Annotated in this window: 44 protein-coding genes, 1 other RNA gene and 1 pseudogene; 18 read left to right on the top strand and 28 right to left on the bottom strand. The window is 38.8% G+C overall.

Features of this window, described 5'->3' with window-relative positions:
* Together EPU_RS03380 and EPU_RS11385 are read left to right on the top strand one after the other, a co-directional pair.
* The coding region (locus EPU_RS03380; protein ID WP_010166772.1) for a DeoR/GlpR family DNA-binding transcription regulator at positions 1 to 764 on the top strand (764 nt) is incomplete at its 5' end.
* A 34-nt stretch (positions 765 to 798) separates the two neighbouring features.
* Positions 799 to 1,791: a leucine-rich repeat domain-containing protein gene (locus EPU_RS11385; RefSeq protein ID WP_010166771.1), complete on the top strand. Its 993-nt coding sequence runs from the start codon at positions 799 to 801 to the stop codon at positions 1,789 to 1,791.
* Between the two features lie 69 nt (positions 1,792 to 1,860).
* Here EPU_RS11385 and atpC read toward each other — a convergent pair whose 3' ends face one another.
* The 17 genes and pseudogenes from atpC to EPU_RS03295 all read right to left on the bottom strand — a co-directional run bounded on the left by atpC (position 1,861) and on the right by EPU_RS03295 (position 15,675).
* The gene (gene atpC, locus EPU_RS03370) at positions 1,861 to 2,250 is read right to left on the bottom strand and encodes an ATP synthase F1 subunit epsilon (protein WP_010166770.1); all 390 of its coding nucleotides are present in this window, start codon (positions 2,248 to 2,250) and stop codon (positions 1,861 to 1,863) included.
* Between the two features lie 12 nt (positions 2,251 to 2,262).
* Positions 2,263 to 3,669: a F0F1 ATP synthase subunit beta gene (gene atpD, locus EPU_RS03365; RefSeq protein WP_010166767.1), complete on the bottom strand. Its 1,407-nt coding sequence runs from the start codon at positions 3,667 to 3,669 to the stop codon at positions 2,263 to 2,265.
* A gap of 114 nt (positions 3,670 to 3,783) precedes the next feature.
* Positions 3,784 to 4,647 carry an ATP synthase F1 subunit gamma gene (gene atpG / locus EPU_RS03360; protein ID WP_010166765.1) on the bottom strand — a complete coding sequence of 288 codons (864 nt, stop codon included), beginning with the start codon at positions 4,645 to 4,647 and terminating at the stop codon, positions 3,784 to 3,786.
* A 15-nt stretch (positions 4,648 to 4,662) separates the two neighbouring features.
* Positions 4,663 to 6,180 (bottom strand): F0F1 ATP synthase subunit alpha, encoded by a 1,518-nt coding sequence (atpA, locus tag EPU_RS03355; RefSeq protein ID WP_029487925.1) that lies wholly within the window; start codon positions 6,178 to 6,180, stop codon positions 4,663 to 4,665.
* 29 nt (positions 6,181 to 6,209) lie between these two features.
* On the bottom strand, positions 6,210 to 6,752 hold the full coding sequence (locus EPU_RS03350; RefSeq protein WP_010166761.1) for a F0F1 ATP synthase subunit delta: 543 nt from the start codon (positions 6,750 to 6,752) through the stop codon (positions 6,210 to 6,212).
* Positions 6,743 to 7,255: a F0F1 ATP synthase subunit B gene (gene atpF, locus EPU_RS03345; RefSeq protein WP_010166759.1), complete on the bottom strand. Its 513-nt coding sequence runs from the start codon at positions 7,253 to 7,255 to the stop codon at positions 6,743 to 6,745. Before atpF ends, EPU_RS03350 begins: the two co-directional genes overlap by 10 nt.
* 36 nt (positions 7,256 to 7,291) lie before the next feature.
* Positions 7,292 to 7,555 carry an ATP synthase F0 subunit C gene (gene atpE, locus EPU_RS03340; RefSeq protein ID WP_010166757.1) on the bottom strand — a complete coding sequence of 88 codons (264 nt, stop codon included), beginning with the start codon at positions 7,553 to 7,555 and terminating at the stop codon, positions 7,292 to 7,294.
* 30 nt (positions 7,556 to 7,585) lie between these two features.
* Complete coding sequence (atpE, locus tag EPU_RS14545) at positions 7,586 to 7,795, bottom strand: ATP synthase F0 subunit C (protein ID WP_334290634.1); 210 nt, start codon at positions 7,793 to 7,795, stop codon at positions 7,586 to 7,588.
* Between the two features lie 33 nt (positions 7,796 to 7,828).
* Positions 7,829 to 8,092: pseudogene (locus tag EPU_RS14540) on the bottom strand (ATP synthase Fo subunit C); the annotation flags it as partial.
* Positions 8,093 to 8,140: 48 nt separating this feature from the next.
* Positions 8,141 to 8,839 carry a F0F1 ATP synthase subunit A gene (gene atpB / locus EPU_RS03330; RefSeq protein WP_010166753.1) on the bottom strand — a complete coding sequence of 233 codons (699 nt, stop codon included), beginning with the start codon at positions 8,837 to 8,839 and terminating at the stop codon, positions 8,141 to 8,143.
* A 69-nt stretch (positions 8,840 to 8,908) separates the two neighbouring features.
* Complete coding sequence (locus tag EPU_RS03325; RefSeq protein WP_010166752.1) at positions 8,909 to 9,253, bottom strand: ATP synthase subunit I; 345 nt, start codon at positions 9,251 to 9,253, stop codon at positions 8,909 to 8,911.
* Positions 9,250 to 9,477 (bottom strand): AtpZ/AtpI family protein, encoded by a 228-nt coding sequence (locus EPU_RS03320; RefSeq protein ID WP_010166751.1) that lies wholly within the window; start codon positions 9,475 to 9,477, stop codon positions 9,250 to 9,252. Before EPU_RS03320 ends, EPU_RS03325 begins: the two co-directional genes overlap by 4 nt.
* Positions 9,478 to 9,508: 31 nt before the next feature.
* Positions 9,509 to 10,660 (bottom strand): non-hydrolyzing UDP-N-acetylglucosamine 2-epimerase, encoded by a 1,152-nt coding sequence (wecB, locus tag EPU_RS03315; protein ID WP_044149393.1) that lies wholly within the window; start codon positions 10,658 to 10,660, stop codon positions 9,509 to 9,511.
* Positions 10,661 to 10,777: 117 nt separating this feature from the next.
* A complete protein-coding gene (locus EPU_RS03310; RefSeq protein WP_029487921.1) occupies positions 10,778 to 12,016 on the bottom strand; it encodes an ABC transporter substrate-binding protein in 1,239 nt (412 codons plus the stop codon).
* Positions 12,017 to 12,052: 36 nt separating this feature from the next.
* A complete protein-coding gene (locus EPU_RS03305; RefSeq protein WP_029487920.1) occupies positions 12,053 to 12,886 on the bottom strand; it encodes a metallophosphoesterase in 834 nt (277 codons plus the stop codon).
* Positions 12,887 to 12,889: 3 nt separating this feature from the next.
* Positions 12,890 to 13,345, bottom strand: a complete 456-nt coding sequence (locus EPU_RS03300) for a ribonuclease H family protein (protein ID WP_029487919.1) — start codon at positions 13,343 to 13,345, stop codon at positions 12,890 to 12,892.
* 122 nt (positions 13,346 to 13,467) lie between these two features.
* Positions 13,468 to 15,675: a HelD family protein gene (locus tag EPU_RS03295; RefSeq protein ID WP_029487918.1), complete on the bottom strand. Its 2,208-nt coding sequence runs from the start codon at positions 15,673 to 15,675 to the stop codon at positions 13,468 to 13,470.
* A 163-nt stretch (positions 15,676 to 15,838) separates the two neighbouring features.
* Between EPU_RS03295 and metK the strand changes: the two genes are divergently transcribed.
* From metK to EPU_RS03280, 3 genes are all read left to right on the top strand, one after another.
* Positions 15,839 to 16,999 (top strand): methionine adenosyltransferase, encoded by a 1,161-nt coding sequence (metK, locus tag EPU_RS03290; RefSeq protein ID WP_029487916.1) that lies wholly within the window; start codon positions 15,839 to 15,841, stop codon positions 16,997 to 16,999.
* 248 nt (positions 17,000 to 17,247) lie between these two features.
* Positions 17,248 to 18,894 carry a DEAD/DEAH box helicase gene (locus tag EPU_RS03285; RefSeq protein WP_044149390.1) on the top strand — a complete coding sequence of 549 codons (1,647 nt, stop codon included), beginning with the start codon at positions 17,248 to 17,250 and terminating at the stop codon, positions 18,892 to 18,894.
* Positions 18,895 to 18,966: 72 nt separating this feature from the next.
* Complete coding sequence (locus EPU_RS03280) at positions 18,967 to 19,824, top strand: NAD(P)/FAD-dependent oxidoreductase (RefSeq protein WP_010166743.1); 858 nt, start codon at positions 18,967 to 18,969, stop codon at positions 19,822 to 19,824.
* Positions 19,825 to 19,893: 69 nt separating this feature from the next.
* On the opposite strand, the gene EPU_RS03275 is transcribed toward EPU_RS03280, so the two are convergent.
* Positions 19,894 to 20,781 carry a DegV family protein gene (locus EPU_RS03275; RefSeq protein ID WP_010166742.1) on the bottom strand — a complete coding sequence of 296 codons (888 nt, stop codon included), beginning with the start codon at positions 20,779 to 20,781 and terminating at the stop codon, positions 19,894 to 19,896.
* Between the two features lie 126 nt (positions 20,782 to 20,907).
* Here EPU_RS03275 and EPU_RS03270 point away from each other — a divergent pair, with 126 nt between their 5' ends.
* The 3 genes from EPU_RS03270 (at position 20,908) to ssrA (ending at position 22,243) form a co-directional block, all read left to right on the top strand.
* Positions 20,908 to 21,360: a metal-dependent transcriptional regulator gene (locus tag EPU_RS03270; protein WP_010166741.1), complete on the top strand. Its 453-nt coding sequence runs from the start codon at positions 20,908 to 20,910 to the stop codon at positions 21,358 to 21,360.
* Between the two features lie 59 nt (positions 21,361 to 21,419).
* A complete protein-coding gene (gene smpB, locus EPU_RS03265) occupies positions 21,420 to 21,887 on the top strand; it encodes an SsrA-binding protein SmpB (RefSeq protein ID WP_010166740.1) in 468 nt (155 codons plus the stop codon).
* A gap of 8 nt (positions 21,888 to 21,895) precedes the next feature.
* Positions 21,896 to 22,243: a transfer-messenger RNA gene (ssrA, locus tag EPU_RS13145) on the top strand.
* A gap of 92 nt (positions 22,244 to 22,335) precedes the next feature.
* Here ssrA and EPU_RS03260 read toward each other — a convergent pair.
* The 10 genes from EPU_RS03260 to EPU_RS03215 all read right to left on the bottom strand — a co-directional run bounded on the left by EPU_RS03260 (position 22,336) and on the right by EPU_RS03215 (position 30,698).
* Positions 22,336 to 23,031 (bottom strand): L-ribulose-5-phosphate 4-epimerase, encoded by a 696-nt coding sequence (locus EPU_RS03260; RefSeq protein ID WP_010166739.1) that lies wholly within the window; start codon positions 23,029 to 23,031, stop codon positions 22,336 to 22,338.
* A 27-nt stretch (positions 23,032 to 23,058) separates the two neighbouring features.
* Entirely contained in the window at positions 23,059 to 23,898 is an 840-nt protein-coding gene (locus EPU_RS11380) for an L-ribulose-5-phosphate 3-epimerase (RefSeq protein ID WP_010166738.1), read from the bottom strand.
* Position 23,899: 1 nt separating this feature from the next.
* Positions 23,900 to 24,937 carry a hypothetical protein gene (locus EPU_RS03250; protein ID WP_010166731.1) on the bottom strand — a complete coding sequence of 346 codons (1,038 nt, stop codon included), beginning with the start codon at positions 24,935 to 24,937 and terminating at the stop codon, positions 23,900 to 23,902.
* A gap of 60 nt (positions 24,938 to 24,997) precedes the next feature.
* Positions 24,998 to 25,483, bottom strand: a complete 486-nt coding sequence (locus tag EPU_RS03245; protein WP_010166729.1) for a hypothetical protein — start codon at positions 25,481 to 25,483, stop codon at positions 24,998 to 25,000.
* Positions 25,484 to 25,508: 25 nt separating this feature from the next.
* Positions 25,509 to 25,808, bottom strand: a complete 300-nt coding sequence (locus tag EPU_RS11375) for a PTS sugar transporter subunit IIB (protein WP_010166728.1) — start codon at positions 25,806 to 25,808, stop codon at positions 25,509 to 25,511.
* Positions 25,809 to 25,864: 56 nt separating this feature from the next.
* Complete coding sequence (locus EPU_RS03235; RefSeq protein ID WP_029487913.1) at positions 25,865 to 27,211, bottom strand: PTS transporter subunit IIC; 1,347 nt, start codon at positions 27,209 to 27,211, stop codon at positions 25,865 to 25,867.
* A 21-nt stretch (positions 27,212 to 27,232) separates the two neighbouring features.
* On the bottom strand, positions 27,233 to 28,078 hold the full coding sequence (locus tag EPU_RS03230) for a Cof-type HAD-IIB family hydrolase (RefSeq protein WP_010166725.1): 846 nt from the start codon (positions 28,076 to 28,078) through the stop codon (positions 27,233 to 27,235).
* 3 nt (positions 28,079 to 28,081) lie between these two features.
* Positions 28,082 to 28,552: a PTS sugar transporter subunit IIA gene (locus tag EPU_RS03225; RefSeq protein WP_330360214.1), complete on the bottom strand. Its 471-nt coding sequence runs from the start codon at positions 28,550 to 28,552 to the stop codon at positions 28,082 to 28,084.
* Between the two features lie 12 nt (positions 28,553 to 28,564).
* A complete protein-coding gene (gene ulaG, locus EPU_RS03220) occupies positions 28,565 to 29,635 on the bottom strand; it encodes an L-ascorbate 6-phosphate lactonase (RefSeq protein WP_010166722.1) in 1,071 nt (356 codons plus the stop codon).
* Between the two features lie 301 nt (positions 29,636 to 29,936).
* A complete protein-coding gene (locus EPU_RS03215; protein ID WP_010166721.1) occupies positions 29,937 to 30,698 on the bottom strand; it encodes a DeoR/GlpR family DNA-binding transcription regulator in 762 nt (253 codons plus the stop codon).
* 290 nt (positions 30,699 to 30,988) lie between these two features.
* Here EPU_RS03215 and EPU_RS03210 point away from each other — a divergent pair, with 290 nt between their 5' ends.
* The 10 genes from EPU_RS03210 to EPU_RS11370 all read left to right on the top strand — a co-directional run.
* Entirely contained in the window at positions 30,989 to 31,669 is a 681-nt protein-coding gene (locus EPU_RS03210; protein WP_029487910.1) for a transaldolase family protein, read from the top strand.
* A gap of 24 nt (positions 31,670 to 31,693) precedes the next feature.
* The gene (locus EPU_RS03205; protein WP_010166717.1) at positions 31,694 to 32,551 is read left to right on the top strand and encodes an NAD(P)-dependent oxidoreductase; all 858 of its coding nucleotides are present in this window, start codon (positions 31,694 to 31,696) and stop codon (positions 32,549 to 32,551) included.
* Positions 32,552 to 33,214, top strand: coding sequence for a DUF4867 family protein (locus EPU_RS03200; protein ID WP_010166715.1), 663 nt, complete (start codon positions 32,552 to 32,554; stop codon positions 33,212 to 33,214).
* A gap of 18 nt (positions 33,215 to 33,232) precedes the next feature.
* Positions 33,233 to 35,221 (top strand): alpha-glucosidase, encoded by a 1,989-nt coding sequence (locus tag EPU_RS03195; protein WP_029487909.1) that lies wholly within the window; start codon positions 33,233 to 33,235, stop codon positions 35,219 to 35,221.
* Positions 35,222 to 35,953 carry a sulfite exporter TauE/SafE family protein gene (locus EPU_RS03190; protein WP_029487907.1) on the top strand — a complete coding sequence of 244 codons (732 nt, stop codon included), beginning with the start codon at positions 35,222 to 35,224 and terminating at the stop codon, positions 35,951 to 35,953. It begins immediately after the preceding gene.
* A gap of 15 nt (positions 35,954 to 35,968) precedes the next feature.
* On the top strand, positions 35,969 to 36,901 hold the full coding sequence (gene hpfH / locus EPU_RS03185; protein WP_010166704.1) for a (2S)-3-sulfopropanediol dehydratase activating enzyme: 933 nt from the start codon (positions 35,969 to 35,971) through the stop codon (positions 36,899 to 36,901).
* Positions 36,902 to 36,928: 27 nt separating this feature from the next.
* The gene (hpfG, locus tag EPU_RS03180) at positions 36,929 to 39,403 is read left to right on the top strand and encodes a (2S)-3-sulfopropanediol dehydratase (RefSeq protein WP_029487905.1); all 2,475 of its coding nucleotides are present in this window, start codon (positions 36,929 to 36,931) and stop codon (positions 39,401 to 39,403) included.
* A gap of 18 nt (positions 39,404 to 39,421) precedes the next feature.
* Positions 39,422 to 40,558, top strand: coding sequence for an iron-containing alcohol dehydrogenase (locus tag EPU_RS03175; RefSeq protein WP_010166702.1), 1,137 nt, complete (start codon positions 39,422 to 39,424; stop codon positions 40,556 to 40,558).
* 70 nt (positions 40,559 to 40,628) lie between these two features.
* Complete coding sequence (locus EPU_RS03170) at positions 40,629 to 41,960, top strand: hypothetical protein (RefSeq protein ID WP_330360213.1); 1,332 nt, start codon at positions 40,629 to 40,631, stop codon at positions 41,958 to 41,960.
* Between the two features lie 18 nt (positions 41,961 to 41,978).
* A partial coding sequence (locus tag EPU_RS11370) for a MarR family transcriptional regulator (RefSeq protein WP_010166699.1) occupies positions 41,979 to 42,393 on the top strand: 415 nt, incomplete at its 3' end.

Below are 42,393 nucleotides of genomic sequence, written 5' to 3'. Positions count from 1 at the left end.
TTTATATGAAAATCCAAAGAATCAATCAAATAGAAGCGTATATATTAGAGAAGAAGATAGTACAGTTAGACGCGTTGTGTGTGCTGTTTGGCATTTCCAAAAATACTTTAAGAAGAGATATAGATATACTCGTAARAAAAGGAAGCATCGCAAAGGTGTATGGCGGGGTAGTAGCAGTGGGGGAGACCTCGCAACTTACTGCATTTGAAAAACGGGCAGGAATGCTTGTAAAAGAAAAGGTGGGCATCGCGAAATGCGCGGCAACTTTTGTACAGGACTCAGACGTAATTTTTATTGATACAGGAACGACAACTGCGTATTTAATAAATTATTTGGGGCACCTAAATAATCTAACAATTGTAACGTATAATGTGGATACAATTTATAAGGCATTGCAATTTCCAAATCTAAAGCTGATATCGCTACCTGGAATGCTAAAGCATAATACAGTTTCGTTGGTAGATCCTGAGGCTGTAAATTATTTGGCTAATATCAATATTAACAAAGCATTTGTGTCGTGTACAGGATTATCGATAGCAAATGGGATATGCAATACATCTGCAGAAGAATATATAATCAAGCAAGCGGTGGTGAAGAAAAGTAAGGAAAGCTATTTATTGGCAGATCATTCCAAATTTGATCGTTCTGCGCTTATGACATATGCCGATATTGAAGATATAGAGTATTTGATTACAGATAGAGAGCCTGATGCAGTATATGAAGAGTATTTAATACAAAAATCAGTTAATTTGATAATTAGTTAAATTGGTGAAGTAGTAATTGGAGAGGGGAATAATAATGAGTAATGTAGATGACGAACAGGAGTTTGAAATTGAGGAAGAGATTTTGATAAAATATTTGGAGAGCAAGAATAATATTGTGGTAATTCCGGAGGGTGTGGTGGCCATTGGAGAAGAAGCATTTGGCGAGTGCGGTAACGTGGTCTCGGTAACCATGCCAAACAGCGTAACTAGTATAGGTAAAATGGCATTCTACTGGTGTAGAAGACTAAACACTGTTAATATTTCGAAAGCAGTAACAGAGATTGAGGGGTGGACTTTCTGCGGTTGTAAAAACTTAAGCGCCGTGGATTTGCCAGATGGCGTAACTAGTGTAGGCAAATGGGCCTTCTATGGGTGCAGCAGCTTATTCAATATAACTATTCCAAATAATGTAATAAGCATAGGCAACGCCGCCTTCTATGGCTGCAGAAGTCTCAGTAGCATACATATTCCTCAGGGTGTTCGCCGCATAGGCAAGTGGACTTTCTGCGAGTGTAACAGGTTAAGCAAAATAAATATACCAGATAGCGTAACTAGCGTAGAAGAGAAATCATTTTCGTTGAGTGGAGTGACATCTATTACGATTCCGGGAAGTGTAAAAAGTATAGGAGAAAAAGCATTTGCAGTATGTGGAAATTTAGTCACTGTAGAAATGGCAGACGGCGTAGTGAGCATCGAGGAGAGAGTCTTCGTAAGATGTAGTAAGCTCAACAATGTGACGCTATCAAAATCTATCATCTACATAGGCAAGCTGGCTTTTGGCGAATGTGGTAGCCTAAGAAGCATCGAGATTCCCGCGAGCGTAAAAAAGATAGGTAATAAGGCATTTTATAATTGCAGTAGACTGGAGAGCATCACGATTTCTGACGGGATAAAACATTTGGGGAAAGATGTTTTTGGAGGATGCCGCAACTTGCGAACGGTTAATGTGCGAGGCCAGATAACAGACATTATAAAGGAAGGATTTGCCAAAATGGAGCAGCAAATTGAATTTGTGCAGTTAAAATAGGAAACAAAAAAGAGGACACGGTGGCCAGCGCGATGTCCTCTTTTAAATTTATTCGAATAAATATATTTATTATTTTAATCTAAGTCTAATAAGAGCTTTTTGTAATGCAATTTCGGCGCGTCGATGATCAGAGTTGGCATCACCCATGTGACCCTCGGCACGTTCCTTTGCAGATTCAGCACGCTCTTTGTTGATCTCGCCTTCGAGCTCTGATGCGTCAGTAAGGATAGTAACTTTATCCTTGGTAACTTCAGCAAAGCCGCTCATAGTGGTTGCCTCTTTCTTTTCGCCACCAACTTTATAGCGAATTATTCCATAGCTAAGAAGCGTAACGACAGGCTCGTGGTCATACATAACACCCATCTCGCCTTCTGTGGTCTTTAAAACCACCATATCGACCATCTCGTTAAACACTTGTCGTGTAGGAGTTATAATTTCTAATTTAATTTGATTTGCCATAGTCTCACCGCCTTAAAGCGTCTTAGCTTTTTCAGCAGCGTCTTCGATAGTACCAACCATTAGAAACGCATTCTCTGGTAGGTGATCATACTTGCCATCCAATATCTCTTTAAATCCGCGAACAGTTTCTTTAACAGGAACGAATTTTCCGTGCATACCTGTAAAAGTCTCTGCAACGTGGAATGGCTGAGATAGGAATTTTTGAACCTTTCTAGCGCGGTTTACAGTGATTTTGTCAGACTCAGAAAGCTCATCCATACCAAGAATGGCAATGATATCCTGAAGTTCTTTGTATCTTTGTAGAGTTGCTTGAACCTGTCTAGAAACATCGTAGTGATCTTGCCCAACGATTTGTGGGTCGAGAATTCTAGAAGTGGAATCTAGAGGATCTACTGCAGGGTAAATGCCTTGCTCAACGATAGAACGAGAAAGAACAGTCTTCGCATCGAGATGGGCAAATGTTGTTGCAGGAGCAGGGTCAGTGAGGTCATCGGCTGGTACATAAACTGCTTGAACAGAAGTAATTGAGCCTTTGTTTGTGGAAGTGATGCGCTCCTGAAGAGTTCCCACCTCGGTTGCTAGAGTTGGTTGGTATCCAACTGCAGAAGGAATACGTCCAAGTAGTGCGGAAACCTCAGATCCAGCTTGGATGAAACGGAAGATGTTATCTACGAACAAAAGAACGTCTTGCCCAGACTCATCTCTAAAATATTCTGCCATAGTAAGGCCGGTAAGAGCAACTCGCATACGTGCTCCTGGTGGCTCGTTCATTTGGCCAAATACCATTGTAGTTTTGTTGATAACGCCAGAATCGGTCATCTCGTGGAATAAGTCGTTTCCTTCACGAGTTCTTTCTCCAACGCCAGCAAAAACAGAAAATCCGCCGTGCTCTGTTGCGATATTACGAATGAGCTCCTGAATTAGTACGGTTTTACCAACTCCAGCGCCGCCAAATAGCCCGATTTTTCCACCCTTAAGATATGGGCACAAAAGGTCTACTACTTTGATTCCGGTTTCGAGAATTTCTGCAGTAGTGGATTGCTCCTCAAAGCTTGGTGCCGCTCTATGAATTGGCCAGTGCTCTGCGTCTGGTGCAGGTTTGTTATCAACAGGGTCGCCTGTAACGTTAAAGATACGTCCAAGAGTTTTATCGCCAACTGGAACTGTTATAGGAGCTCCGGTGTTTATACATTCCATTCCGCGAACAAGACCTTCGGTTGCTGCCATAGAGATACAACGTACTACGTCGTCTCCTAGATGTTGCGCAACTTCAACAGTGATAGTCTCGTTGTTGCCTTCATCATCTTTGCCAGTGATGATATGGATTGCATTATACAGTGCAGGCAAATTCTCTGGAGTAAATTTAATATCGATAACTGGACCGATGATAGTTATGATGTGTCCTATATTGTTTGCCATTAAATTTTTCTCCTTTTTAACAATATTATAATTAATTTAGAAAAAGACCTCCCGTGAGTAACATTTGCCTACATGGACGTGGGAGATACCGGAGAGGTCATTAGAGAGGGCAGATTAGCCCAGAGCTTCTGCTCCACTTACAATTTCTGTAAGCTCTTGTGTGATAGCAGCCTGACGTGCGCGGTTGTAAATGATTCCCAATTTCTGGATCATTTCTTCTGCATTGTCTGTCGCAGAGTCCATTGCGGTCATTCTTGCTCCTTGCTCACTTGCGCTTGCTTCGATTAATGCGCCAAAAGTTACGTCTGCTAGGTATCGAGGGATAACATATGCCAAAACGTCTTCTGGAGATGGCTCATAAACAAGCAAGTCAGGAAGTGTATCCTCAGGTGATACTTCTTTTATTTCTTCTAATTCGAGTGGTAGAAGGCGAATCATAGTTGGCTCTTGTTGGATTGTAGATTTAAATGCCGTGTAGGCAAGATAAACTTCTCCAACTTCACCTTTTACGAAGATGTCTGTTACATAATCCGCAATTTCTTTTGCATGGCTATATCCAGGTTTTTCGGACATACCCACTATAGCTTTTGCAACGTTATATCCCTTGGTTTTAAAATTGTCGCGAGATTTTTTGCCCACTGCAATAATCTGAGACTCTTCTTTTGAAGCTATATCCTTCATAACCAGCTTACAGATATTGGCATTATATCCACCTGCAAGGCCTCTATCAGATGCCAAAACGATATAGGCTTTGTTGGGAGAGTCGTTCCCTTTTATTAGTGGCATATTAATTGGCCCTGCATTGTTAGCTATAGAACGAATAGTCTCTTGCATTTTATGAAAGAAAGGACGAGATTTAATCGCCGCTTCCTTACTTTTTGTGAGCTTTGCTGTTGCTACAAGGTTCATTGCGTTTGTAATCTGCTTGGTGCTATTAATACTTTTAATTCGTCCTTTAATATCTTGCAAAGACGCCATATTTTGTCACACCTTTCATTGCTCTTCTGGTTTAAAGTTCGCTTTAAATTCTTCGACGATAGACTTAAGTTTGTTATCAAGATCCGCAGTAAGTCCATCTTTTTTGATGATTTCAGCATATACTTCTGCGTGCTTGGTATCTACAAAAGTAAATAAATCTTGTTCAAATTGTTTAACAGCAGACAAAGGAACATCCATCAGATATTTTCTGGTTGCCGCATATAAAATTAATACTTGCTTTGCAACAGGCATTGGCTCATATTGGCCTTGCTTTAAGACCTCCATAATTCTTTCGCCTTGAGTGAGTGCGTTTTGCGTTGCAGTATCAAGATCTGAGCCAAACTGTGCAAACGCCGCAAGCGAACGATACTGAGCAAGTTCAACACGGATAGGTCCGGCGATTTGTTTCATGGCTTTAATTTGAGCAGCGCCACCAACCCTAGATACAGAAAGACCAGGGTTTACTGCAGGACGAACACCTGCGTTGAATAATTCACTCTCTAAGAAGATCTGTCCATCTGTAATAGAGATAACGTTTGTTGGAATATAGGCAGAAATATCTCCTGCTTGTGTTTCGATAATTGGTARTGCAGTAATAGAACCGCCTCCTAGCTCATCATTCAATTTTGCCGCGCGCTCGAGCAATCTTGAGTGAAGGTAGAAAACGTCTCCAGGATATGCTTCACGTCCTGGTGGGCGACGAAGTAGTAATGCCATGGTTCTGTAGGCAACAGCGTGCTTGGATAAATCATCGTATATGATCAAATTGTCTTTGCCCGCATCCATCCATTCTTCTGCAATGGTAACGCCCGCATATGGTGCGATATACTGGAGCGGTGCAAGCTCACTTGCTGTTGATGCAACAACGGTTGTATATGCCATGGCACCATGTTTTTCCAGTGTAGATACGATGTTGGCAACAGTTGATGCTTTTTGTCCAATAGCAACGTAGATACAGTTTACACCCTGACCTTTTTGGTTAATGATAGTATCTATCGCGATTGCGGTTTTGCCTGTTTGGCGGTCTCCGATAATAAGCTCACGTTGACCACGTCCGATTGGTACCATAGAGTCGATAGCTTTTTCGCCTGTTTGAAGCGGTGTATCAACCGACTTTCTAGACATTACGCCAGACGCAACTTTTTCTACTGGTCGCGTGTGAGTTGTCTTTATTGGCCCCTTGCCATCAATTGGCTCGCCAAGAGCATTTACAACGCGGCCTAGCATGGCGTCTCCAACTGGAACGCTTGCCACGTTACCGGTTGATTGAACAACATCCCCCTCTTTTATGTTTTTGTCAGAACCCAGTAGTACGACCCCAATGTTGTCTTCTTCCAGGTTGAGGACCATTCCTTTTACACCTCCAGGAAATTCGAGAAGCTCTCCTGCTTTTGCATTTTGAAGCCCATGCACACGTGCAATACCATCTCCAACTTGCATAACAGTTCCAACTTCCTTAACCTCGAGTTGCGCCTTGTAGTTATTAATTTGTGCTTTAATAACACTGCTGATTTCTTCTGGTTTAAGGTTCATTCTTGTTTGTTGCTCCTTTCTGTTTAAGTTTAGGCCAGCCTTATATTAAGAAGGCTAGTCTTGAGAGTTTCCATTTGACCCTTGATGCTTCCGTCAACAACTTTGTCGCCAACACGTATAATCATTCCGCCCAGCAGAGATTGATCGATAGCGGTGCTAAGGTCAATTTTCTTGCCAGTCTGATTTTCTAAGTTAGACTTAATTTGTGTTAGCTTCTCATCGGCTAATGGCACAGAGCTGGTTACAGTTGCTGTTACATAACCCTGGTCTACTTTGGCCATTTCAACAAACTTTTGGAGAATGTCGATGATAAGATTTTGACGACCTTTCTTTACGCATAAGTGCATAAGACCTACAAAATCGTCGCTAGCATTACCTTCAAATACTTCTTTAACGAGATTAAGTTTTTCGTCTAGCAAAATGCTTGGATGCTCCAAGAGTGCTATAAAATCGGATTCGTTGGATAAAATTTCCAATAATCCTTCGGCTTCCTCTTGGTATTCGCCTACTTGGCCTTTTTCAGAAGCAAGGTCAAATAGAGCCGTTGCATATCTGGTTGTTACTAAAGCCATGAGACATCCCCCATCTCACCGATAATTTCTGTGATAAGCTCTTCTTGCTTTTCTGACGTAAGTTCAGATTTAACGAACTTAGAAGCCATCAATGCGGCAACGCTTATCATCTCATCTTTCATTTCAGCACGTACTTTTTCGAGCTCAAGTTCGGTATCGTGCTTTGCTTTGGTTTTGATCGCAGCAGCTTCTTCTTTTGCTTCCTCAATAATTTGAGTTTCACGATCGATCGCTTTTTGTCTTGCCTTAGTTAAAATTCTATCAGATTCATCGTTAATATTTTTAATTTTGCTATCATACTCTTCTTTTAATTGATTTGCCGCAGTTTTTACATCGGCAGCAGCTTGAACATCGTTTGCTATCAATTCTCTACGTTTTTCCAAAAAGTCTGTAACAGGTTGAAACATAAGCTTTTTTAGAATCCATATAATTAATAAAAGAGCAAGTACTTGCCATATCCATTCCCAAGCTGTTGGCAATGAGAATTCTATAATTTTGCTCAAGTTAGGCGCCTCCTTTCTGAGTGCAACTATACTATCTTATACTTGTGATACTAATGGGTTTGCAAATAATAAAATGATTGCAACAATTAATCCATAGATACCAGTTGTTTCAGCAACAGCGGCACCGAGTAACATAGTTCTAACTACATCTGATTGAGCTTCTGGTTGGCGACCTACTGCCTCGGCTCCTTTTCCAGCGGCATAACCTTGACCAATACCAGGTCCAATACCTGCGATCATTGCAAGACCTGCTCCGATTGCAGAGCAAGCGAGTACTAGTGCTTTTCCATCGATTTCCATTTTAAATTCCTCCTGTTTATTCTGTTTTAATTAAAATAAATCTACAAATAATAATAATAAAGCAATGATTAAAGCATAAATTCCAGTTGTTTGAGCAACGGCTTGCCCTAATAACATTGTTCTAACTATTGCGCTTTGAAGTTTAGGACGCTTACCCACGGCTTCAGCGGCTTTTCCAGCGGCATAACCTTGACCAATTCCAGGTCCAATACCAGCGATCATCGCAAGCCCTGCCCCCAAAGAGCATGCCGCTAATATAATGGCAACATCTGTTCTAGCAACAAGCGGATTAGCAAATAGCATAATTATTGCAACTACAAGCGAAAATATACCAGATGTCTCAGCAACAGCGGCGCCTAGCAACATAACCAGCGTTGCCGGCTTTCCACCATGCTCTGGATTTTTGCCCATGGCCTCGGCAGCTTTTCCGGCCGCAAAGCCCTGACCAATTCCAGGTCCRATTCCRGCAATCATAGCAAGACCTGCGCCTATTGCACTTGCCCCAAGGACGAGAGCTTTGGGATCAACAGTTGCCATCCAGCCGAACATTATTTCTAATATGTTCATCTCTTCTCCTCCTCGAGTTTATTCCATTGCACTTGACACAAAAGTCATACTTAGCATTACAAAAATTAAAGTTTGTAGCGTTCCTGCAAAAACATCAAAGTACATATGCAGTATAGATGGTATTCCGATAAGTCCAAACCAAGGGATCATAGCATAATATAGACCCATGATTATGGTACCTCCCAAAATATTTCCGAATAAACGGAAGCTTAATGAAATAGGGTTAGCAAGCTCTCCTACAACATTTAATGGGAATAGCAGTGGAATCGGTTGAAATAATTCTTTGTAATATCCGATGCCTTTAGATTTAATACCATATAGTTGRACCATAAAAAACGTTGTTAAAGATAATGCAAACGTTGTTGCAATATCAGCTGTTGGCGGTCTAAGCAATATCAACCCCGACAGGTTGGCGAATAATATAAACAAAAACATTGGGCCGTAGAAATGAGAAAAGCCTTTGTTCTTTTCGCCCATGGTACTCATTGTAAAAGACTCGAACATACTTACGATAGATTCAATGGCAACTTGAAACTTTGTTTCTGGCACTATTGTAAATGCTTCAACTTTTTTCTTAACATAAAAACCGAAGATTGTGAGTATCGCCATGATAATCCAAGTATTCACGTGTGTTGTTGTAAAGCCGAACACGTCTCCATTGTCAGTTTGGAACAAAGGGATAAGCATGTGGATACCAAAATCTAATTGTTCGTCCATCCTCTATCTCCTTTCTGTTAAAAGTGGTGATAATGTATATGCAAAAAACCATAATGGTTGTGATGCCAATTATTTGCGTTTAAATAGTTCCATGTAGGCTGCAAACTTCATACCCAGCAATGCTATAAAAACGCCTAGTAGAGTTTGAACTCCTATAAATGCAGCGACGAGAAAAATTGCCCCCGTCAATATATATCGAACTAAATATTGCCTCTGAGAATATGTAACTGCTTTATCCTCGCTTAAACCTACGGCTCTATTTAAGGAATTTTTTATTGAGTAAATTTTATAAATGCTTAGCAGAGTGCCGATAATTATTCCGAAAAGGTAATATATACCAGCTCCCAGTAATAACCCGCCTGCTCCAACTGCCACGGCATATGCTATTAGTGAATAAGTAAATCTGTCGTTCATTTTTTAGCTCCTTTTTTGGTCTCTCGCAGTATGATAAAAAACATGTTTCTAAAAGCCGCTCCAACACCAAGAAAGATTGAGATTATTAGAAATAGAGGGCTCAAATTTGTAATTCTGTCTAAGAATATTCCAACAAAAAAACATAAAAAGATTGGTATAATCATTGTAAAGCCCAGCTGTGACACAAGAGCAAATGCGGTTAAAATACCTTTTTTGTTACTCATAGCTCCTCCATTCAACTAATACTAATATGTGCTATAAATATTCTTTTATACGCTCATTTTTTAGACCAAAGCAAAATTTGATTGCCTCAACAATTCTACAAGAGGCTTTTCCGTCTCCAAATGGATTGTTTGCAGAAGTCATTTTTTTGTATTCAGTTTCGTTTTCTAATAATTCAGAAGTGTTTTGTATAATGTCTTGTCTGTTTGTGCCAATTATTTTGAGTGTACCAGCATCCACACCTTCTAGTCGCTCGGTTACATTTCTAAGAACCAGAACAGGCTTGCCAAGAGACGGAACTTCTTCTTGTAATCCCCCGGAGTCTGTTAATACCAGATATGATAGAGCTAAAAGATTATGCATATCCTTCAAGTTGAGAGGTGGTATAAGATACACACCAGAAACGTGGCCTAGGATTTCGTTTGCAACTTGGGAAACATTTGGATTTTTGTGGACAACATATATTATTTCGACATTACCATAAATTTCCTTAATAGTTTTGAGTGAAAAACATATGTTTTTTATGGGAACACCAAAATTTTCTCTGCGGTGCGCTGTTACAACAATCACTTTTTTKGCGGTATAGTYGATTGAGTTTAAAATGGGTTCATCAAAAATATAATTTTTTTCGATAGTAGTTTGTAARACGTCTATAACCGTATTGCCTGTAACAAATATACAATCTTTATTAACATTTTCTGCTAACAAATTATTTTTAGATGCAACAGTAGGAGCAAAGTGTAAATCCGCTAATACTCTGGTTAATTGACGATTTACCTCTTCGGGAAAGGGTTCGTATTTGTTATAAGATCTAAGCCCCGCTTCAACATGTCCTACTTTAATTTGTTTATAAAATGCGGCAAGAGACGCTGCAAATGAAGTAGTAGTATCTCCATGGACTAATACTATATCTGGACGGGCTTGGTCTAATATTTCTGGTAATCTAATTAGTATTTTGGCAGTTAAATCTGTGAGAGTTTGACCAGGAGTCATAATATTTAAATCGTAATCTGCCTCGATATTAAAAATTTGCATGACTTGATCTAACATTTCTCGGTGTTGTGCAGTTAAACAGATTAAACTTTCGATTGCATCATCTTTTTCTAGTGCTTTGATTAAGGGAGCCATTTTTATTGCTTCTGGTCTTGTTCCAAATATACTAAGAAGGCGCAATTGTTTTGTCATGATACGTTTCTCTCCTAAAAAACCATATTTTTCATAAATTAATATTACAACGTTTTTACRAAATAATCAATTGGTTTTTAAAAAAAATTTTTAAAAACTTAAAAAAAATTATAAAATTCATTCTGTTGCAGAAAAATTTGCTTCGGATGATAACTCTGTTAGCCATTGAGAAATATTAAGCAAGATGTCTTTACGCAGTTCCAAAGGCTTGTGTGCAAATGGAGAAGGAGTATACATTGGTTTGTTTAAATCGGTGGGGCTGATTCCAGCAGTGGCTAATTTATAAAGTTCGAGACTTGCGTTAGAGGACATAAAATTTACAAATTCAACTATCATGGCTTGCTTTGCGGGATCTGTAAAACCCTTTTGAGAAACTATGAGACCGGTATTAAATTTGCCAATATATTGGGTATTGATTCCATGCTCAAATGGAAAAGGAATCATTCGTGCAAAGCTTGGGTAGTCATCGAGGCTTTGTAGATAATTTCCTTCGATAAGCATCGCAACTTCTCCTTCAAAAAAYTGAGTTTGCGCTTCTGGAGGGGTATTCACTAAAGATTGTTGATCAAACACTTGTGTGGATAGCAAATCTAAAAACGTATCACCGGTTTGTATCAAAATGCTTTTGTCTTGGGAGGCACTAGAAGTTTGGGTACCTTGTGTGCTTTGCTCAGATAATAACAGTTGCTCAAACACAAGAATAGGATCATACGCTAATGACGCTGTAATTATATGAAATCCGGCTTCTCGGAGCATTTGTGCAGCTATCAAAAATTCCGCATATGATTTGGGTACAGGTATGTTCATTTCTTCRAATAAATTAGCATTATAATATAAGCCAGAATAGTATCCATTAATTGGTATTCCAACAAAAAAATCATCAACTTTATCGCTAGCTAGTAGGGAAGATGCAGGAATATTGGCAGCATATTGGGGTGACGCCGCTTGTAAATCTGTAACGTTAACGATTTTCTCAACAGCGATATTGTTATTAATTAAGCTTAGTGGCAGATAGGCTATGTCTGGCTCTTCGTTCATTCTAAAGCTAAGAACAATGTCAGCTAAAAAGTTTGCAGAGGTTTCGTAGTGATGAGATATTTTGACGTGGGGATACTTTTTTTCAAATAAGCTGATTTGTTCTAGGTATGTTTTTCCGAATGCAGTTTCTTGTGGAATAAAGCTTGAGAGATTGATTGTAATTACTTCTGCAACTGTAGGAGTTTTTTGAGTTGCAGAAGGAGTTGAATTGGCTGGGGCCGAGAGTTCGGATCTGCTAGAAGAAGGCGATGACTCCGCGGTGTGAATACAGCCAGAAAATACGATTAAGAATATAAATATACTAAATATCTTTTTCATAAAATTTCTCCATTTTAGATTGATAAGCAGACAATACTAAGTATTGCCATTCTGATTTATATTCTCAGATTTTAACGTAATAAAAATGGTTTCGGGCCAAGTTAAAATTCGAATAGGAAACTTGGCGGTGCCTATGCCATTGCTTACGATAACATCTTGTGCATTCTTATTTGTTTTTCCGCTGAGGTATGTGAATGCTGCAGCTTGATCTATGACTGGGGGTACAATTTTGCCAAGATATTTTAGTGCAGAAATTTGCCCGCCGTGTGTGTGCCCAGCCAATACCAAACTGATATCATATTCTTCTTTGAGTTGATAAATATATCGAGGATTATGAGTTACCAAAATAATGTAATCATTTATAGTAGTGTCAGATACAGTGGGCTCGATGAGTTGTCTTTGAGTTCGAAGATCTCCTACTCCTCCTAATTTTATGCGTTGATCTCCTTTTTCAATCCAATATGCTGCGTTATTTATAGATTTTATATTATACTTGTGCATGGCATTTCGCGTATCGTGAAGACTTTCCATAACATCATGATTGCCGATGACCGCGTAGATGCCTTGCTTTGATTTTAGAGTTGATAGTATTTTAAAACATGGATAAATGTGTTCTCGCATCATTACATAATCYCCRCCCAAAATAATTAARTCGGGATTCCAGTTATTAACTCGATTAACTATTTTWGTAAGAGATTTTGCATTTATAGTGCGCCCGTAGTGTATATCAGCCAAAAATGCTATTTTATAATTGTGAAAATTCGGTGGAATTTGATTGCTAACAATTTTATATTTTTTAATTCTTTGTATATATGGTTCAGCAAGCGCATATCCTAAAATTAAGCCACCTATCAAATATATCTTTTTCATAACTCACTCCTTAATCAATTTATCCATTTCAATATTGCAGAGTTCATCAGCGCGGTTGTTGCCTGCATTGCTGCTATGACCTTTAACTTTAATAAAGTCTATATTTTTAAATTTACATTTYAAATTGTATAGATCTTCCCAGAGCTCTCTGTTTTTAACAGGTTGTTTTTTAGAATCCTTAAAGCCATTTTTACGCCATCCATATATCCAATTGGTGATGCCATTAAGAACATAAGCGCTGTCTAAATATACCTTTGTGGGAACGTCTTTGTTTTTGATAGAAGAAAGCCCAACAATTGCTGCAGTTAATTCCATTTTGTTGTTGGTAGTGTTGATGGCACCTCCACTAATTTCTTTAATAATGCCTTTATAAATAAGAACAACGCCCCAAGCGCCAATATTGTTTTTGACGTGATTGCCGCGACATCCTCCATCACAATAAATTTCAATTTCACTCATACTAATATCCTTCCCGTTTTGGTTTATTTTTATTAAAATATCATAAGTAGAATTTAATTACAAGCAGAATTACTTATAATTGGCAAAAAGCCCTTCTATAGAATTTGAGAAGGGCCAATATATTAATGGATAAATTTTGTAAGTTTTCCAAGATATARCACATCTAGTCTATGCAGTGCTCGTGAGCAGGCAATGTATAGTAGTTGCTTATCAAAAATGCTTTGATAATTTTGAACAGAAGCGTCATAGATCACTACTGCGTCATACTCTAATCCCTTTACCATATATGTGGGCATAACCAGAACATGATTTTTTAATAAAATATCGTCTTTGGTAATAAACTGTGCATTTAATTTTTTGCCTACTGTTTCTTGAAGAGCAAGTACAGAGTTTTTATCTTTACAAATGATTGCGATTTTATTAAATTCATGTCTGTATTGTTCAACTCGTTTAATTAATAGTTCATTAAGATCTGCGGTAGTAGTTGCGCCAAAGATTTCAACATCTCGTTCGTTGCGCATAAAGGCAAGGTTTGGCTCATCTTCTCCGCGAATCTTAGAGATAAAAGCGTTAATTTCGTAGGAGCTTCTATAGCTTTTAGTGAGTGCAATCTGAGTGGGGTTTTTTGGCTTCAAAATTTTGAGAGCATCGTCGTATATAGCGGCAGTGGCAGTTTTTTCGATAGTTTGGCCAAAGTCKCCCAATATGGTATATCTCTTTTTCTTAAACATTAACGAAAAAATTTTAAAGTGTATAGGATAATAATCTTGAGCCTCATCTATTACGATTTGTTTGAGTGTAGCATAGTTTTTGGTCCCATCCAAAATAAGGCGCATATATAGCAAGATAGAGCCGTCCATATAGCTAATTTGGGAATTTTCTATCCTATTGCGCGTTTTGCTGAGTATGTGAGCAATATTTTGTGGTAGCCGCTCCTTGCGTACAAATTCATGAAACTTCTGTAAAAACATTTTGTATATCTCAAGATAATTATTTTTCATAAATGCCGAAATTTGGTTAAAAAATTGCTCGCGAATTACATCTATACGGCGTCTTGATTCGGCTTCTTCTTCATAATCGAAACCACCTTCTTCGATCAGTTGCTCTGCAATTTCTGTTAGCTTAATTTGCTCAAATGGTTTGATTCTATCTTTAACCATAGTAAAGACGCGGTTGAGCCGGCGACCTAAAGGCACATTAATTTGGTTATCAAGAATGTGAGCCACAAATTCGGCTGATTCCATAATTAAATTGCCTTCATAAATAATATCTGGTARCGGAGCGCCTTTTTCTTCATACCAAGCCAAAAATCTGTCTAATATTTTGATAAACTCAAAGCTGCCTTTAAAATTAATTTCCTCACGAAGCTTATCGCGATTTTTAGTAGACGAAATCATAAGTTCTAGCTGACGATGCTTTGATTCCATTTGCAGGCCGGAGCCAAATTCTTTGTGAAATAGCTCTTCGACAGTATGGCTTCGAACATTCTTTTCACCAAGTTCTGGCAATACTCCAGAAATGTATTCGCCAAACAAGCTATTAGGAGATATAATTAAGATGTTATTTTCGTTAAAACCGGAGTCGCGCTGATTGTATAACAAGTAGGCAATTCGGTGCATAGCAATAGATGTTTTTCCAGATCCTGCCACCCCTTGGACTATTAGCAAGTCATTTTCCATATTGCGAATGATGTCATTTTGCTCTTTTTGAATAGTTTGAACGATGTTTTTCATTTTTTCGGAGACGTTAGAAGAGAGTGCTATTTGAAGAACACTATCGGTTATAGCCGTTTCGCTATCAAAAAAATATTTAAGTTTGCGATGCTCGACTTTGTACTGGCGTTTTAATAGGGTTTTGCCAGAGATTTGCCCAACAGGGGCTTGATAGCTAATTCTGCCTAGGTCACCATTATAAAAAATAGAGGAAATAGGAGCTCTCCAATCATATACAAGCATTTCGAGAGTATCGTCATTCATCAAATTGTGATAACCAATATAAACTTTTTCTGGATCATATTCGCCATCTTCTAGAAAGTCGACACGTCCAAAATATGGAGAGTCACGCATTTTTTCATATTTAAGCAAGTTCGCTGTTTTATGCTTATATTTGGAAGTTTCTACCATTTCTGTATTTAAATATTGCCCAATTTCTATCGAGCGTTCTTCTTCTTCTAGAGAAGTCATTCCTTCTTCCCACATTTCTTTGCGAATCTCTAGCAAGGTTTCTTTATTTTCTTTTAATAAATTTGTGATAAAGCTGATTTCGGTGTCCAAAAAATTAAGGACATATTGCAAGTATGTTTCTTCTTCTATCAATATTAAACTATCCATAGATTACCGCCTTTCAGATAAACATTATAACTGCACGTTTTAGAAAAATTCAAGGGAATCTTTATGAAAAACTATTATTTTAATTGACTTCCTTGACACTATTTGTGAGAGTGCTAAAATAGTATTTGCTTAAGAGGATTAAACTTATGACTTGGAGGATAAAATGCAAATTAAATTTTTTACATCAGAATCGGTAACAGAAGGGCATCCAGATAAAATAGCGGACCAAATTTCGGATGCGGTGTTAGATGCTATTTATGAAAAAGATAAAAACGCACGTGTTGCTTGCGAAACAGCGGTTACTACAGGACTGGTTCTTGTAATGGGTGAAATTACAACCAACTGCTATATAGATATTAATAAAATTGCCAGAAATACTATAAAGGAAATAGGATATAACAAGCCAGAATATGGATTTGATGGGAATACTTGCGGAGTATTAGTTTCGCTTGATGAGCAATCTAGAGATATAGCAATGGGAGTGGATAGTGCACTGGAGGCGGATGATCAAATAGGTGCTGGAGACCAAGGAATGATGTTTGGATATGCATGTAATGAAACCGAAGAGTTTATGCCATTGCCTATCGCTCTTGCGCATAGACTGACCAAAAGACTGACAGAAGTTAGAAAGCGCAGAACCCTTGCGTATTTGAGACCCGATGGAAAAGCTCAGGTTTCGGTAGAATATCATGATGGAGCACCTGTGCGCGTTGATACCGTGGTTGTTTCTAGTCAGCACGCAGAAGATGTTTCAAATGAACAAATTCATAAGGATATTTTAGAAGAAGTGATTATGAAAGTAATTCCGGCAAAGTTACTAGATGAAAATACAAAATATTATATCAATCCGACTGGCAGATTTGTAATTGGTGGTCCGGTTGGAGATGCGGGGCTTACTGGGCGCAAAATTATTGTGGATACCTATGGAGGATACGCATCTCATGGAGGCGGTGCGTTCTCTGGAAARGATCCAACAAAAGTAGATCGCTCGGGAGCATATGCGGCCAGATATATTGCAAAGAACATAGTAGCTGCAGAGCTAGCGACAAAGTGTGAGATAGAAATAGCATATGCCATTGGCGTTGCAAACCCAGTTTCACTGCTAGTAAATACTCATGGCACTGGTATAATCGAAGATGATAGGTTGGCGGAAATAGTAAAGGCAAATTTTGATCTAACGCCAAATGGTATTATTAAGATGCTAGATCTTAGAAGACCGATCTACAAACAAACTGCGACATATGGACATTTTGGTAGACACGATATTGATATCCCTTGGGAAAAAACTGATAAGATAGAGGTTCTRAAAGCTGCGATAAATTAGTATATGAAAAGCAAAAGTACTCCGAAATATAGGGGGTACTTTTATTTATATTGCGGGTGATTAACTTAAAATATTAAGTTTTTACTTGTTTTTGGTATGAAATTGTGATAATATGGCAAGGTTATAAAGTAGGTTTATCATAATTATTGGAAGTTGAAAATGTGATGAATCGAAATAATTAATAGGGAGATGATTTTGTTCTCCCAAATATATCGCCGTAAAAAATTATATAGAAAGAGGCAATTATTATTAATACGAAATTATTTGAAGAATTACCAATTATCAAAGAAATTAAGAAGGCTATCAAAGATCTAGGATTTCAACATACTACACCCATTCAGGAAGAAGCAATTCCATATGCAATAGAGGGAAAAGATATAATAGCGCAAGCACCAACAGGAACTGGAAAAACTTGTGCATTTGCAATACCAGCAATTCAAAACATAGATGCTTCTATTGAGGCAGTTCAAGTTCTTGTGCTTTGTCCAACAAGAGAATTAGCCGTTCAAATTGCAACTGAAATGAAGAAAATTTGTGCCCACAAAAAGGATATTGGAATTTTAGCAGTTTATGGTGGAGAGTCTATCGAAAAACAATTGGCCGGGTTGCGTCGACGTCCGCAAATTGTTGTTGGAACACCAGGACGCGTTATGGATCATATGAGAAGAAAAACATTAAAGCTTGGAGCACTTAAAATGTTGGTGCTCGACGAAGCGGATGAGATGCTAAATATGGGCTTTAGAGAAGATATTGATACAATCTTGGAATCGATTCCAGAGAATAGACAATTTTTATTATTTTCTGCGACATTACCAAAAGCCATAATGGAGATTGCAAATAAATATCAAACCAATGCCGTTAAAATAAATACTACAAAAAAACAAGTGACTGTGAAAACAATTTCTCAGCATTATCTAGATGTAAACGAAAAGAAAAAGTCTGAAGTGTTGGCAAGGTTAATAGATTCGAATAACTTTAAGCTGATGCTAGTTTTCTGCAACACCAAAAAGCGAGTGGATGACCTATGCAAAGACCTAATGAGTAGAGGATATAAAGCCGAAGCTCTACATGGAGATATGAAGCAAATTCATAGAGATAGTGTAATGAACAAGTTTAGACGAGGAATAGTAGATATACTCATTGCAACCGACGTTGCAGCGCGCGGAATTGATATCGATGACGTAGATGCGGTATTTAACTATGACCTTCCAATTGATGACGAATACTATGTTCACAGAATAGGTAGAACAGGTAGAGCAAATCGAAAAGGCACATCATATAGCTTTGTATGTGGCAAAGAAATATATAAGCTTCGCCAGATTGAACGCTATACTAATTCCAAAATTACCAAAATTACTATTCCAACAATGGATGACATAAAAGGAAACAAAGTTAATTCGATTTTAGACGAAATTAAAGAGGAAATTAAAGAAGGAAAGATTACAACAAATCTAGCGTTTATAACTCAGATTGCGCAAGAACTTAACGCAGAATGCGAAGAATTGGATATTACAAGCACTGAAGTTGCGGCAGCGTTTTTAAATGTAGCTATGAAAAAAATGGTGACGGGATCGAATCCTAGAGTGAAGCTTGCAGATTTGGAACACGAAGATAAAAAAACAACAACGTATGGATACAACGAAAAAGGATATAAGCGTCTATTTATTAATCTAGGAAATAAGGATAAGCTAGAAAGCTCGCAATTAGTAAAATTTGTCGCAAGCAATACTTCTGTATCTGGCAAGGAAATTGGCAAAATCGATATGCTAGATAAGTTTTCATTTTTAGAAGTGCCGGCTAAATATGTTGATGAGCTTATTGCTGTGTTGCCTAAAAAGAAATTTAAGGGTCGAAAAGTTAATATAGAAGTTGCAAATAAGAAGAAGAAAAAATAAGAGACTATAGCATCTGTATAAATTAGTAATATTTAGAAACACTAAGAGGTATTATGAACTACGGAGGTGCGTATGCTAGATATAGCAATTATTGGTAGTGGGCCAGCTGGGTTGTCTGCTGCAATTAATGGAGTAATTAGAAATAAAGAAGTTAAGGTCTTTGGAACTGATCCCGAAAAATCGAGCTATTTGCGAAAAGCTGAAAAAATTGATAACTACCTTGGAATGCCAGGTATAAGCGGAGAAGAAATGATTCGTAAGTTCGTTGAGCATGCCAAGGAAATGGGCGTTCAATTTCATAGCGGAAGAGTTATACAAATTTTTCAAATGGATGACTATTTTACTCTAAATGTAGAAAATGAGTTTATCGATGCCAAGACGATTATTTTGGCCAATGGGATAGTTAATGAAAAAGCCATAGAAGGTGAAACTGAATTTTTGGGAAGAGGCGTGAGCTACTGCGCCACATGTGATGGACCTCTATATAGAGGAAAAACGGCAGTGTTGGTTGGAGATAGCGAAGCAGCAGAAGAAGATGTAAATTATTTAGCAGAGGTTTGTGAGAAAGTCTATTACGTTCCTTTGCATAAAAAAACTGAAAAAGTTGATTCTAGAGTTGAAGTTATTCACGATAAGCCTGTTGCAATAGAAGGTGAAGAGACTGTTAAAACATTAAAACTAAAAGATAATGAAGAGTTAAATGTGAATGGTGTGTTTATCATAAAAGATACAGTACCTACAACTCAGCTATTGCAAGGGATAGAAATCGTAGATAAAGCGATAAAAGTCAACCAATATATGGAAACAAATTTGAAGGGTGTCTATGCCGCCGGAGATTGTACGGGCAGACCGTTTCAGGTTGCTAAAGCAGTAGGGCAGGGAACAACAGCGGCGTTACAAGCAGTGAGCTATCTACACAAAAATTCATAAGTGATAATGAACATGTAAAAGGGATGTAGATTAGATTGCTCACCCCCCCTTTTACGGTTTCTAAAATTGTTAGTGTTTAAGATATTGCTGATACTTTGGCACACAAGCGGTTCCGCAAACATCAGGACCGGTATAGACTCCTATTGTGGTTCCGATTTCCATATCATCATACATAAGTGGTATATTGAGCTTATTTAATATGATATCTTCTAGATGCCTTAAATCTTCTGCCGCATCAGCATGCGCAATTGCATAGTTAAATTGGTCCTCGCGCCCGGCAATATATTCGGCGAGGCTAGCAGCTACTTTTTCGGCTGCCTTTTTTTTGCCACGAACTTTGGCAATCGGAAATAACTCTCCTTCTTTGAGGCAAATGACAGGTTTGATATTTAACATTCCTCCAAGAAAAGCTGAAACCTTGCCAATGCGTCCGCCTTTTTCTAAATATTCTAAAGTGTCTACATAAAAAAAGATACGAGAATCTGCGCGTATTAATTTGGCAACGCGAGCAACTTCCTCAAAGCTGAGACCGTCTTTAATCATCATTGCGGTCTCTAAGACGATCAAGCCCTGTTGTCCTGTGGCAGCTTCGGAGTCGATTATCTCTATTTTGGCATCAGGAAATTCGTCTAGCAAAATGTCTTTGGCATTCACTGCAGCTGCATAAGAACCGCTAAATTTACTAGAAAGACATAAACATATTACAGCGTTTCCAGCTGCTAATACTGGTCTAAAGTGTTCGCAATAGTCGTTGATAGAAGGAAGAGAAGTTTTTGGAAAAGTGTGTGGAACGCGAAGCTTTTTATAAAATTCTTGTAGTGAAATTTCTTCGTTTGCTTTTAAATATATTTCGCTTTCGAAACTAACATAAAAAGGGATAAGATTTATAGGATATTCCTTGATAATATTTGGAAATAAATCACATGAACTGTCGCTAAATAGTACAATTTCTGCCATAAAAAAACTCCTTTGTATAAATTTTAATTAACTGTAACATACATGAATAGTTAATACAAGGTGATATGAATTTATCCAAGCCGGTATTGCATATGAATTTATAAAATAAAGAAAGGAGAAAATTTGATGATATCAATCAGTTTGCAAGCGTATTTGGTAGAAATCTATAAAATGAAAGAAGAGAACATAGAAATTAGTTGTTTGAAGATTGCTAAAAAGATGAATATACCTATTAAAAAATCAATACAGGCAGCCCAGAGGTTGCATTATCAAAACTATATACAATATACAACATATCAACCAATACAGATTACGCCGCGAGGCGAGCAAATAGCGAGATACATTATTTCAAAAAATCGATTGCTATATAATTTTTTAGATATTCTACAAATAACACAAAATATTGAATTAGAAAAAGAGTCTATGCAGCAATGTTTCAGCGATAGTGCTCTAAATCAGATAGAGCAGTTTGTATTATTCATAAATCAATATCCAGAAATTACTAATTATTATAAACTTTTTCTAAATGAGCAAAGTAAAATGTCAATTTTAGAAAAAATTCCTCCAGAAGATATATAATTGACCCTTGAATTTAATTTGCTGCTATGATAGACTGAGCAAAGTAGGGAGTGATATTGATGGGAAAAACAGGTGCGTACAAGTTGATAGCACAGAATAAAAAAGCTTACCACGATTATTTTATTGACGAGACATATGAAGCAGGAATGGTTCTTGTCGGTACAGAAGTCAAATCAATTAGGTGTGGAAGTGGATCTATTAAAGAGAGCTTTATTCGCATTCAAAACGGCGAAGCATTTGTCTTTAACATGCACATCAATCCATACGAAAAAGGCAATATTTTTAACAAGGAGCCTCTTAGAACTAGAAAACTTTTGCTTCATAAAAAGCAGATAACTAAGCTACTCGGCGCTATTTCCACTAAGGGAATGACAATTGTTCCGCTGAAGGTTTATATAAAAGATAGTTTGGTTAAGATGGAAATTGGTTTAGCAAGAGGTAAGAAACTTCATGATAAGAGACAAGATATTGCCAAAAAAGATGTTCGTCGTCAAAATGAACGAGATTTTAAGATTAAAAATCTCTAGTATACCTTGGGGGTGTACTGGTTTCGACGGGGGTCACATCTGCTGGGGCAGCCATTCGTAGGAAGTCTACACTACGTAAAAAGAGGACACGTTAAATTAAACGCAGAAGACAATTTTGCACTAGCAGCGTAATGCTGCTCGTTTCTCTGGGATAATCCGCTAGCCTAGAAGAAACGCCAACGAGCGGAGAACGACTTGTGCTAAGCTTTGCTCACAAGCTGTATTTATGAAGCTACTAAAGCTTTGAACCTGTCATTAGGTGCCTAGTAGAGGGAATGTTAATATAATGAATATAATGGTAGAGACCACGCCTTTTGGGCTTTCGGACAGGGGTTCGATTCCCCTCACCTCCATTTTAGGACTTGCAGCGAATATGCTGTAGGTCCTTTTTGGTCTATAAAAAAAGACTGCCACAGTATAAGCAACTGCAGAGTCTTTGAGATATATATTACTTTTGGCCATAGTATGCGTTTGGTCCGTGCTTGCGCATAAAATGTTTGTTGACAATATAACTAGGGGCAGGCTGAATGCTTTGGTTTAAAAATTCTGCGTTAAACGCCATGGTAGCAACTTCTTCTAACACTACCGAGTTATGAACAGCCTCGTGAGCATCTTTGCCCCAGGAGAAAGGTCCGTGGTTTGTACATAAAATTCCTGGGTTATGCATAGGGTTGACGTTAAAGTTGTCGAGGGTTTCGATAATAACTAGACCAGTGTTTTTTTCGTAAGCGGATTCGATTTCTTCTTGTGTCAAACTTCTTGAGCATAAAATATCGCCATAGAAGTAGTCGCTGTGTGTTGTATTATAGTTGGGAATGTTTCTGCCAGCGGCGGCCCACGCGACAGCCATTCTCGAGTGAGTGTGAACTATTCCGCCGATTTCAGGATAGCGTTTGTAGAGCTCAACGTGTGTTAGCGTATCGGATGATGGATTGTATTTGCCTTCCACCGTATTTCCGTCTAAATCTACAACAACCATATCTGCTGGTGTCAAATCGTCATATGCAACGCCAGATGGTTTGATCACGAAGTATCCACTTGCGCGGTCGATTCCAGAAACATTGCCCCAAGTAAAGGTAACTAAACCATATTTTGGTAAATCCATATTTGCCTGATATACTTCTTCTTTCAATTTTTCTAACATATTCTACTCCATTCTGCGTATAGCAAATTAATTTCTATCTAATAAATTTCTCATCATTTCGTTTGCGGCAACGATGTCGGCAAACCAATCTTCTTTGCCCAAGTCCCAAAACTCGGTTACATATTTGCGAGTGCCCAGCTTCCAGGCAGCAGATATTACTTTTGCAAAATCCACATGACCCGTTCCATATGGAATTTCTCTAAATTTTCCGGGAACCGTTTCTTTGAGATGCAGTGCCAATATGTGCCCATGCCCAGTGGTGATGTCATCAACAAAATCGGTGCCATATGTTTTGATGGCGTTGGTGATATTGCCGCTATCGGGATAAATTTGTAGATACGGTGAATCTATGATTTTGACATATTCTGCCGCTTTTTGGGTGGTATTCATAAACTCGTTTTCCATAGTTTCGAAGCCCAAGCACACACCATACTTTGCTGCCTGATCGGTTATTACTCGCAAATTGTGTATGTACTTATCTCGAGTTTGGGCAGTAGAGGTGCCAAAATATATATCATAGCCTGGGATCATAACAATTCTCGCTCCCAGATCTTTTGCTAGGGCAATTGCCCCTGTGATGATTTCTATACCCCGAGAACTGATGCGGTCGTCGGGGTCTCCTAGCGCATATTTTGTGAGTGCAGAAACGCAGAAAGAGTCGATAGTAATTTCTGTTTCGTACATATCGTGGATGATAGAGAGTCGCTCGGCTTTTGACATATAGATGCGGTTGATTTTATCTTCGGATGCATCTATGCTGAGCTCGATATAGTCGTAGTTGGCTTTTTTGGCGTAGTCTAGCTTTTCGCGTATAGTTAGATTGTTTGGCATCGCTTTTTCATATAAACCAAGTGAGTATTTTTGCATATTAAATCACCTCGTAAAAAGCAATTTCGTCTATTTCACGGTTGGCAGAAACGATATATGTTTTGTCATTGTTCTGGTAAGCAAAAGTGTTGGCAACTCCGGTGGCATCGTCTAATACTGATATTTCGATAGCTCCGGCTGTCATTGACAATGCTATAAGCTGCTTGTTACCCTCGCGATGCCCAAGTATAGCAACAGGTTGACCGTTGATTTTGCCAGACCATAAGGCATGTGCAAATTCAAATGGCTTATCAAAACTCCAAAATTTGGAATATTTACCATCTACTAATTTGTAGACGTCGAGATTGCTGCCATGAAAAGGAGAAAATACTACCATTTCGAGCTCCCCATCGTTATCTAAGTCGACTAAAGTCATATCGCTTGCAGGAGAATCTAGCAGCTGAATAATTTCAAACTTTGCTYCCRCCACTGCAGGAGGAACGATTTTGTATATGCCGTCTTCGGTGCCTACCACACAATAGTCATAGCCGTTTTCGCTTCCTCTAAAGTAGCCATGATTTTTTAATAGCTCATCTTGTATCACATCCAAAGGCAGTTGATTATCTTTGTTATAAGCAGAGAGATCATCGGGCAATTTTGTAGCATAGACCTTGCCTTTGTGGGCCCAATCATCTTTAAAATCGCGACCAGAGCATAGCGTCGCTGCGACAAGGTAGTTTTGTCCATCGCGAGAAATTATATCAAATCGATGCACATGCGGAAGCTCTGCAAGGACCTGGATGTTCCAGCCATCTGCAGAAGGAGAAACGACCATAATCTTTGCTTCCTTAGAATCGTTAGGTGAGTAAAATTTGTGTGTAGCTAAAAATACTCCATCAGAGTTTGGCACCTGCACCATAGACATAGTGCCACCGGGTTCTTCCCAAATGGTATCCTCGAGATTTCCGTCTAAGTCGAACATTAGGCATCGGTTGATTTTTTCGGCTGCAACTAAGATGTGCTTTTTGCCTAAATATTCCAGAGGGGCGATAGAATAGCATTTGTCTAGGTGATGAGTCTTAATTTTCTTTGCTTGCATTATAAACCTTCTTTCTATTTATATTAATATATAAAGAAAGCCTCCTAAAAAACAGGGGCTTCACTGAGGCAGGGTGATGAGATAATTTTCTAGTTTGTTATCGATTAATACGTTGATATTTTTGGATTGCAAATATCTTATTGCAGGAACAATTTTGTATTTGTTGAAGAACAACTTGTGCTTAAATTTTCGTGAATAGACTATCATGCAAGCCTTGTTAACCTGGTGTTCGTGAATTGTGATTTGTTCTATATCGCACCAATCAATATGATAAAAAAACTTTTCGCAGCCAGTTTCTGAAAAGCCGCGCAACACACCAACGCTGCCAAATATTGCAACAAAAGCCAGTGTATTTCGAAGACTTTCTATAATCGTTTGCTCCATTTCCATCGGAAAAAATAGCATCGCAAAGAATATTATCATCGTAAAGGTAACGAGATCGTCTTTGCCCTTAATTTTGATCAACCGATTTCGTCGTATAACATAATAGATTTCAAATATCACGACAGCAATAAGCACAAAACATATTAAATAATTAGCAACCATGTTATCCCCACCCCATTTTTTTTATCTATTTCATTTCTGCTGGAAAGTTGTTTTTCACTACATCTAGCAACACTGCCGTTACACCTTTAATATCCACAAGGTTTTTGGTTTCTGCAATAACGGCCTTGTTTGGAGGTAGCATAGACGACCACTCAGGGCTTGTTAATACTATATCTGTGTTGGCTATAAACATCATGGCTTCTCCAAAAGCACAAGAATCTACATTGGCATCAATGCCATGTTGAGTACATATTTTTTTGACATTGATTTTTAATAAAGTACTAGTTCCCATACCGTTTCCACATACGCATAAAATATTTAACATAATTTTCCACCTTTCAAATTTAAGCCCAGCGGCAATGATGCTGAGCTATGTAGAGATTAACCTGCTACTGGAATGCCTAATAATTGACCGATGCTTTGGAATATAAATACGATTGTAGTCCAAATTGTTGCCCAGTCCGAACTTCCAAACCACCATGCCAAGTCGGTCATGGCAATGGCCGCGGCAGAGCCCAAAATTTGTATTACGCCATTGATAATAGTTATAATTAGAGCTGCTTTATATCCGCCAAACTTGTTTGCAAAAATTGAAATCGTTGCATTATCAAAGAACAATGGAATAAATCCTGGAACAATAAATATTGGTGCGTTAAATAAAAATAATAACAATATTCCGGTTAATTGCCCAACGGTTCCTCCGATTAGTCCCAACACTACCGATTTTGGAGCAAAAGCAAAGATAGCAGAACAGTCCACACCTGCAACTGCGCCTGGAAGAAGTTTTTGCGATATACCCTGAAATGATAGCATAAGYTCGCCAACAAACATACGTACACCAGATAGCAAAACCACAATGTTCGCAGTAAGCGTTAGTGAAACCCATAGCAAAAAGATAAAGTCGTTGTGCAATACGGTTTGACCAAACCCAACTCGCAATTGATCGATTTCTTCACCGCCGATTATCAAGAAAATTGCGGCAACTGAGATTGCCATAATTAAAGCCGTAGCTATAACGCTGTCTTGAAGTATATTAACAGAATCTGGTAATTTCTTTGTTTCGATGTCATCTTTTTCGGGATCACCCAATTTTGGAGCCACTTTATAGGCGATGTAGTTAAAAAGCATTTGCTGATGCGCGATAGTAAATCCTGCTCCACCAGTTATTTCGTCGGTTGGCTTAATGAGTAGGGTTGACATAATGCCTTGATATACTGCGGTAACTGATGCAGCGATCAATACTGTTGGGATCATGCCCAAATCTAAAAATCGCCATACAATAAAAGTGGCYACTGCTGATTGCTGCAGCATAATATTTCCAGTTAGAAACACTGCTCTAATTTTGGTGTACTTTTGTAAGGCTACAAAAGTTAGGTTTAAGAGAAATGCTACTAAAAGTGTATATATTCCCCAACTAGCGCCGGTGCCAGTGCCTAAGATTTTGTCCATGGCCTCGAAACCAGCTGTCATTGTTGGGTATGTATTGAGTCCTGCGCCATTCATTCCAGTTGCAGATGTCATGGCATCTAAAAGCTTGTTGAAGTTTGCGATCAATGCACCAGAGCCCATTCCCATAATCAAAATACCGATTCCAGCTTTGACTGAACCGATAAAGGATTTTGAGAAGTTTTGACCCATGGCTTTGTATCCGATAAACACAACTATGCCCATGAGGATAAACGATTGACCAAAAATTTGTTCTAATAATAAATTTAAAATATATTCCATTAATTCACCTCTGTTTGTTTATTAATAATTTTCTAACAGTAGTTCTAAATATCTTGCCACCCCATCGTTATCATTTGTATATGTAACAAAAGTCGCAACATCTTTTAAAACTTGTTGAGCATTGCCCATTGCTATTTTGTGTGTGGCGCAGTCAAACATGCTTAGGTCGTTGTCGTAGTCGCCAAAGATACATACGTTATCCGCTGTAAGATTTAGGTCTGCTAGTACTTTAAGTACGGCAACCTTTTTGGATACAGTTTTATCGAATACTCCCACTAAGCCGTAGCCGGTGCTTTCGGCACATACGCCTACTGTTTGCGCTATAAAGTCGAAATAGTCTCGTGCTTTTTCGCGATCTTCTTCGGCAACGATGATTTTGAAGGTATCTGCTATTGCCGGCCAAGGGTGATTGTGTTCAAGTTCCGTGAGATCGAAGTGTGCAACAAAGTTGTGCTTGAGTGCAAGCGCTGTATAATTGCTAAATCGTTGCAGTAGTTTTGGAGAGTTTGCAGTGAGGTATACTTTGTTTGCGGTATATATAATAAATTGGAGTTGCCTACTTTTTATATAGTCAAAAACTTGTGCCGCAGGAGCAGGTTGTATGGGAATCTTCCATAGCGTGTCGCTGCCCTTGGTGATGATGGCACCGTTTTGAGATATAACATAGTCGCAACCACCCAATATGTTTTCGTATAAATCAAGCATATTTTGACTTCTGCCAGAGGCAAAGCACAAGTTGATTCCCTGTGCTCGGCAGTCTAGCAATGCGCGCTTGGTGCGATCGCTGATTTCATTTTTGTTGTTTAGAAGTGTACCATCTAAGTCGCAAACAATTAGTTTGATGTCATCTTTTTTAGCTATTAGCATGGGTTACTCCTCTAGTTGCGCCGCAAAGTATTGATCCAATTTTAGCAAATCTTCTACATTTTTGGCTTCCAACATCTTTTCTGTAAAGTCCTCAAGGCTTAAGAGTTCTGCCAATTTTTGCATATTTTCCATATGTTGGTCATTRTTTTCGGAAGCCAACACAAAAAACAGCTCTGCATCTTTGTCGGGATCGCCYGCTTCAAACGAAACAGGTTGCTCAACCTTCATAAAGCAAATAGCAGTTTGGTTAACTCCTTCGGCACCTTCTTGAGAGTGTGGCATGGCAATGTGAGGTGCTAATACGATATATGGTCCGTATTTCTTAACGGACTCGATCATGGCCTCGATATATTTAGGCTCGATAGCACCTTCGTCGATCAGTGGTTGCGCTGAAGCRAATAGAGATTCCTCCCAGCTATCAAATTTTTGGTGAAAAGAATATCTTTTKGCATCTACTAACTCTTTTAATATCATAACGACTCCTTTCTATAACATGGAACGGAACGGAAGGTCTGGCTCATGAGCAAACGCATCTTGAAAACCTCTGTCATACATATATTGTAGTTTATCTTTGTCTTGTGGCCACATAAACATTCCGCCAACTTCTAATATAAATGGCTTAAAAGCATATTGCAGTCTGTGGCGTCTCATTTCCCACAAAGTTAAGATTTCTGCAGGGTCGGCCTTAAAATTGGTCCAGATGTCGTGGTGGATAGGTATAACCACTTGGGTATTTAAGCACTCCGCCATTCTAAGGATGTCGATTGCAGACAATTTGTCGGTCATTCCTCTAGGGTTTTCGCCAAATGAGCCTAGGGCAACATCGATTTTATAGTCATTCCCATGTTTTGCAAAGTAGTTAGAGTAGTGTGAATCTCCAGAGTGATACACGTTTCCTCCAGGCGTGTTAAATAAATAGTTTACTGCCAAATCATCCATATCTTGTGGCATGTTATTTGTGAGAGCTCCCACCGCGTGCCCGTGAGCAGTAACTAATTCTGTTCTGTCAAAAGAATCTAATGCAACGATTTCTATATCTTTGACCTGAATTTTGTCTCCAGGACGAACGGTAACGCATCTATCTGCAGGTACGCCCCACTTGAGCCAAAGGTCAACGCAAGATTTTGGCCCGATAAATTTAACATCTGCAGAACAATTTTGAATCACTGCCGCGGCAACATTTTCGTCGATGTGATCGCCATGGTCATGCGTTGCCAACACTGCGTCTAAATTTTTTATTGCAAAAGGATCAATAACACAAGGGACATTTCTTAAATTAGGTTGTAATTTTTCGCAACCAATCATTCGTCTATGCTGATGCCCAGGCGCCATTAGGCCATCTCCGTGAGAGCGCTTGCCGGTCTTAACCCACAAATCGACTAATACGTTGGCATTGCTTTCAGACTTGAGCCATAATCCAGTGCATCCAAGCCACCACATCGCGACGCTACCTTTTGGAACAGTTGTTTCGTCGATCTCTTCGTTTAACCAAGTGCCCCATTCTGGAAACGTGCTCAAAATCCAACTTTCTCTGGTAATTTCATTAACTTTGCTCATATTTTCCCTCCGCATAATTAGATGTTAAAGCTCAAAAAACTAACTAGTTGATATGTAATACATATCCCGTATTCAATATTAAGTGTATTGAACGTTGTAATGTATATTTTAAGGCTCTTATGTTTGTTTGTCAACTTAATTTTAGATGCTATCGTAATTTTATGAATAATAGATAAGTTTTAAAATGAAAAATAGATAAAAAAATTAAATATATTCTAAAAAAATTCATGAAAAAATAAAAACGCTCATAAAAGACAAAATTCCTAGAGATATATCTGTAACAGCATTTTTTTTCGTGAAATTATACAATGATTACAGGTATATTTACTTTTTCGAATCCATTACGATCAACCTCTGTGATTTCGGAGTCAGTTATTAAGCAAGAAATCTGGTCGATAGAGCCGCTGGAAAAATTATTGGGTTTTAGTATTTTGTAACTTTCGGCAACGATATAGATGCTACCCTGAGTTTGGGAAATCATTTCTTTGTTGATTTGCGTTTCTTGCATAATGGCGGTACTGATGCCAGTGTTATAATCGATGCCGCTAACTCCGAGGAAGCATTTGGAGGCAGAGATATTTTTTAAGATATGTGTAGCAAAGTCTCCAATCATCGATTGTTTGCCAGGATTGATTTGTCCTCCGGTAAGCATAACTTCTATATTATAAGGAATGTTTTTGGACAAGATATTTCCATTATTAGTCACAACTATAACATGTTTGTCATTTATATAGTCCAAAATATTTAAAGCAGTAGAGCTCGAGTTGATAAAGATAATATCATCTTCTTGAATTAGTGTCGCGGCATATTGAGCAATGCGTTCTTTATTGCTAGAGAGTTTGTTGGGCTCGGAAGAATATGAAGGAGGTAAGATTAGTGTGGCGCCACCGTAATGCCGAATTAAGAGGTGCTGCTCTTCGAGATATTTGAGATCGCGTCGAATAGTTAGAGGAGAGGTATTCAGTAACTTAGATAGCTGATCATTGCTTATTGAAGGAGTGGTTTTTAAATATTTTATAATATCGTTGCGGCGTTTATTAATAATTGATTGAGGAGTTTTCATTCCAAAATTCCTTTCTGAATAAATTGTATTTTTGGTTTAATATTACAAATTTTGATAAGTATATCATATTTTTGGGAACATTTACAAATAAGATTGTTATAAAACGTATTTACTTATAGGGTATATCACTAAAAATAGTACACAAATTTTAGTAATAATATTTAGTGATAATAGAGAAAAACGAAAAAATAGAAAAATATAGTTGCAGGAAATATTTTCTTGTGGTAATATTGCTTTAGTTAATAGAATTAATTAATTGTGATAGTAAATATGATGAATTGGAGGCAATTATGAAATATTTTTTAGATAGCGCAAAAATTGAAGAAATTAAAGAAGCATATAACACGTTTGGAATCGATGGGGTAACCACAAACCCAAGACATATTCAACTTAGTGGCAAACCGTTTTTAACAGTRGTCAAAGAATTGGCCGACTGGGTTAAAGAAGAAGGTTTAGAGGGTATCGATAGATTTCCAATCTCGGTAGAAATTAATCCGCATCTGGATAATGCGGAAGATATGATTACGGAAGCTAAAAAAATTGCAGCTATATCCGAGAACTTTGCTATTAAAATTCCATCAACTGCTGCAGGAATAGAAGCGTCAAGGAAGTTGGAAAAAGAAGGYATYAGAACAAATGTAACTCTCGTATTTTCTACTGCTCAAGCGATTTTGCCAGCAAAGAATAATGCGTTATTTATGTCTCCGTTTATAGGTTGGAAAGAGGCAAACGGTGAAGATTGTAAAAAGTATATTGAAGATATTGTAACTATATATAATAAATTTGGATATAAAACTGAGATAATCTGTGCCGCCATTCGAAATCCAAAGCAAATCGTAGAATGTGCCGTTGCGGGGGCGCATATCGTTACTACCGCGTTAGACGTTTACAAAGATGCGATGAAACATCCATTTACAAAYCAGGGACTAGACACTTTTATTGCTGCATGGGATAACACAATTACAGAATAAAATTAGTAAAAGGAGTTAACTATTATGAAAATAGGATTTATTGGACTTGGAATAATGGGAGAGTCCATGAGCGAAAATATCGTTAAAAAACACGATGACGAAGTTTTTGTATTCGACTATGTTGCGGAGAAAGTGGCATTGCTAAAATCTAAAGGGGCGATCCCATGTGATAACGCAGTAGAGTTGGCAAAAAAATCTGATCTAATCATTTCTATGGTTCCAAAATCAGAGCATTCAAAGCAAGTATATACCGAAATTTTACCCGCGTTAGATGCCACCAAAATTTGTATTGACATGAGCACGATAGATCCATCTGTTTCTATAGAAATATCAAAATTTGTTAAGGCAACTGGGGCAGAATTTATAGATGCGCCAGTGGTTAAGTCTAAGGCTGCTGCAATTTCGGCAACTCTCGGAATATATGTCGGAGGAGACATCGCAACGTACGAAAAGGTGAAGCCTATCTTGCTATATATGGGCAACAACACAATACACCTTGGYGACAACGGAAAAGGCCTGGTAATGAAGGTTGCTCACAATGCGCTCGTTTCTCAAATTCAAAATGGTGTGAACGAAACTATAACAATAGCTCTTAAAAATAATATTTCTGTAGAAGATTATGCAACCGCAGTTTCTTATGGCGGTGGTCAAAATTTTTATCTCGATTCGAAAGCAAAGCCTATTGCAGAAAACAACTTTACCACTGCCTTCTCTGTAGAAAATATGGCAAAAGATATTGATATATGCGTAAATTTGGCGGCAGAGTGCGCGGTAAATGTGCCAGGTGTTGAAGTGGCGAAGGCAGTTTACGATAAGTCGCTAGAGCTAGGCTACGGCAAAGAAGATTTTTCTGCGACAATAAAAACTGTACGAGGTGAGTAGATGATTGCTAAGCTGAATTCACTAAATGATGTAGAAGTCAAAGATGTAACGAGCAGTGATTTTAAAACGTACGGAAAAATATTGGATGGCTACGATTTTACTGATCTGCTAGATTTTATGRCTACAACTGAGGTGCCTGCAGAGGGCAATATTTACGTTGCTTCTGTAGCAGAAATGGAAAAATTTCCTATATATAAAACACTGAAAAATACGTTCTATGGTGGAATGGACATTCAAATCGGATATTGTAATGGCAAAAACAGTACCTACAACGGCTTCGAATATCATAAATGTAGCGAAATCAATATTGCAGTAACAGATTTTATGCTAGTACTAGGTCATACATGGGATATGGTAGATAACACGTTTAAAGYGGAAGATGCGGAGGTGTTCTTTGTTCCAAAAGGCACCGCGTTAGAAATGTATCAAACTACTTTGCACCTGTCGCCTTGCAAGGTTTGCGACTCTGGGTTTAAGGATGTCGTAATATTATTAAAAGGAACGAACGATACAACGTTCAAAAAAACCGAAGCAGTCTCGCAAGAAGACGAAATTTTGCTATTCCAAAACAAGTGGGTCATTGCGCATAAAGATAGAGAGCCACTTGTAAAGGCGGGAGCGCACATCGGATTGCTGGGCGAAAATAAAGAGCTGAAATATTAAATATAGGCGGGTGAACAGATGGTAGTAAATAGCGAGTTTAGCTTGTCGCATAATGGGCATATAATTTTAGAGCATACGGATGACTCTCCAATGCTATTTGCAGGAGTGGGAGAAGAAACAGTTGAAATGTATAGGGGTAATTTTGACATTGCAGACTATTTGATCGAGCGCAATAGGCTGAAGTTGACGCAGATTGTGGAAGAAAATGGCAATTATAGGCTAAATTTTGATGATCAGATAGAGGTATATGTGACTGTTACCCACGACAAAGTAACGTTAGATTTTACGCAAATCAATATGGCATTGAACAGGTTTTTTATTAGGCTCAATTCTACTGCAGATGAAAAGATTTTTGGATTGGGCGAGCAGATGTCTTATCTCAATTTAAAAGGAAGAAACTTTCCGATATTTACTTCGGAGCCCGGAGTGGGTAGGGACAAATCGACCTATATAACTTGGCGTTCCGATGTTGAGAACAAAGCTGGAGGARATTATTACAACACGAACTTTCCGCAGCCGACGTATGTGTCGTCAAATATGTATTTTCTGCACGTAGACTCTACTGCCTATGCTGATTTTAATTTTAAGAATGATGCGTTTACGGAAGTGGCAGTTTGGGAGGTGCCAAAGCAGATTGTGATTCAGGGTGGATCGAGCTATTTGGATTTGGTAGAAAAACTCACTGCGTATCTAGGTAGGCAGCCAGAGCTTCCAGACTGGATTTATAATGGCGTGATTTTGGGTCTACAGGGTGGAACAGATCGTACCTTTGGATTACTCGATAAAACGATCGAGCATGGAATTAAGGTTGCYGCTGTATGGGCTCAAGATTGGTGCGGTAAGCGAGTGACTTCGTTTGGAAARCGGTTGCAATGGAATTGGCAATATCATAAAGAGATGTATCCTGAGTTGCCTAAAAAGATTGCGGAGCTGCATAARCAAAATATTAAGTTTCTGGGMTATGTTAATCCGTATCTAGTGAATGACGGACCGCTTTATAAAGAAGGAAAAGATAAAGGATACTTTGCAACCAAGCATGATGGGKCGGAGTATTTGGTAGATTTTGGAGAATTCGATTGCGGTGTAGTGGATCTCACAAACCCTGCAGCATACGCGTGGTTTAAAGATGATGTTATCAAGAAGTATTCGATAGATATTGGAATGGATGGCTGGATGGCCGATTTTGGAGAATATTTGCCAACCGATGATATCAAATTATATAGCGGAAAGAGCGCTATGATCGAGCATAACCATTGGCCAGTGTTGTGGGCAAAGTGTAATTATGACGCTGTGGCAGAAGCCAAAAAAACAGGAGAGATCGTATATTTTATGAGAGCGGGAGGAGCAGGATCGCAAAAGTATTGYCCATTGCTATGGGCAGGAGATCAGTCGGTGGACTTTTCGATACACGATGGGTTGGCATCGACGGTTGTGGCCGCGCTCTCAGCTGGAATGACAGGYTGCGGAATATCTCACAGCGATATAGGCGGGTATACTTCGCTATTTGAGAACACCAGAGATAAAGAACTGTTTTTGCGATGGGCAGAAATGGCGGCATTTACTCCGGTGATGCGAACTCATGAGGGCAACAGACCGGAGACCAATTTTCAGTACTATGATGATGAAGATTGTATGGCAAGATTCGCTAGGCTTGTGGATGTACATGTAATGTTAAAAGACTACATCAAAGCTGCTGTTTCAGAGAATGCGCAAAAGGGAATTCCTGTGCAACGACCACTGTTTATGCATTATCCAGATGATGAGGTGGCATATGAACAGCAATTCTCCTATTTGCTAGGAGAAGATCTGCTGGTGGCGCCGGTATATGAAAGCAATAGAAGTGACTGGAAGGTGTATCTGCCAAARGGTCAATGGGTTCATCTATGGACCGAGAAAGAATATACGCAAGGGTATCACACAGTTGCTGCGGAGCTGGGCTATCCACCAGTATTTTATAAAAAGGAGTCGGCGGCAATATTTAAGGCAATCAAATATGAGGTGAAATAAATGAGTGAAGTTGTAACAACAGGTTTATTTTTTGTGGTTATTCTTCTATCTCATATCATTCATGGAATTACGGGCTTTGCGGGGACTCTCCTTGCAATGCCCTTTGCCATTGAATTGGTAGGAATAGATGTGGCAAGACCAGTTTTAAATGTATTGGCAATATTTTCGGGATTTTATGTATTGGTAAATAATTACAAATACGTAAATTACAAAGAGCTACGAAAAATTGTGTTGATCATGCTGGTGGGAATATTTTCGGGAATATACATAAAATTTCTATTTGTTGGAAACGAAAGAGTTCTAATGATATTTTTAGGAATATTTATAATTTACTTATCAATTAAGGGGTTGTTTATCAAGAAAAAAGAGTATAAAGAAACGAGCGCAATAAAATCGAATGCGYTGCTGGTGTTTGCAGGTATTGTGCACGGGATATTTGTTGCAGGAGGACCTATATTAATAGGCTACTTAAGTGAGAAAATTAAAGACAAGACAGYKTTTAGAGCAACAATTTCGACGGTGTGGATATTCCTAAATACTGTAATACTTGCAGATGATATTAGGATGGGCCTATGGGATGGAGAGCTGCTAAAAATTTTAGCGATAGGAACGCCCATATTGTTTGGAGGAATGTTTATAGGCACAAAGTTGTATCACAAGATGAATCAGGAAACATTTATGAAAATAACATATATTCTGCTATTTATTGCAGGAGTGATAACAATTTTTTAGTAGGAGGAGATTGAAATGCAAGGCATAGTTTTTAATATTCAACATTTTACAATCCACGATGGGCCAGGCATCAGAACAGAACTATTTTTGAAAGGATGCCCCTTGCGATGCGAATGGTGTAGCAATCCGGAGGGGCTGTTGCCAAAGTTGGAGGTGGGAGTATACAAAACTAAGTGCATTGCTAAGTGCGAAGATTGCGCAAAGGCTTGCCCTCAAGGAAACATACTGACTTTTAATCGCGGAAAAATTCAGTCTATAGACAGAGATAAATGTACTGGCTGTTTGGAATGTGCCAAAGCATGCCCGACAGAAGCGATTAGGCAATGGGGCAAGATTATAAATATAGAAGAATGCATGAAAGAAATTTTGAAAGATAAGGGCTACTATCAGCGCTCTGGTGGCGGAGTTACAATTTCGGGAGGGGAGCCACTACTGCAAAGCGAATTTGTGGCATCGGTATTTAGAGAATGCCAAAATGAGGGCATCCATACGTGTGTGGAAACAAGCATGTATGTGACATGGGAAAATGTGGCAGCGGTATTGCCGTATGCAGATATGGTTATTGCAGATATAAAGCACATGAAGGCAGATGTTCACAAAAAATTTACGGGGGTTAGTAATAAGCTGATCTTGGAGAATCTCAAAAAATTGAGTCAAACAGGCAAGGAAATTATTTTGCGGATACCTGTTATTCCAAACGTAAATGAAGATGCGGACAATGTGGAAGCGACGGCAGATTTTATACTAAATGAAATGAGTAATAACATTAGAACGCTACAGTTGTTAAGTTTTATGCATCTGGGAGAAGAAAAATATGAGTCACTGGGAATGCCATATAAAAATATCGATGTGAATCGAACGGCTTTTCAGAAGGTAGTTGCCGAAATAGCAGAGTATATGAATTCTCGAGGGATACATTGCGTGGTGGGGACTAAGGAGAAAGAATAACAAAATCAAATTTTAGAGGTGAATATAATGAGTGCAGTTGGAACACAACCTTTTGATCAAACCTATAGTTTAGGGTATCAAGTCAACCATGAAGATTGGTCACCATTTCCGAGAGTTAATCATCTTAGGCAAAAGTTTTTGGATCGACCATATGATGTGGATGTTGAAAGATTACGATTAGTAACGGAAGCGTATCAGAATAATGAAGATAAACCTAGAAAACTTCAATGTGCGTATGCGTTCGAAAATATTTTGCTGAACACGCAGTTATATATTTATGACGAAGATCTAATTTTGGGCGAAATTGCAGCACCCGCAAAGGCGTCTCCGATCTATCCAGAATTTTCGGTAAAATGGATTATAGACGAAATATTACATTCACCATTTGAAGAAAGATCAAACGATCAATTTTATATCAGAAATGATTCCGATAGAGAAGAAATAGTAGCCCTTTGCAGGTACTGGGAAGGCAAAACTGTGGACGATGCTGTTACCGCAAGGCTCGAAGAATCGCAAACGGTGGGCTCGCAAGTTGGGGACAAGGTGTTTCAAACCAACGTATATCAATATGCAGGCATTGGCCACTTGGCAGCGGATTATGACGTTTTGATGAAAGAGGGCTATAACGGGTTAATCAACAAAGCGACGGCAGCGCGTAAAAAATTATCGAAAAAAGATCCTGAGTATGCAGATAAGCGAGATTTTTATGATGCGATGATAATAATGCTTGAGGCCGCAAAGAAATATATCGCGAGATACGCAAAGCTAGCAGAGGAAAGTGCTATTKCAGAAAAGGATGAAGGTCGCAAGAGAGAGTTGGAAGCGATGGCGGCAAATTGCTATGCTATTGCGGGAGAAGCACCAAAAACATTTTGGCAGGCAGTGCAACTATTCAATTTTGCAACGACGCTGATACAAATAGAAAGCAATGGGCATTCGATATCATATGGACGAATGGATCAATGGCTGCACCCAATTTATGAACAGGATATGCGCAGCGGAAATCTAACGAAAGAGTTTGCATTAGAAATTTTGGAAGTGCAGTTTGTAAAGATGAATAACCCAACAAAACTTAAGGATAAAGGAACTGTATTGGTGCGAAATGGCCGAGGTTTTGGTGGAGAAAGTCTAACGATTGGCGGCATTGATAAAAACGGAAACGATGTAACCAACGATTTGACAATGTTAATATTGGAGGGCTCCGCGCATACACGAATGATGAATCCTTGGGTTTGTGTGCGTATGCATGAGAACACACCGTATGAGTTGAAAGTGAAAGCTGTGGAATGTATTAGGGCAGGATACGGACATCCAAARCTGTTTAATGATGCGCCTACGATTAAAGCGATGATGAGAAAAGGGATGACTCTAGAAGAAGCAAGAGAGTATGTAGTTGTAGGCTGCGTTGAGCCGAGTTTGCCAGGGCAGGAGTTTGGTTGGCACGATGCGGCATATGTGAATACAGCAAAAATGATGGAAATGGTAATAAATGGTGGAAAATGCTTAGATGGTGGAGTGTTCAATAAGCAAATTGGGCCAAATACAGGAACTCTGGAGACATACGAAACGTTTGAACAGGTTTTAGAAAGCGTAGAAAAGCAATTCGATTATTGGTGCGATCAAATGTGTAGCAGCCTAAATATTATCGACGAAGCGCATAGAGTTTGCAAGCCAACGCCATATATTTCGGCTTTCTTTAGCAATTGTATAGAAACAGGAAAAGATCTAAGTGAGGGCGGTGCCAAATACAACGGAACAGGGCCGCAAGCAAGTGGAATCGCGACTTGTGCAGATAGCCTTGCAACGATAAAGCAACTGGTTTTTGATGAAAAGAAATATACAGGTGCCGAGTTACTACAAGCTGTTAAGGATAACTGGGAGGGGCATGARAAGTTGTACGCTATAGTGAATGGATCCAAAGTGCATCATTATGGCAACGATGATGAGTATGCAGATGAATTGTTTAAGTTTATGTTCGAAACTTATTGCAACAATATCAATGGCAGAAAAAATCCACGCGGAGGAAATTATAGTCCTGGTGTATATTCTGTAAACGCAAATGTTGGAATGGGGATGTTTACYAACGCATCGCTGGATGGCCGATTTAAGGGAGAAGCAATCTCGGATAATATGGGCCCGGTGCACACCGATGGCGGCTCTCACGACATATGCGGACCAACGGCAATAGCAAATTCGGTGGCAAAAGTAGATCATAGCCTAGCGACAAATGGGACKCTACTAAATCTGAGATTTCCGCAAGAAGCTGTTGCAGGAACAGAGGGCAGAGATAATCTGGTAAGCTTTATAGACGAATACCTGTCGAGGCATCCGATGCATGTGCAATTTAATATAATGAATGCGCAAACAATGCGTGCGGCACAGAAAAATCCAGAGAAGTATAAGGATATGCTAGTGCGAGTGGCMGGGTATAGCGCATATTTTGTGGAGCTCGGAAAGCCACTACAAAAGGATTTGATACAGAGAACAGAACTACACTTTTAGTAATAGGAGACGAAAATTATGAAAAATTATAGTTTTAAGATACCGCAAAATATAGAATTCGGATTAGGGAGCCTTCATAAGCTAGCAGAAATTTTAGATAAATCGGAGCATGTTTTGTTGATATCCGATAAAGGACTTGCGGCCATAGGGGTAGTGAAAATGGTTGAAGATATATTGGGGCATAGCGGAATTGGGTATACGAAATTTTTAGATGTAAAGCCAAACCCAACTATAGATATAGTGACCGCAGCGACGGAAGCTTTTAAAAACTGTGGGGCCACCAGCATTATAGCGTTGGGAGGAGGTAGCCCCATCGATGTGGCAAAAGCGACTGGAGTGTTGGCGACCTATGCTGGAAAAATTACCGATTATGAAGGCAATCATAAGGTACCAGGGCCGATTGTTCCAATAATCGCAATACCAACTACGGCCGGGACAGGGAGCGAAGTTACTGCTTCTGCGGTTATTACGGATGAGGCAAGAAACTATAAGATGACAGTGTTTAGTTACGAAATGTTGCCCAAGTATGCAATATTAGATCCAAAGCTAATTATGAGTGCGCCGTCACATATAGCAGCAGCCTGTGGAGTAGACGCTCTGATCCATGCAATGGAGGCATATCTTTCTGTAAATGCGACACCGTTTTCTGATGCTATGGCGGAAAAAGCTATGGAGATGATAGGAAGGAGCATCCGTAGATTTGTTGCCAACCGAGAAGATGTAGAAGCGGCTTGCGATATGATGGCGGGTTCGAACTTTGCGGGAATAGCGTTTGCATGGGCTAGACTAGGATGTATACATGCGATGAGCCATCCAGTAAGCGCATATTTTAATGTGCCCCATGGTGTGGCAAACGCAATATTAATGCCAACGGTGATGAGCTATAACGCACTGACCGATAACGGGAGATACGAAAAAATTTATAATTATATATGCAAAGGAAAGGCAAACTACACATCGGCGGTGGATCTGGTATATGAAGTAGAATATCTAAACGAAGATCTGGGTATTCCGCAATCGTTGAGTGAAGTGGGTGTAACGGAAGATAAGATTGTAGCGATGGCAGAAGACGCGGCAAAAAGTGCCAACACACTAGCTAATCCAAGACAAACTACCGCATCAGATATTGCGGAGCTGTATCGAAAAGCGCTATAGACAGGATCTGCAGTATCTGTTTGTGGATGCTGCAAAAAATAAAAATTATATGTCGAGAGAGGAAAATATTATGTTTGAAATGGCTTATATACCAATTGGAGTTCCAACTTTTCATTTAGAGAGTGCGCAAATTGAATTTAATAAATCAATAGAAATGATAAAATCTTTGACAGATGCTTGCATTTTTCCTGATGAAATGCTATTGTCAATGGACAGCCTAGAAAAATTTTTGGCAAAAATAAGTCCGAAATTGGTAGTGGTACAAAATGTTACGTTTGCCAATGCTGCGTATATAACAGAGGTACTGAAGAAATTTGACTGCCCTGTATTGCTATGGACATTGCGAGAGCCTGTAATAGATGGAGGCAGATTGAGACTGAACTCTCTGACTGGAGCATATTCAGCAGGGAACGCATTGCTAAATTTCAGAGAAGGCAATTTTGAGTATATATTTGGCTCACCAGAAGAATCAGAGGTGCAAAATAAAATTGCAGCAACGATAAAGGCTGCGAAAAYAAAATATGATTTGACAAAAACTAAAATTGCATCTATAGGGCATACGCCACAAGGGTTTGGATTTGGACGCGCGTTGGATGTGGAAGTTGCTAAATATTTCGGATCAACATTGGAGTGTATTGAGGCGAGAGAGTTGATTGATAAGGCAAAAACTTTTGCAGATGCGGAGTGCGCAGAAAATTTGGTAGAGTTTGAAAAATCGTGTTGCAATCATGAGGCAATTGATATAAAAAATATGACGGACTTTGCTAAATTGTTGAAGGCGTATAAAGAATATGTAATAGAGAATAATATTCAAGTAATCGCGTCTAGATGCTGGCCAGACTTTTTTGTATCATATGGGACACCAGTCTGTGCGGTATTGTCGATGTTAAACGACTTGGGAGTTGCTGCTAGTTGTGAATCGGATACATTTGGTGCGCTATCTATGTATATTGCAGCAAAATTGAGCGGAAAAGTGACATTTTTTGGAGATCCTGTTTCGTTGGATGAAGAGGAAAATACAATAACCTATTGGCATTGCGGAATGGCGCCTTGCTCTCTGGCAGATGCSGAAAAAGCTAATATAGGAATTCATCCGAATAGAAAAATAGGCCCAGTTATGGATTTCGGTTGCAAAGCAAATGACGTCGCGACAGTATTTAGAATTGGCAAGGACGGCGATGGCAAGTTTAGATTTTTTGTGATGTCTGGAAGTATTTTGGAGAAGCCAAAGCAGTTTCAAGGGACATCGGTTGTGGTAAAGCCTGAGGCAAATAGCAAAGATGTGGTAACGAGAAGTGTAAAAGACGGATGGGAGCCTCACTTTGTTGTGGCCTATGGGGATATCGCAACAGAGCTCGAAATCTTAGCAAGAATGTTAGGGTTTGAAGTTATGAAATATTAATTAAGAGGGGTTATGTAAATGAAGAACATAGGTGGCAATTTAGAAAGGCTGAAAATAAAAAATCGACAACTGATATTGAGGTTGCTAAATAATCATGGAAAGATGTCTCGGAAGCTGATTGCGCAGACAATTTCTCTAACATCAGCTTCTATTACCCAGCTATGTTCTGAAATGATAGCAGAAGGGCTGATAGTAGAGGTTGGAGAAGATGAAACAAGCACAAAAGCTGGTCGTAAGGAAATTTTTATAAATATCAACTATGAAAATCGATACGCATTATGCATCAACATCGAAAAGTTTTCGACCGATATAAGCTTAGCGAATCTGCAGGGCAATGTCATCTTGACCAAGAGGATAAAGACAGCAACGAGAGTGGATGCCGAGATCTTTTTAAAGCAAGTAGCGGATACTTGCTTGGCATTTTTAGAACAAG

This window comes from Candidatus Epulonipiscium viviparus, from assembly GCF_000171335.1.
Classification (GTDB): Bacteria; Bacillota; Clostridia; order Lachnospirales; family Cellulosilyticaceae; genus Epulonipiscioides; species Epulonipiscioides viviparus.
The sequence above is the reverse complement of the archived record's forward strand: the minus strand, read 5'-3'. Positions and strand labels throughout refer to the sequence as shown.

Bases quoted from the DNA above. Each gene is read 5' to 3' on its own strand.
- EPU_RS11375 (WP_010166728.1), bottom strand. From the start codon at position 25,808: ATGTTAAATATTTTATGCGTATGTGGAAACGGTATGGGAACTAGTACT.
- ulaG (WP_010166722.1), bottom strand. From the start codon at position 29,635: ATGAGCAAAGTTAATGAAATTACCAGAGAAAGTTGGATTTTGAGCACG.
- EPU_RS11380 (WP_010166738.1), bottom strand. From the start codon at position 23,898: ATGCAAAAATACTCACTTGGTTTATATGAAAAAGCGATGCCAAACAAT.
- atpE (WP_010166757.1), bottom strand. From the start codon at position 7,555: ATGGAAATCGATGGAAAAGCACTAGTACTCGCTTGCTCTGCAATCGGA.
- EPU_RS03320 (WP_010166751.1), bottom strand. From the start codon at position 9,477: ATGAGTAACAAAAAAGGTATTTTAACCGCATTTGCTCTTGTGTCACAG.
- EPU_RS03325 (WP_010166752.1), bottom strand. From the start codon at position 9,253: ATGAACGACAGATTTACTTATTCACTAATAGCATATGCCGTGGCAGTT.
- EPU_RS03175 (WP_010166702.1), top strand. From the start codon at position 39,422: ATGAAAAATTATAGTTTTAAGATACCGCAAAATATAGAATTCGGATTA.
- EPU_RS03260 (WP_010166739.1), bottom strand. From the start codon at position 23,031: ATGTTAGAAAAATTGAAAGAAGAAGTATATCAGGCAAATATGGATTTA.
- atpC (WP_010166770.1), bottom strand. From the start codon at position 2,250: ATGGCAAATCAAATTAAATTAGAAATTATAACTCCTACACGACAAGTG.
- EPU_RS03230 (WP_010166725.1), bottom strand. From the start codon at position 28,078: ATGCTAATAGCTAAAAAAGATGACATCAAACTAATTGTTTGCGACTTA.
- EPU_RS03280 (WP_010166743.1), top strand. From the start codon at position 18,967: ATGCTAGATATAGCAATTATTGGTAGTGGGCCAGCTGGGTTGTCTGCT.
- smpB (WP_010166740.1), top strand. From the start codon at position 21,420: ATGGGAAAAACAGGTGCGTACAAGTTGATAGCACAGAATAAAAAAGCT.
- atpG (WP_010166765.1), bottom strand. From the start codon at position 4,647: ATGGCGTCTTTGCAAGATATTAAAGGACGAATTAAAAGTATTAATAGC.
- EPU_RS03245 (WP_010166729.1), bottom strand. From the start codon at position 25,483: ATGGTTGCTAATTATTTAATATGTTTTGTGCTTATTGCTGTCGTGATA.
- EPU_RS03275 (WP_010166742.1), bottom strand. From the start codon at position 20,781: ATGGCAGAAATTGTACTATTTAGCGACAGTTCATGTGATTTATTTCCA.
- atpD (WP_010166767.1), bottom strand. From the start codon at position 3,669: ATGGCAAACAATATAGGACACATCATAACTATCATCGGTCCAGTTATC.
- hpfH (WP_010166704.1), top strand. From the start codon at position 35,969: ATGCAAGGCATAGTTTTTAATATTCAACATTTTACAATCCACGATGGG.
- EPU_RS03350 (WP_010166761.1), bottom strand. From the start codon at position 6,752: ATGGCTTTAGTAACAACCAGATATGCAACGGCTCTATTTGACCTTGCT.
- EPU_RS03270 (WP_010166741.1), top strand. From the start codon at position 20,908: ATGATATCAATCAGTTTGCAAGCGTATTTGGTAGAAATCTATAAAATG.
- EPU_RS11385 (WP_010166771.1), top strand. From the start codon at position 799: ATGAGTAATGTAGATGACGAACAGGAGTTTGAAATTGAGGAAGAGATT.
- EPU_RS03215 (WP_010166721.1), bottom strand. From the start codon at position 30,698: ATGAAAACTCCTCAATCAATTATTAATAAACGCCGCAACGATATTATA.